Genomic DNA, 56475 nt, shown 5'->3' with positions numbered 1-56475 from the left:
AGAAGAAGCGGGAGGTCGGCGCGGGCGTCCCCTTCGGCCGCATGGGCACCGCCGAGGACCTCACCGGCATGGCGATCTTCCTCGCCACCTCCGAGGCCGACTACATCGTCGCGCAGACCTTCAACGTGGATGGCGGCCAATGGATGAGCTGACGCCCCTCTCCGACGCGACGCTCAGCGACCTGCCCACGGGCGTGAAGGTGCCCACCTACGACCGCGCGGCGCTGACGCCAGGCATCGTGCATATCGGCCTCGGCAACTTTCACCGGGCTCATCAGGCGTGGTACCTCCACCGCCTGATGCAGGACGGCTGCGCCCGGGATTGGGCCATCCTGGGCGCGGGCGTCCGCCCCTCCGACGCGGCCCAGCGCGAGCGGCTGCTGGCGCAGGACTGCCTGACCACGCTGATCGAGCTCGACCCCTCCGGCACCTCGGCCGAGGTCACCGGCTCCATGATCGGCTTCGTCCCGGTGGAGGAGGACAACGCCGCCCTCATCGCGCAGATGGCCGACCCCGCGATCCGCATCGTCTCGCTGACGGTCACCGAGGGCGGCTACTACCTCGACCCCGCGACGGGGGGCTTCGACGCGGCCCACCCGGACATCCGCCACGATGCGGAGCACCCGGACACGCCCCGCACCGCCTTCGGCGCGATGATCGCCGCGCTGCGCCTGCGCCGCGGGCGGGGCACCGGCCCCTTCACCGGGCTGAGCTGTGACAACCTGCAGGGCAACGGCGCGATCCTGAAACAGGTCGTGACCTCGCTCGCCCGCCTCTCCGACCCCAATCTGGCGGCATGGATCGAGGAGACCTGCACCTTCCCAAACTCCATGGTCGACTGCATCGTGCCGGCCACCGGCCCGGACGAGATCGCGCTGGTCCGCGCGCTCGGCATCGACGACGCCGCCCCCGTGACGCATGAGAACTTCCGCCAGTGGGTAATCGAGGACGATTTCTGCGCCGGGCGCCCGGACTGGGACCGCGCGGGGGCCACCTTCTCCGACCGGGTGCACGACTACGAGGCGATGAAGATCCGCATCCTCAACGGCGGCCACCAAGTCATCGCCAATGCGGGCGAGATCCTGTCGATCGGCACCATCTCGGGCTGCATGGAGCATCCACTGATCGCCGCTTTCTTCGCGAGGGTACAGGCCGAGGAGATCGCGCCCCATGTGAAGCCCGTCGCCGACATGACGCCCGAGGCCTATGTCGATCTCGTCTCCCGCCGCTTCGCCAACCCGGCGGTGGTCGACACCACGCGGCGCGTCGCCTTCGACGGCTCCTCCCGCCATAGCGGCTTCATCGTGCCCACGATCCGCGATGCGCTCGCGGCGGGGACCCCGACCGAAGGCCTCGCGCTGGTCGAGGCGCTGTGGGCGCGCATGTGCGACGGCACGCGGGAGGATGGCAGCGCCATCGCCCCCAACGATCCCCATTGGGAAAGCCTGACCGCCGCCGCCAAAGCCGCCCGGTCCGACCCCGACGTCTGGCTCGCCCAGCGCCAGATCTACGGCGATCTCGGCGACGATGCCGGGTTTGCATCGGCGTTCGACCGCTGGCTCCGCCGGATCTGGATGCACGGTACGGCAAGCGCCCTCGCCGACTACGCGGGCGCCCACGCCTCACAGCCCACCGCGGGCTGACACGCAAACGGGCCGCGGGGGATCACCCCGCGGCCCGCAAAAAGTCACTCCAAATCAGACCAGCGGCGTATCGCTGAAGTCGAGCCCGATCAGCAGCGGATCGTGATCCGACGCGGCAAACGGCCCGGTCGAGGAGAAGCCCGGATTGGTAAACTCGCTGTCGTAGTCGATGAGATCCGGCTCATCCGCCTGCGAGTGCCACTCGGCAACATCCACGACGTTGTCCGCAAGATCACCGGAGGCGATCGCATGGTCGAGCGCCCCCTGCTGCCCGTCGAAGACGAAGCTGTAGGCCTCCTCGATCCCCACGAACTCCGCGAGCAGATCCACGTTGTCATCCGTGTCGCGGATCGTCTGGACCGGATCCTCCTGCGAGTAGGCGTTGAGATCGCCGATCACGAGGTAGTCGCTCACGCCGCCGCCATTGTACTCGGTCTCGAGAAAGGTCGCGAGTTCACCCGCCGCATCGTTGCGCGCCGCGTTCCAGAACGCCTGCCCGTCCTCTTGATCGAAGTTCGGATCGGCGATGACCGCGTCGATATCGGCCTGGGTGATGCCCGTCCCGCCGCCGTCGAGGAACTGCTGCGCGGCGTCCACGACATCCTGCAGGTTGCTGTCGCCCTTCGACTTGAAGTGGTTGACGGCGACGGTGAACTCCTCACCGCTCTCGTTGTCCTCGAAGGTCGCGACCACGGCCGGGCGGCTGCGCTGGAAGTCGCCGACCTGCTCGCTTTCGGGCACCACCTGGTTGAGCACATCCGCCAGATCGAAAGTCGTCGCCGCACTCGCCTCCTCGAAGACCAGGATCTCCGCGTTGGTGACCGTGACCTCCTCCGGCTTGTAGATCAGGCCGGTGGTGATCGCGTCGGTGCCGATGAAGCCGTCGGTGGTCCCCGCGGGCTCGACGAAGGCATAGGTCCCCGCGCCCGCTACCGCGTTCAGCGCATCGACCAGCGTGGCGATGGAGCTGTCGGCGTCGAAGCCGTTGTTCTCCAGCTCCTGCAGGCCTAGCACATCGGCGTCGAGCGCCAGGATCGCCTCGACCAGCTTCGCGGTCTGCTCCTCCAGATCGGCAGCACTGGTCGCCCCGCGCGGATCGATCTGGTTGGGGCCGGAGCCCGGATTGCCCGGCACGTCCAGCGTTGTGAAGTAGTTGAGCACGTTGAAGCTCGCCACCGTCACGTCCGCCTCGATCACTGGCGCATCGGGCCGCGCGCCCGAGTTGGTGCTCTCGTCGATGGCGAGCTGCTCGGTCGGCACCACGTTGTACTCGCCGAAGCCGAAGCGCATGACGCCCTCGATGTTCTCCGAGAGCTCCGTGCCGAGGCGCAGCGTCGCGCCCGCCTCGTTGAAGGTGTCACCGACATCGAGGAAGCCGTTCGGGTTGTCCGCATTATCGAACGCGTCAGGCACCGGGATGAACTCGAACTCGTCGGGGTTCTGCGAGCTGAACCCGTCATCGATCAGCAGACGGTTGTTGAGGTTCGCCTGCTGCAGCGCGTCGATCTCGTCCTGCTCGGTCTGCGCATCGAAGAGCTGCGTCGGCTGCCGCTGCTCACCCGCGCTCACCGTGATCTGGCCGAAGCGGTCGAGGTTGAAGTTCTCGATCACCGTCAGCGCGTCGTCGGTGCCGGAGCTCACCTCGACCCGCATCCCCTCGAACGCCTCGAAGTCGTAGGCGATCGTGGGATCGAGCGCGATCTGAGCCGCGCCCGGCAGCGTATTGCCGGTGGAGTTCGTGCTGGAAGCGCGAACGTCGATGTTGGTTATTGCAGTTTCACCGAACTCTTCTACGACCTCGCCAACTACAGTCAGATTGTCGCCAACGCGCGCGTCAATTACGTCGTTGCTCAGGACGAGGATGCCTTCCGAAGTCGCGTCATTCCCGTCACTATCCGCGTCCTCCTCCTGCAGGAGGAAGCCGTTTTCCAAGACATAGGTTACGACTGCCGTGACGCTGACGACTTCACCCAACCGCGCACTGACATCCTCGGTCCCCTGGATCTCGGAGATCAGCAGTTCCGCGGGTTCGCCGCCTCCCCCACCGCCGCCAGAGCCGGCGTCGTTCGCGGCCCCCGGCGTCTCCTCCGCCGGGGCGTTCCACGTCCCGTCGTCATTGCGCTGGATGGAGAAGCCGATGGGCGTGGAGCTACCTTCGCTGACGCGCACATCGGTGCTGGTCTGACCCGCCGCGACGCCTTCGGTCGCAGTAATCTCACCCTCGTAGCTAACGAACTCGACGAGTTCGCCATTTTCGGACAGTGCGAAGCCGTCGGGGCCGTTCTGGATGCCGTTCGACGGCAGCTCGAACACCAGGTAATCGAAGGTGCCATCGGTCTCCCGCGCGGTCACGTCCGCTTCGCCCAGCGTGTCGTAGACCCCGCCACCATTGCCGTTTATCAGCTCCAGCAGCAGACCCGAGATATCGGCCCCCGCATCCACGCGGACCTCGATGAACTCGCCGACATCGCCGCCGTCGTTGTCGTAATGGAACTCGTTGATCCGGGCGTTGGCGGATGACGTGATGGTCTCGTTCGCCGCACCGCGTGTCTCGGGCGCCGCCTCGCTCCACGACCCGTCCTCGCTTCGCTGAAGAGAGAAGCCCTCGGGCGTCGAGCTGCCCTCGGCCACGCCGATATCGGTGCTCGTCAACTCCACGCCATCAATGGTCGCAGTGATCTCGCCCTCGTAGCTGAGGAATTCGACCACCTCACCCTCCTCTCGGAGGATGAAGCCGTCGGGGCCGTTCTGGATGCCGTTCGTGTCGAACTCGAAGACGAGGTACTGGAAGTCCTCGTCGAAGCGGATGAACTTGCCCGGCACCCCGATATCGGCCTCGAACCCGGTCACGGTGTCATAGACCTCGCCGTTCGCGCCGTTGACGAGCTCGACAGTGATGTCCTCGGCCACCGCGAAGCGATCCAGCCGGATCTCGATGAACTCGCCGGCATCGGTGCCCGCGTTGTCGTAGTGCACCTCATTGATCCGGGGCATGACCGTGGGCACCTCCTGGTCGTTGGCGAAACCGCGGCTGTCCACGTCGTCCACGAACCACGACCCGTCATCAGCGCGGGCCAGCGACGCGCCGACGGGCGTATCGCCGTCCTCGCTGACGCCAATATCCAGGCTGCGCAGGCCCGCCGCCGGACCATCGACCGCAACGAAGCTGCCCTCGTAGCTGATGAAGTCGAGCACCTGGCCGCGATCGTTTACCAGCGCCACCCCATCCGGGGAACCGTTCTGAAGGCCGTTCGTCGGCAGCTCGATGAAGTTGTAAGAGAACTCGTCGTCGCTCGAACCGCGCGGGCCGATGCCCGTGGTCAGATAAACCTCGCCGTTCGAGCCGTTGTAGTAGTAGAGGGTCAGGTTCTCCGCGCCCTCATCCGTCTCCGCCACGCGCACCTCAACGAACTCGCCGACATCCGTGCCGTCGTTGTCGTAGTGGATCTCATTGATCCGGGTGTTGAAATTGAAGCCCTCGTCCACATCCTCGACGTTGATGCGGACAGGGACCCTCCGGACACCCGAACTGTCTTCAATTTGGACGGTGATATCGTAAATATTGTCACCACCAACATCCTGCGGTGTTTCGAAATCTGGACGGAAAGCCCACCTAATGGCAACTCCGCCAGGCTCTGAGGGATCTGGGGTCACAATGAAACGGTCGAGATCTACACCGAAAAACGATATAGTCGCGTCGTCGGTAGGTCCATCGCCGACAACTCTCAGCAACGGTAGATTGTCGCGAAATTCTTCGCTCTCTTCATCGAAAGTAATGGATCCGTCGACTTCGATCCTTCCAGGTAACTGGAAGGGTGTGATAGTGACATTGACGTCACCTTGGGCGGTTCCGCCATTGCCGTCGTCAACGGTGTAAGAGAAAGTATCGAACGCTTTTTCACCAATCGAAAGATCATTGTCTACATTTCTGCCATCGTAGATGATCTGGCCGTCCAACAAAGTCAGTATGGCACCATTTTCTGACCGCGGCGTGACGGACGTGATGGTAAGGGGGTCTCCATCGAAGTCCCGGTCGTTGGCGAGCAGCTCGGCAAAATCGATCGCCTGCGGCTGGCCGGCGAAGACAGCGATCTCGTCTTCCGTGGTTATTGGCGCGTTGTTGCGGCCGTCGAGGAAGAGGGTGAAGCCGTCCTCCTCGAACCGGACGACCTCAATGTCGCGCAGCTCGTCGCGCCCGCTTTCGGGCGCGTCGCCCGTAGCCACAATGACTACGGGGGCGTCGTCGAGGTCGGAGATCAGGTAGTCCTCGATGCTGCCCGCGTAGACCGCCACGTCCACACCGTCGCCGCCGAACAGGAGGTCGCTGCCGTCGCCGCCCTCAAGCGTGTCGTCACCGCTGCTGCCGGCCAGCACGTCGTCATCGGCGCCGCCCTCCAGCACATCGTCGCCGGAGCCGCCGCGCAGCGTGTCCTCGCCGGCGTTCCCGACGAGCGTGTCGTCGCCTTGCAGCCCTTCGAGGACGTTCGCGCCCGCGTCGCCGGTCAACGCGTTGGCGCGGTCATTGCCGATCACGTTCTCGATGCTTGTGAAGGTCTCCACCACGCCGTTGGCGAAGACCGCCTGCCCGGTGCTCAGATCCACGTCGACGGCGATCCCACCATAGTCGAAGGAGAGGGTGTCGTTGCCGCCGCCGCCATCGAAGGTGTCGACGCCGAAGCCGCCGATCAGCAGATCGTCACCGCGCCCGCCGTTCAGGATGTTGTCGCCACGATCGCCAACCAAGGTGTCATCGCCCCGCCCGCCGGTGGCATTCTCGAAGTTGAAGATGCCCTCGACCGCACCGTTGACGAAGACCGCCTGGCTCGCCGACAGATCGATGCGGATATCGGCACCGGTGTAGCTGAAATCGACCGTGTCGATGCCGGCGCCACCGTCCATCGTGTCGAGGCCGAGCCCACCGCTGATGAGATCGTTGCCATCGAGACCGATGAGGAATTCGGCCGCGGCCGTCCCGATCAGCGTATCGTCATCCGAGGTTCCGAGGATCGTCTGCGACATGGGGGGCATCCTTCTATGGCGTGAGGGGGGTAAAGCGTGAAGAAATGGGGGTATCAGGTGGGGACCGGAGGGGCGGTTGCGCCGACCGTCGCCTCGCCTTGACGTCGCCGGTCGATGCGCGGCACACGGCGACGGCGCGATGGCTCAGTCAGATGAAGGCGAGTAAGCACGGCGTGATTCCCGCTCCGGTTGTAGCGCGCCCTGTTCTATCCCAGCTTTTGACGACAGTTCTGCTGCAATCGAGCCCGGCCCGACCGCTTTTTATCGACACTTGTCGAGATTGGCTCAGCCGATGCGGATGATCCGGCCGCCCGCGGCCTGTGCATCCTCGGCATCGTGGGTCACAAGGAGGACCGGCAGCCCCCGCTCGCGCGCCCGGCCGAACACCAGCGTGCGCATCTGCGCCCGCCGGTCGGCGTCGAGGCGGGAGAACGGCTCATCGAGCAGCAGCGCCTCGGGCTCGGACAGCAGCATGCGCATCAGTGCGACCCGCGCCTTCTGCCCGCCCGACAGCGTCGCCGGATCACGCGGGCCGAAGCCCTCCAGCCCCACCTCGGCAAGTGCTTCCTCTACCAACCGTTTCCGGTCTGCACCGGGCCGCAGGCCGAAGGCGAGGTTGGCCGCGACGCTCAGATGCGGGAACAGGAGGTCGTCCTGGAAGAGGATGCCGATGCGCCGCCCCTCCGGCGGCTCCCGCGTCACGTCGCGCCCACCCAGCAGCACCCGCCCGTGCAGCGTGAAATCCTCGGCCAGCGTGCCGATGATGGCGGCGAGCAGCGTGGACTTGCCCGCACCCGACGGCCCCATGATCGAGACGACTTCGCCCGGCGCGACGCAGGTGTCCACGCTCACCAGCGTATCCGCGCCCTTGCAGATCGTCAGCTTGTCTAGTTTGAGCCCGTCACGCATGGGAGAGCCCTCGCCGGTTGGCCCAGATCAGCCGCGGCAGGGCGAGCGCGAGCGCGAAAGGCAGCAATGCGGCCGCCGTCTGGACCAGCGCATAGACCCCGATCGCCCGCCGGTCGCCGCCCGAGGCCAGCGCCACCGCCTCGGTCGTCAGTGTGGGCACGCGGCCGCCGCCGACCAGGAGCGTCGGCAGGTACTGCCCCACCGACACCGCAAAGCCCACCGCCGCGGCCGTCAGCACCGGGGCGAGCAGCATCGGCAGCCGCACGCGCCAGAGCACCCGGTCGGGCCGCGCGCCAAGCGCGGCCGCGATCGTCCCCATCCGCCGGTCCCACGCCCGGAATGGATCACCCAGCGACAGGAAGACGTAAGGCAGCACGAAGACCACATGCGCCGCGATCACCGCCCCCCGCCCGGCATCGAGTCCGCCGGCCAGCATCAGCGCCTGCAGCCCAGGCAGGAACGCGATCTGCGGCACGAGCAGCGGCAGGTAGAGCACCCACATCGACGCCGCGCCCATCCTGAGGTCATAGCGATACTCCGCCTCCAGGCATCCGATGGTCAGGACCAGCGCGATCAGCACGGCGACAGCACCGATCAGGGCCGTCTCCCCGCTCACCGAAAGAACCGCGTGCCCGTGCCGCTCCCAACTCAGCCAGGTCAGGCCATCGGGCAACACGTGCGGGAAGGACCAGTGCCCCGCCATCGACCACAGCGCGAGTCCGGCAAGGCCGAGGATCAGAAGCGCCGCCGCCAGCACACCCGGCAGCACCGCGAGACCCCGGATAGCCGAGAGGCTCCGCGCGCGCCCGCCCCCCTGCGCCCAGCGGCAGCCGAGGCGGCCCACCGCGATCTCTCCGACCCGCCAGGCCGCCAGCGCGCCGAGCACGAGCCCCAACTGCACGATCGCCCCGGCGGCCGCCTGCAACCGCATGGCAAGGTCTGGATCCGCCATCCACCGCACCACCTGCACGGCGAGCGTCGGCGGCGTGTTCGGTCCCAGGATCAGCGCCACGTCCACCACCGACATCGAATAGGCGAGCACCACGTAGACCGGCAGCCGGATCTGCGCATAGAGCCGCGGGAACACGGTGACGAGCCACGCCTTCTCCCGCCCGTAGCCCAGCGCCCGACCTACTAGGAGACTGCGCCCCGTCTGCGCCTGCCCAAGTGCTGCGATGGTCATCAGCATGAGGAACGGAACCTCCTTGACCACCAGCCCGAGCATCAGCGCGAGGCCCCACGGATCCTGGACGATCAGCACGTCCGGGGGCCGGCTCCAGCCCGTGAGCTCCGGCGTCACCGCCCGCACGATCCAGCCCGAAGGGGCGAGCAGGAAGGCCAGCCCGAAGGCCGCCGCCGCGTGCGGCACCGACAGGAGCGGCGAGAGCAGCCGCTCGATCGCCCGGAACGTCCGCGTCCCCTGCCATGCCGCGCAGATCGCCACCACGATAGCGAGCGACAGCACCGTCGCCCCCACCCCGCTGACGAGGCTCAGCCGCACCGCGTCCCAGAACCCCGCCCAGCCGAAGAGCTGGGCGAAGGGCGCCCCGCTCAGATCCAAAGCGCCCGTCGCGGGCATCCAACCGAGCGCGGGCGCGAGCGTTCCCGCCAGCCCGGCCGCCACAGGGCCGAGCATGACGAGGACCGTCAGGGAGGGGACGAACTTGAGCCCGCGGCGGCTGCGGCGGGCCGGGCGCGCCATTACTGGGCCACGCCGTAGCGCTCGACCCAGTCCGCCTCGATCCGGGTCATCCAGCTCGGATGCGGCTCCGGCAGCGCTGTGCCGAGCTCCGCCGGCGTCAGGGTCGCGATGCCCAGATCGATGGCGTCGAACAGCGCCCGGTCCTCGGCGCTCAGCGCGTCCATATCGAGCACCGTGCCGTAGCCCAGATGCTGCGGATCGAGGCCGCGCGCCTGCGCCTCGGGCGACATCAGGAAGTTCGCGACCACCATCGCCCCCTCAGCCGCATTGGCGTTGTAGGGGATCGCCACGAAGCTGGCATTGCCGATCGTCCCGCCCTCCAGCACGAAGGTCCGCACCGTGTCGGGGAGCTGGAAGTTGGCGATCGCCGTCGACGCCTCACCGGGCGAGAACGAAATGGCGAGGTCGATCTCGTCATCCGCGATGAGCTGCAGCTGCCGCGGCCCGGTCTGCGGATAGGCCCGGCCCTCCCGCCACAGGTTCGGCGTCAGCTCCTCAAGGAAGGCCCAGAGCGGTGCCGTCACCGCCTCGTAATCCGCCCCCTCGACCGGCGCATAGAGCGCGGGATCGTCCGCCAGATCCACAAGCGCCTGCTTGAGGAAGGTCGAGCCCAGGAAATCCGGCGGCTGCGGGAAGGTGAAGCGGCCCGGGTTCTCTACCGCCCATGCGGCCAGCGCCTCCATGTCCGCCAGCGGCTCGGCCAGATCGGCCGTGTCGTGCATGAAGACGACCTGCGCCATGGCCCAAGGCGCCTCCAGCCCCTCGGTCGGGACGGTGAAATCCTCCTGCACCGACTTGCCCTCGACATCGACGTACTGCCAGTTCGGCAACTGCTCCGCGAAGGGGCCGAAAAGGAGGTCCGCGTCCTTCATCGCCGCGAAGTTCGCTCCGTTGATCCAGATCAGATCGACCGCACCCCCTTCGTCGCGTCCCGCCGTCTTCTCCGCCAGCACGCGGCTGACCGCATCGGCAGTGGAGGCGATCTTGACGTGCTCGAGCGTCACGCCGTACTCCTCCCACACCCGTTCGCCGACCCACTCGATGAAGGCGTTGGTGGTCGTCGACCCGCCCCAGGCGTGCCAGTAGACGGTCTGGCCCTCCGCCGCCGTCGTCACCGCCTCCCAATCGGCGGGATCGGTCTGGGCCGCGGCGGCCAGCGGCAGGGACAGGGCAAAGGCGAGAAGTCGTTTCATAGTGTCTCCGGCAGGTCGGATGAGGCGGTGAAGACCCGGCGGGCCAGCAGCAGGCGCGAGGTCGCAGTCACGAAGCACAGCACGCCGAAGATCCAGGCGAGCGGCGCGAACCATCCGGGGAAGAGACACAGGAGGACGAAGAACACGATCGTCTCCGTCCCCTCCAGCAGGCCCCCGGTGAAATAGAGCGACTTCACCCCCCGCGCCTCGGTCACCATCCGGGCCTTCTCCGCCAGGATCGCGTAGCCGAGGAAGCTGGCCCCGTTGAAGTAGAAGCTCGTCAGCAGGAACGCCCCTGCCGCTCCGTTCGCCGCCGGATCGAGCCAGACGAAGGCCATGGGGATCGCGCCGTAGAACAGGAAATCGCAGGTGATGTCGAGATAGCCGCCGAAATCGGTCTTGCTGGTGGCGCGCGCCACGGCTCCGTCAAGGCCGTCGGCGAGGCGTGAGAGCAGAAGCGGCACCAGCGCCCAGGCGGGCGCCCCCAGCGCGATGACCCCGGCGGCGAGCAAGCCCAGCCCCAGGCCGATCATCGTCACCGCATCCGCGCCGATCCCGGTTCGTGCCAGTGCCGCACCCAGGCGGTTCACGACGGGATCGATCAGTTTTCGCGCGGCGGCGTCGAGCATGCGGGGCCTCGTGGCAGGGTGGGCCTCATCTGTCCCACAACCCCCTCCCAAGGCAAGCGCCCTGTCGCGAATGTGAGGGAGGGAGAGGCCCTGCGGTTTGACGCGCCGCAATCCCCTCAACCGCAGGGCGTGCTCAGGGCGCCGCCGCGATCACCCGGATCTCCACGAGGGCCCCCTCGCGGCGCAACCCGGCGACCTCCACGGCCGTCCAAGCCGGGAAGGGCTCCGCAACATAGTCCCGCCGGACAGCGGCAAAGACATCGAAATGCGCCCGCAGCCCGACATGGTAGCTCGTCATCTCCACGACCGCGTCGAAGTCGAGCCCCGCACTCCGCAACACTGTCCCGATCTTCTCGAACGCCGCCCGGAACTGCGCCGCGGGATCCTCCGGCATCGCGCCGTCCGGCCCGCTCCCCGTCACCCCGGTCAGGAACAGGTGCCCGCCCGACATGACACCGGGCGAGACGCCCAGCGCCTTCGCCCCGGCCGCGAAATCCGGCGGCACCACAGCCTTGATCGACATGAGCTCTTCCTTGCCCCGGCCCCGCATCACTCTCGCCCAATACGCCCTCGCCGGAGGCGCCCGGCGCAGCCGGCATCAGGCCTCGGGGACCAGGATCTCCCGCTTGCCCACCTTGTTGGCGGGCGTGACGACACCGTTCTCCTCCATCTGCTCCACCAGGCGCGCGGCCTTGTTGTAGCCAATGGCGAGCTTGCGCTGGATATAGGAGGTCGAGCACTTGCGGTCCCGCGCGACGATCGCCACCGCCTGATCGTAGAGCGCATCTTCCGAGCCCGTGTTCCCGCCGAGGCCGAGCACGAGGTCGATATCGCTCTCCGCTTCCTCGTCCGGGCCGTCCTGCACGCCCGAGACGTATTCGGGCGCGCCCAGCGTCTTGAGATGGTTGACCACGTCCTCCACTTCCTCGTCCGACACGAACGGCCCGTGCACGCGCGTGATCCGTCCGCCCCCGGCCATGTAGAGCATGTCGCCCATGCCCAGAAGCTGTTCGGCCCCCATCTCGCCCAGGATCGTCCGGCTGTCGATCTTCGAGGTCACCTGGAACGAGATCCGCGTGGGGAAGTTCGCCTTGATCGTCCCGGTGATCACGTCGACCGAGGGGCGCTGCGTCGCCATGATGAGGTGGATGCCCGAGGCTCGCGCCATCTGGGCGAGCCGCTGGATGCAGGCCTCGATCTCCTTGCCCGCGACCATCATCAGATCGGCCATCTCGTCGACGATGACGACGATGAAGGGCATTTTTTCGGGCGCGAACTCCTCGGTCTCGAAGATCGGCTCCCCCGTCTCGTCGTCAAAGCCGGTCTGCACGGTGCGGGTGAACGCCTCGCCCGCCTCCAGCGCCGCCTCGACCCGCGCGTTGTAGCCGTCGATGTTGCGTACGCCCATCTTCGACATCTTGCGGTAGCGTTCCTCCATCTCCGCCACCGTCCATTTCAGCGCCACCACGGCCTTCTTCGGATCGGTCACGACGGGGGACAGGAGGTGCGGGATCCCGTCATAGACGCTGAGTTCCAGCATCTTCGGGTCGATCATGATGAGACGGCAATCCTCCGGCCCCAGATGGTAGAGCAGGCTGAGGATCATCGTGTTGATCGCCACGGATTTACCCGAGCCCGTGGTCCCCGCGATCAGCAGGTGCGGCATCCGCGCGAGGTTCGCCACCACGGGCTCCCCGCCGATATCCTTGCCCAGCGCCAGCGGCAGCTTGTGCTTGCTGTCGCCATAGGAGGGTGCCGACAGGATCTCGCGCAGCAGTACCTTCTCCCGCACCTCGTTGGGCAGTTCGATCCCGATGATCGAGCGCCCCGGCACGGTTGAGACGCGGGCGGCGAGCGCCGACATGGACCGCGCGATGTCGTCCGCCAGCCCGATCACGCGCGACGCCTTCAGCCCCGGCGCCGGCTCCAGCTCGTACATCGTGACGACCGGACCGGGCCGGACGGAGACGATTTCCCCCCGGATGCCGTAATCGTCGAGCACGCTTTCCAGCATCCGTGCATTCTGCTCCAGCGCCTCGTCGCTGAGGTTCTGCCGCACGATCCCGATCGGGTTCTCCAAGAGCGATAGCGCGGGCCGGTCATAGGCCCGCGGCCGCTCGCTGTCGAAATCGAGCTGCGGCTGCTCCTCGGCCTGCGCGGCCCGGCTCTTGACCTGCGGCTTCGGCGCCTTGTGCTGCACGACGGGGCGGAAGACCGGCTCATCGCGGGCCGGCGCCGCGGGGGCGGGAGCAGGCTCCACGACCTCCTCCACTTCCGGCTCCTCACGCCGGGCGACGGCCGCATTGATCCGGGCCATCAGACGCTCGCGGCCCGACGGCTCCTCGACCTCGGAAGCATCGAAACCGGGCTCGCGCCGGACGCGGCCTGCAGTCACCGGCTCCTCCTCGACCTCCCGCGGGCGCGGCCGCAGATGGGTCTTGCGCACCCAGAGCCAGGCAAGGGCCGCAGCCACGACATGCCAGGACCGCGCCCAGCCCGCCCGCAGCCCGCGCCAGCCCCAGCGCGCCTCGGCCCGGTCCACGCCCAGCGCGAACGCGCCCACGATCAGCAGCCCCAGCCCGAGTGCTACCCCGAGCAGGGGCAGCGCCAGCGTCGTCTCCAGCGGGATCAGGCCCAGCAGCGCCGCCGCCACCTGATCGCCGAGCAGGCCGCCGATCCCGAAATCCGGCAGCCAGCTCACCGGTGGCACGTGCACCGCGGCAAAAGCAGCCGCGAGCACCAGCGCCGGCGGCACGAAGAGGATCCGCGTCACCGCCCGGCCCCCGTCGCGCTTCGCCACCAGCCGCAGCCCCCAGACGGCGAGCGCCAGCGGCAGGCCCCAGGCCGCCCAGCCGATCGCGCGCAGGAACACCTCGGACAACGTCGCCCCAGCATAGCCCAGGGCGTTCACCGGCACCCGGTCCACGGAGTTGAAGAGCGAGGGGTCCTCCGGGCTCCACGTCCACAGCATCGCGACCAGCGGCAGCGACAGCACCAACAGCGCCGCACCGATCCCGCGGCCGGTCCACTGGCTCCAGACCCGCCCGGTCTCGCCCTTCAGCGGGTCGCGACCCGCGCGTGCGGTGAAGAACGCCATCGCCTCAACCCCTTCCCAACGTCTCGCGGATCGCCTCGAGCCCGGTGCGCACCTCCGCGGCCGGCGCTACCAGCGCCGCGCGAATATAGCCTGCCCCCGGATTGCCACCGCCCAGCCGCGTATCACTCTCGCGGCTCAGGTAGCTGCCCGGCAGCACCTTCACCCCATGCTCGGACCACAGGCGGATGCATGTCGCCTCGTCATCCTCCACCCCGATCCACAGGAAGAACCCGGCCTCGGGCGAGGAATAGCCCGGCACGTTGCCCAAAACCTCGTCGGCCAGCGAGAACTTCTCGGCATAAAGCGCCCGGTTCGCCTCCACATGCGCCTCGTCCGCCCAGATCGCGGCCGCCGCCTTCTGCGCCGGAATGGGCAGCGGCGCCCCGGCATAGGAGCGGAGCTGGCGCATCGCCGCGATACTCTTCGGCCCGCCGGCGCAAAAGCCAGAGCGCAGCCCCGGCAGGTTCGAGCGTTTTGACAGCGAGTGGAACACCATCAGCCGCTCGGGATCGGCGTCGCCCAGCGCCTCCAGCGCCCCGGTCGGTGGCGCGTCGCGCCAGATCTCCGAATAGCACTCGTCGGCGAAGACGCGGAAATCGTGGGCCTCGGCCAGCGCCAGCAGCCCCTGCCAGTACGCCAGATCCGCCACCGCACCTTGTGGATTGGCGGGCGAACACATGTAGACCGCCGCCGTGCGCTTCAGCAGATCCTCGGGCACCGAGGCGAAATCCGGCAGGAACCCGGTCTCCGCCGTCGCGGGCACGTAGACCGGCTCCGCCCCCGCCGTCAGCGCGGCCACGGCATAGCACTGGTAGAACGGGTTCGGCAGCAGCACGACGGGCTGCGCGCCGTTCTTCTCCTCGGCGACCAAGGCCACGCAGGCCGCGAACAGCCCCTCGCGCGTGCCGTTGAGCGGCAGGATCTCCGTCTCCGGATCCTTCTCGACGCCATAACGCCGCTTCAGCCAGGCCGACTGTGCGGCGCGCAGCTCCAGCAGGCCCTCGTTGGGCGGATACTTCGCGTAGCCCGCGATGGCACCCGCCAGCACGTCTGCCAGCATCGGCGGCACCGGATGCATCGGCTCACCAATCGACATCGGCACCTCAGGCCCGCCCGGCGAGTGGGGGGCGAGAAGCGCCCGCAGGCGTGGAAAGGCGTATTCCGGCAGGCCGGAAAAGCGCTGGGGAAACTGCATGTCAGGCCTCATCGATCCGGGATCATGGCGCCCCGTTTACCCCGCTCATCCTACCGCCGCCCCGGCCCTCGGTCCAGTCCGCTGCCCCCGCGGGACACCGACCATGGCAACACCAAGAGGCCCCGCTGACGCGGCAATGCCACACCCCGCCCCCCCCTCATCTGTCCCGAAGTATCCCCGCCGGAGGCGCACGGCCCTCACACGAACTGCTCGCGGATCAGCCGCTCCTCCAGCCCATGTCCGGGGTCGAAGAGCAGCCGGTGCGCCACCGCGGGTTCCGACCGGATCACGGCGCGCACCACGTCGCGCACCTCCTCGGAGTCCGCCGTGGCCGCCACGCCGCGCTTCTCATGCTCCAGCACGTCGAACACCACTTCCGAGCTCGACGGCACCAGCGCGCCCCGCCAGCGCCGCGGCCGGTAGGCGGAGATTGCTGTGAGCGCCAAGATATCCGTGCCGATCGGTAGGATCGGCCCGTGCGCCGAGTAGTTGTAAGCGGTGGAACCCGCTGGCGTGCACACTAGCGCCCCGTCGCAAACGAGCTCGGCCATGCGCTCCCGCCCATCCACGCTGATCCTGAGCTTTGCCGCCTGCGGCCCCATGCGCAGCAGGGAGATCTCGTTGATGGCGAGCGCGGTGTGCACCTCGCCCGCCTCGTCGGTGACCTCCATCCGCAGGGGATGGATCACCGCCTCCTCCGCCGCGGCGATCCGGTCCTGCAGGTCGTCCTCCGCATATGCGTTCATCAGGAAACCCACGGTGCCACGGTTCATGCCGTAGACCGGCACGTCCAGCGCCTCGGTCGCGTGCAGCGTGGACAGCATGAAGCCGTCCCCGCCCAGCGCCACGATCACGTCCGCATCATGGGCATCGTGGTCCCCGTGCCGCTCCGCCAGCACCTCGCGCGCCGCCTCGGCCACCGGCGCGTGCGAAGCGACGAAGCAGAGCTTGGGCAGGTCTCGGAGCATCGGCGCGTCCCGCATCACGGTCAGGGAGCGCGAGCATGGCCCGCCGCCGCCCCCCGATCAAGCCGGATAGAGGTCGCCCCAAACGACACGGCCCCGCAGAGCGGGGCCGACGCGTCCATCACGAAAGAAGGTCAGTCGAGCGCGACCGGCCCGCCGTCCACCGCGCAGCGCCCGAACGGCTCCAGCGTGAAGCCCGGGCCGAACTCCAGCGCGCCCGGTACGGCAGCCAGCTCATGGATCAGCGACCCGATGCAGGTGGCGGTGACCCGCTCCAGCGAGCTCGGCCCGTCGAAGACCACGACCCGCAGCAGCCGGTCGGACCCAGGTGCGAAGACATACCCCGCGCGGAATGACGCCCCGCCATCGCGGCGCGTCAGCAGTGCAGCGTCGAAGCCCAGCGTGTCCGCGAACGGCACGACCGACAGGTTCTCGATATCATCGGCGAAAGCCACGAAGACGTCGAAGTCCCCGATCGCCTGCGACCGGAACGAGCTGTCGATGCCGCCGTCGAGATTGGCGCGCTCCACCGCGCGCATCACGTCGTCCGGCACGTTCCAGAGCGCGAGGCGGACTCCCTCGGCAAGGCCGGGATCGGACGGGAACGACCGGGCATCTGCGCTCGCTGCGAAGAGGCTCCCGGCCACTGCGAAAAGGCAGAGGGCGCGGCAAACGCCCTTGTAAACATAATCGTACACTGTCCACTCCAACTGGTGCTCGGCCTCTCGCAGGGCCTTGTCCAAAACGGTACCGCCAGCTTTGGGACGACGCAAAAACCCTCGATTCCGACGTTACGGATTTTTCCACATAGCGGATGGAAAATTTACCTAGCGAAAGCTGACGTAGCGGCAATTGGCGTATCTGGCGGCAATTGGGCGCGAATACGGCAAATGTGGTGATCTCGCCGCATTTTAGACATGAATCACGTCAAACTGCTGCGGCGTCCTCCACACGCAGCTTCGCGCGCCGGCGCCCGCCCCATTCGTCGATCTCCAGACGGCCTGCGAGATGGAACGGCCGCCCGCCATGTCCCTCCAGCGCAGGCCCCAGATCGCTCTCGAACGCGCGGAAGGCGATGGCGTCGAGCCGCCCGCCCGCGTCGCCCTGCAAGGTCAGCCGCAAGTGGCTCTCGCCCGCGCGCTTGGCAAAGCAGATCCGCTGGGCGGAGAGCGCAAAGCGCGGCGCGGGTGCGCCCGCACCGTAGGGGCCTGCTGCCTCCAGCTCCTCGATCAGCGCGGGCGTCGCGCCCTCGGGCGTCACCAACCCGTCGATGCGCAGGTCCTGCGGCCCGCCGACGCCTGCACCCTGCCGCGCCAGCAGCTCGGCCAGCCGCTCCATCGCGGGCTCCAGCATCGGTTCGGCCACGGTCAGCCCGGCAGCCATCGCGTGCCCGCCACCCTTCAGCAACAGCTCCTCCCGCGTGCAGGCGGCCACCGCGCCGCCAAGGTCCACGCCCGCGACCGAGCGGGCCGAGCCCTTGCCGATCCCGTCTTCCAGCCCGATCACCACGGCGGGGCGGTTCGTCGCCTCCTTCAGCCGGGCCGCCACGATGCCGACCACACCCGGATGCCAGCCCTCGCCCGCGGCCCACACGAGCGGGCCGTCGGTGCCCCGCGCCTCCGCCTGCTCCATGGCCTGCGCGAGCACCGCCGCCTCGATCTCCCGCCGCTCCCGGTTCAGCCCGTCGAGCCGTTCGGCCAGCGCCGCCGCCTCGTGAGTATCCCGCGTCGCCAGCAGCCGCGCGCCGAGATGCGCCGCCCCGATCCGCCCGCCTGCATTGACCCGCGGCCCCATCAGGAACCCCAGGTGATAGGTCGTGGGCCTTGAGTGCAGCCCCGCCACGTCGCCCAGCGCCACCAGCCCCGGCCGCGCCCTCCGCGCCATCACGCTCAGCCCCTGCCGCACCAGCGCCCGGTTGAAGCCCACGAGCGGCGCCACATCCGCGACCGTCGCCAGCGCCACCAGATCGAGCATCGCGATCAGATCCGGCACCTGCGCCGCACCCCGCAGCGCCCGGTTCGCGCCCGCCAGCATCAGGAACACGACCCCGGCGGCGCATAGGTAGGTGCACTCCACCTCCTCGTCCTGCCGGTTGGGGTTCACCACGGCCTGCGCCGGGGGCAGCGTTTCGCCCCCCTGGTGGTGGTCGAGCACCACGACCTCCGCCCCCTTCGCCACTGCCGCGGCGATCGGCTCATGGCTCAGCGTGCCGCAATCGACGCAGATGATCAGGTCGTGGGCGGCGGCAAGCTCCTCCATCGCAAGCACGTTCGGCCCGTAGCCCTCGTCGATCCGGTCGGGGATGTAGAGCGTCGCGCCGTGGCCCATCTGCCCCAGCCAGTCGAGGATCAGCGCCGCCGACGCGCCGCCATCGACGTCGTAATCGGCGAAGATAGCGATGCGCTTGCGGGACTTCACGGCGGCGGCGAAGACCTCGACAGCACGGTCCATGTCCTTGAGGCTCGACGGGTCGGGCATCAACTCGCGCAGGGTCGGGGCGAGGAAGGCCTCGGCCTCTTCCGGCTCGACGCCCCGGCGCGCGAGCACCCGCGCCACCGGGTCCGACAGCCCGCCGACCTGCGCCAGGTGCGCCGCCGCCCGCTCCACATCCGCACCGAGGCCCACCCAGCGTCGCCCACTCAGCGAGGCTTCGACATCGAGAAAGGCAGGGGGAAGGTCACGCGGCATGGACTACATCATCTGGTGTGCACTGATTTGCACACTACCATATCGCGAGGACGCTTGAGCTGAAAGCGTTGTTTGGGCGTGGATCGGCGATGTGACCGCCACGAGGCCCGTGGAGCAAGGCGCCACCGTCCCGGCCGAAGCGCCGGGACCGTTGCCACCAACGCACCCCACAGCCAAAGGCCCCGGATCAAGTCCGGGGCGGTTGCGATGAGGCGGCACCACCGGTCCACGCCCGCGACGGCTTCGCCCGTTCACGCCTCAAATGCTCCACCGAAGCGTTTGCGAGACGCGGCATTCACCCCGCTCACTCCGCACCTACCCCAGCGCCCACTCCAACCCGCCCGGCAGCCCCTCGGCCGCATAATCCACCCGCAGCACCCGCCGCGGCGTCTCGCGGTCCGACGGGCCCGAGCGGTGCAGCGTCAGCATCGGCAGCACCAGCACGTCGCCCCGCGCCGCGACGCACACTTCCCGCGGCAGCGCTTCCGCCCGCGCGGCGGCCTCGGCCACCGGGACCGGGCCGGGCTCACCCAGCGCGATCTCCATCGCCCCGGTCTCCGCGTCCTGATCGTCGAGATGCAGCCGGACGAACAGCATCCGCGCCAGCACCTCCACGGGCGGCTCGCAGTGCCACATGTCGCCCTTGCGCGACCAGCGGCCGAAGCCCGGCACGTCGCGCCGCTCACGCACCGCGATCACCCGGTCCTGGTGCCAGGGCAGCGCCCAGTTCCGCCCCACCCGCTTGTCGAAGGACACGATGCGCACCGGCCGCGCGCCCGGCAGCAGGCGCCCCACGGCCTGCCCGACCACCGACCCTTCGCCCAGAAGCGCGACCAGCGCCGGATCCGCCTGCCGCATCCCAGGTCGTCCGTCCCCTTCGGTCAGCGCATCGAAACGGGCGAGGTCGCCCGGCCCTACCAGCCCGCGCAGCCAGACGCGGCCCTCTACCAAATCCGTCCGATCCATCAGAAACGGTCCCTCACCCGTGCGTCGATCTGCGGCCCCTGTTGCACGACCCCGCCCCCTCCCCTATCACCACGCGCGACCCCGCAAGAAGGACGCGACCATGACACAGCCCCTCCGCATCGCCATTGCAGGCCTCGGCACCGTGGGGGTGGGCGTTGTCAGGATGGTCACCGCACATGGCGATCGTATGGCCGCCCGCGCGGGCCGCGCCATCGAGATCACCGCCGTCTCCGCCCGCTCCCGCACCAAGGACCGCGGCGTGGACCTCTCGCCCTACGGGTGGGAAGACGATCCCGTCGCCCTCGCCCGCCGCGATGACGTGGACCTGATCGTCGAGGTCATGGGCGGTGAGGACGGCCCCGCGAAGGTGCTGACCGAGACGGCGCTCGGCTCCGGCAAACACGTCGTCACCGCCAACAAGGCCATGATGGCCCGCCACGGTCAGGCCCTCGCCGAACTCGCTGAGGCCAACGGCGCCGTCCTGCGCTACGAGGCCGCGGTCGCCGGGGGCATCCCCATCATGAAGGCACTGACCGAGGGCCTCGCCGGCAACGGGATCGAGCGGGTGATGGGCGTGATGAACGGCACCTGCAACTACATCCTGACGCAGATGGAGCAGACAGGCGCGGACTACGCCGACGTGCTCATGAAGGCCCAGCAGCTCGGCTATGCCGAGGCCGACCCCGCCTTCGACGTCGGCGGCATCGATGCGGCCCACAAACTCGCCCTGCTCGCCGCCACCTCCTTCGGCACCCGGGTGGATTTCGACGGCGTGCAGATCGAGGGGATCGAGCAGGTCTCGCTCGCCGATATCGAGCAGGCGCGCGAGATGGGCTACCGCGTGAAGCTCCTCGGCATCGCCCGCATGGGCGAGGACGGACTGGAGCAACGCATGCAGCCTGTGCTCGTGCCCGCCAGCTCATCGGTCGGGCGGCTCGACGGCGTGACGAACATGGTGATCGTGGAGGGTGATTTCGTCGGCCGCACCGTCTTCACCGGGCCTGGCGCGGGCGAGGGGCCGACCGCCTCCGCCATCCTTGGTGACGTGATCGACATCGCGCGCGGCCTGACGGTTCCGGCCTTCGGCCAACCGGCGGGCACCCTGATCGCTGCCAATCGTGCGGCGACCGCGGGCCCGGCGAGCCACTACCTCCGCCTGACCCTCACGGATGCACCCGGCACGCTGGCGCAGGTGGCCCAGGCGCTGGCGAAACACGGCATCTCCATCAACCGGATGCGCCAGAACGACCACGAGGGCGAGATCGCGCCGGTGCTCATCGTCACCCACAACTGCGCCCGCACCGATCTCGACGCCGCCCTGGCCGAGATCGCGGGGAGCCCCGCCAGCCTCGCCGCGCCCGTGGCCCTGCGCATCGAAGAGGTCTGAAGCGCCACCGTCCCGGCCGAAGCGCCGGGACCGCTCGGGACCCGCGTCGACATCGCACATCGCGCAAAACCCAACGCCCCCGGCCCTCCTCCGGCCGGGGCGGCTCCAACGACTCCCCGCACCGGACCCGCAGCGCCCGAAACTACCGCTCCACCGGTCCAGCGCGCCGCAGCCACAGCTCCACCAGCACCAGATACGGCAGCCAGAACGCCACGTTCTGCACGATGTCGAACCCGCCGGAGAAGTCCTCCTCCGACCACAGCCCGCCGGTTGCCAGGTACCAGAGCGTGTAGTGCAGCCGGTAGAGCCAGGACCCGATCGCCAGCACGAAGAACCGCAGCGCCCAGGCCCGGTGCGCCTCGAACCGCCTGGCGCGCGCCATCCGCACCGCCTGCACCGCGCTCACCAGCAAGAGCAACCCGTAGACCGTGAACCCCGCACTCATCAGCGCCCCGCCCTGCGTGCCGCGCGCGCCGATGTAGAGCAGCCCGCCCACCGCGGCAGGCACCGCACACGCCGCCAGCAGATAGCCAGTCGTCCGATGCACAAGCGGCCAGCGCCGCCGCAGCGCACCGACCAACTGCACCGGCGCCAGCGCGGTGATCATGGCACCCGTCAACATGTGCAGGAACAGCCCCGCATTCACCGCGGTCCCGCCCGCGACCTGGAAATGCGTCTCCGCCGTGATGTCCGACGTCAGCCCCCGCCAGCCGAAGACCGCGGCATAGATCACGAAGGGCAGCGCGAGCAGTACGATCAGCCCGAGCCCTGCCAGTCCGCCCCATCCGCGCCGCACGCTCTCCGCCATGGTCTCCCGCCCGCGTATCACTCTCTTCAAATACGCCCGCCGGAGGCGGTCCCGCAATCGGCAAGCCTGCGCTACCCGGTCTCGCCGAGATGCCGCTCGCCCCGCGCCGCGGCGAGGTCGATCTGGCGCTGACGCTCGCGGAACCGCGCACGATCCTCCGCCGTGCGCTCGTCGATACAGTGGTGGCAGCTCACCCCGCGCTCATAGGCCGGGTGCTTCAGGTCCGCAGGCGCCAGCGGCCGCCGGCACCCACCGCAGAGCACGTGCGGCCCCTCCTCAAGCCCATGCCCGACCGAGACCCGCTCGTCGAAGACGAAGCACTCGCCGCGCCAGAGGCTCTCCTCCTCCGGCACCTCCTCCAGGTACTTCAGGATGCCGCCTTCGAGGTGGAAGACGTCCTTGACCCCCTCGCCCAATAGCCAACTCGTCGACTTCTCGCAGCGGATGCCGCCGGTGCAGAACATCGCGACTTTCTTGTTGTGGAACCGCGCGGCGTTCTCCCGCCACCAGGCCGGAAAGTCCCGGAAACTCTCGGTTTTCGGGTCCACCGCCCCCTCGAAGGAGCCGATGGCCACCTCGTAGTCGTTGCGGGTGTCGATCACCACGACCTCCGGGTCCGAGATCAGGTCGTTCCAGTCCTCGGGCTTCACGTAGCGACCCACCGCGGCGGTCGGGTCGACAGGCCCGGCACCCAACGTCACAATCTCCGATTTCAGCCGGACGCGCAGCTTGCGAAACGGCATTTCGATGGCGGAGCTGAACTTGGGCTCGATCCTTTCACAACCGGGAATTGCGCGCAGACGTTGCAGAGCGCCACGGATCGCATCGGGGGTGCCGGCGAGTGTTCCGTTTATACCCTCAGGGGCCACCAGCAGAATTCCGCGAACACACAATGACCTGAGCTCGGCCGACAGCGTCTCGACAAGCGTTTCGGGCGAGGTGATTCGGGTGAAAACGTAGAGGGCGGCCACCCGGAACCGCTGAGAATCGTCCATTTCCGCACTCAACTTAAAGTCATTGGACACAATATAGCTGCGTTTTCGCCACTATCTGCCCGGCCCGGCGGGAAATGGCCAGCCTTGCGCGTTGCTTTGGTGAGGGCGCTTTGGCATGTTTCCGCTCAGGTCAGGTTTTTCCCGGTGGGTTTTGGGGAAGCCGCCGTTCGGGATCGATGTGGGGGCTTCGATCCGGTCCGGTTCGACATGAAGGTGGGGAGAACACGCCAATGCTCAAGACTGCCAAGAACGTCCTGCGCCGATTCCGGCAGGAGGACGACGCTGTCGTTGCCATCCAGGTCGTCATTTTCTCGGTCATGCTTTTGACCTCGACCGGACTGGTTATTGATTTCGGACGCGCCTATTCCGCGCATTCCCAGATGCAGAGCTTCGTGGACAAAGCGGCCCTTGCCGCAGCCAACGAGCTCGACGGGCAGCCGGATGCCATGACACGAGCGACGAATGCTGCGCTCGCCGTTTCACAGTCTTCGAGCTTCACTTTCGGTGAGTCGGAGTTTTCGGTCCAGCAGCCGCTGACATTTCTGAGCGCCAACCCGAGTGATGCAACGGGCGCCTTCTCCGAAGACGCTCTCCGCGCATTTGCCACACAGTCCGCAGAAGAAGCCACGCACGTTTTCGTCCAAGCCGATGCTCGGACGATCAAGCTCGCCTTTCTCAGCATTGGCCTGAGCGGTGTGACCCAGACAGACGGCCGTACCGATCAGGTGCGCCGTCAGCTTATTGAAGAAGGTACACAGTTCTTCGATAGCGACGGGAACCCGATCAACCAGATCGATGATGATGTCCGGCAAAGCCTGTCCGATGCCACGGATGGCACCGGCGAGTTGAACATGCCGACCGAAATGCAGCTCTCCGCGTTCGCCGTCGCCCGTATGCAGGTGTCGTATTGCGGCGAGATCTCAACGATGGTGATGTGCAACCCGTTCGAAAACGACGCCCGTAGTTTTGCGGACATCATGGATGGTCAGGAAGGCGCGGTATTCCGCCTGACCAGCGATCGTGACGGTCAGAACAATCCGATGCCGCTGAGCACCAGCTCCTCCAACCCGAACGACGATGCAATCCGCGTCGGCCTTTTGAAAAACCCGATCGACGAGATCGGCGGAGATCCGGAAGGAGTGTGCAGCGACGGCAATCTAGAGCGTGTATTCGGTCTGAATCCGGCGAACACCGACAATGGTGGCGCTGGCTCAATCGCCAGCAGTTGGCAGTACCCGGGCTCCAACTCCGACGCTGATCTGGAGCGGCTGCGCGACATGTGCCTGCTTGCGACAATCGAGCCCCAGCTTCAGTGCCTCAGCGGCGATGTGATTGTGAAGGCCGCCGAGCCCGAGACGATCACGACGAGTCTCAACACGCTCTTTGACCTTTGGGACGCCCCGATGGACCGCGTTCTTGCGCTTCCGGTCACGTCGGACCGCGACTTCGCCCCAGATTACGTAGCACCGCACGGCATGCTGACCCGCGTGGAATACGAAACCGAGTTTGTTAGCGCTACGGCAGCCGCCGAATTGCAGGCCGAAGTCGACGACGCCCTCGCACGTGTGAATCACTACATCGCCTCGATGGAGGCCGAGGAAGCAGCAGGAAACGAGGCGCGGGCCGACCGTTGGCGTGACCGTCTTTACGGTACATCCACACGAGCTGGTGCTATAGAACTTCTGGACGGCGCCTATGCCAATCAAACGGCATTTCTTCTGCAGGAAGGTGTTTACCCGGACCAGATCGCCAACTCAGCAAGCCGGCGCAACTACCTTGCCAGACGAGATGGTACCCACAAGACATGGGGGCCTATGCTGACGCCGAGTTGCTTGACGGCAGCCAATGGGGCCAACTGCTCGGTCAACAATCCTAACATCGCGATGCCGGAGGTGTTGTCATCTTACGGTGAGCCTATCAACGGACCGACGCTGCTTGGCGAAAATGTATCGGTAGACGGCTATTTCGATCCGATCCCGGTTCCCGTGCTTAACGAAGAAGGTGAGCAGCAATTCGATAACGATGGGAATCCGTTGATTAACGCAGTGCCGTATTCAGAGTTCTGGTCTGACGGCGTTACGGTGATGTCGCGCGGGAACAGCCCAGATGAGGATCGCATTGGCTGGACACTGGTGAACAACACCGACTCCTATCAGGACGGCGTGCTGATCCAGTCTGCGACCGGTCGTGACTTCGATTTCCGCGTGGAGCCGCGGAGCATTCGCGAAGTCGAGATGCCGGCTGTCGAAAGCAGCTCCGCCGACCCCGATCCATCGCAGGCGATCACGGTGCGCTGGCGGAACGGCACGACGGTTCCTGGCTCGGTGGACAACACGGTTGCTTGGGCGACCATTGGTGGCGATCCCGAGGTCGTGGATCTCACGTACATCGTGTCTTTTGCCGAGTACGCTCAAGGCTACTACCAGCCGATCCTGAACTCACTGAGCACAGATCTCTCGAACCCGTCTACGACGCTGGAGTGGGACATCGCGTTGGCTCAGACGATGTATGAAGGCTATGCGCTTGTAGAGCGTCAGTATGAAGACTTCCTCGACTCAAGCTTGTCGAGCGGTCCGGCCTCCAATAGTTCGCTCACGAATACACTGCCTATGCACTATCAGTTCGCGAGCAACAACGTCCGCGCAGAGCAACCGCAGGAGCGACGCCGGCAGCGCGTTGCAGTGATCAACTGCTCCGTGATGGACTCGGTGCCGGCTGCATCCGATGATCTGAACACATATGCGGGATCCTATGTGTCTGAACTCGAAGCGGTGATCGACGTCTTCTACACGCGTCCTGTTGAAGTTGCGGAGTGCGAGCCGGGTACGACGAGTGACCAAGTTACGCTCTCTCGCGATATCACCATGGCATCTGCACGCGACGCTTGGGAAGCCGCCGGTAACGTATGGGACGCAGACAAACAGGCCGAGTGGCTTGCAGAGGTCTGGCAACCCGCATTAGACAGCGTTGGCACTCTCGACGACCCCAATGCAGCGGGCGACTGCTGGAACGAGGATATCGATGTGGCTCACATCTATGCCGAGTTCGTGGGTATCTCGGATCCGCTGGAAGAGAACTCCGAGGATTTCCGCTCCTACGCGGTTCTCGTCCACTAAGGCATTCAAGGTTTCACACCCCTGGGGAGGGCCCGCTTCGGCGGGCCTTTTCTTTTGTGGAGCCGCAACAGCCCGGCACCGTCGCAGCGCACACCGCTCTTCCCTTGACCCGGGGCCGATCCTCCCGTATCTGCCACTCATATTCCCGGAAGTGAAAGCTTCCGGTCCCACGGCCCGTGCGCCGGGGATCGCCACCGGTCAGCGCGTTGCGCCCGCCGGTGCGTTCGCCGTTTGGCACATGGGATTGAAGGAGACGGACCATGTTCGAGAACCTGTCAGACCGCCTCTCCGGCGTGCTCGACAAGCTCACGCGTCAAGGCGCGCTGAGCGAGGAGGACGTGTCCACAGCACTCCGCGAGGTTCGGGTCGCCCTTCTCGAAGCCGACGTCTCCCTCCCCGTCGCCCGCGACTTCATCAAGCGGGTGCAGGAAAAGGCCACCGGCCAGGCCGTCACCAAGTCCGTCACCCCCGGCCAGCAGGTCATCAAGATCGTCCATGACGAGCTTGTCGCCACCCTCGCCGGCGATGACGAGAACGCGGGCGAGCTCCGTGTCGACAGCCCCCCTGCACCAATCCTGATGGTGGGCCTCCAGGGCTCGGGCAAGACCACCACCACCGCCAAGCTTGCCCTGCGCCTCACCGACAGGGGCAAGAAGCGGGTGCTGATGGCCTCCCTCGACACCTCCCGCCCGGCGGCGATGGAGCAGCTCGCGGTGCTCGGCACCCAGATCGGCGTCGACACGCTGCCGATCGTGCCCGGGCAATCCCCGGTGCAGATCGCCAAGCGCGCCAAGCAGCAGGCGTCTCTCGGCGGCTACGACATCTACATGCTGGATACGGCGGGCCGCCTCTCCATCGACGACGCGCTGATGGCCGAGGTCGAGGCGGTGCGCGACGAGGCAAAGCCGCACGAGACCATCCTCGTGGTCGACGGCCTCACCGGCCAGGACGCGGTCAACACGGCCGAGAACTTCGACCAGCGCATCGGCATCACCGGCGTCGTGCTGACCCGGATGGACGGCGACGGCCGCGGCGGCGCCGCGCTCTCCATGCGCGCGGTCACCGGCAAGCCCATCAAGTTCGTCGGTCTGGGCGAGAAGATGGACGCGCTCGAGGAGTTCCACCCCCAGCGCATCGCCGGCCGCATCCTCGGCATGGGCGACATCGTCTCCCTCGTCGAAAAGGCACAAGAGCAGATCGAGGCCGAGCAGGCCGAGAAGATGATGAAGCGGTTCCAGAAGGGTCAGTTCAACATGAACGACCTGAAGAACCAGCTCGAGCAGATGATGAAGATGGGCGGCATGCAGGGCGTCATGGGCATGCTTCCGGGCATGGGCAAGATGGCCAAGCAGATGGAAGGTGCCGGCATCGACGACAAGGTGCTGCGCCGCCAGATCGCCCTCATCAACTCCATGACCAAGGCCGAGCGCCGCAACCCCGCCCTGCTGCAGGCCTCCCGCAAGAAGCGGATCGCGGCCGGTGCCGGGCTGGAGGTGCAGGAACTCAACCGCCTCATCAAGATGCACCGCCAGATGGCCGACGTGATGAAGAAGATGGGGAAGATGGGCAAGAAGGGCCTGATGCGCGGCGGCCTCGGCTCGCTGATGGGCAAGGGCGGTGGGATGCCACCGGGGGCGACGCCCCCCGCGGGTCTCGGCGGCCCTGCAGCGAGCCCGCCCGCAGGCGGTCTTCCGGGCCTCGGCGGTGCGGCCCTGCCCCCGGACCTCTCGGGCTTCGGCAAGAAGAAGTGAGCGCCAAACCGGCATATGACGCGGACCGTCCGACCCAGGATGGCCCCCTCCCCCGCGCCCGGGGAAGGGATGGGGTGTGGGCTGCCCCCCTCCTCATGACGGAGCGGCTGACGCTGCGCCGCCTCGACGCGCGCGACCGCGACGCGTTCCTCGCCTATTCCACCGGTCCCCGCACCGCCTTCACCGGCGGCCCGTCGAAGCCGTTCCGCGCGGTCGAGAAGTTTGCGGCGATGATCGGCCAGTGGACGCTGATGGGCTACGGCCGCTACGCGATCTGCCTCGATCCGGATGCACCCGCCATCGGCCATGTCGGACCGCTGCACTACGACACTACCCAACCGGCGGAGATGACGTGGACGCTCTGGGACGATGCCCAGACCGGCCATGGCTACGCGACCGAGGCTGCCGCCCGCGTCCTCGCCCACCTCCTCGATGATCTTGGCTGGCCCAGCATCGTCGCGCGGATCGAGCCGGACAACGCGGCCTCCCACGCCGTCGCCCTGCGCCTCGGCGGCACACGCGATGATGCAGCCCAGGCGCCCGCATGGATGCCGAACGCCGTCACCTACCGCTTTGGAGGCGCCGTATGACCGTCGCCCCCTACATGCACGCGCGCGCCGAGCGGATCGGCCCTTTTCCCGGCGGCCAGCAGGATCTGTTCCCGGTGCTGACCACCGAGCGCCTGACGATGCGCCCGCCCCAGCTCGCCGATTTCGAGACATACGCGGCCTTCTACGCCTCCGACCGGGCGGAGCATATCGGCGGCCCGCTGGACCTGCGCAGCGCCTGGAACCTTTTCCTTACCGATGTCGGCACCTGGGCCACCTTCGGCTTCGGCTTCTGGATGGTTGAGCATGAGGGGCAGCTCGTCGGCCAGGTGGGCCTGCATCACCCGCCGCACCATGCCGAGCTGGAGCTCGGCTGGAACCTCTACGCGGGCTCCGAAGGCAAGGGTATCGCGCGCGAGGCCGCCGAGGCCTCTCGCGAGTGGGCCCGCGCCCACCTGCCAGGCCAGCGCCTCGTGAGCTATATCGACCGGGCCAACACCCGCTCCATCGCGCTGGCCGAGCGCATGGGCGCCTCCGACATCGGCACGGCCGCGCACGACGAAGCCTGCGGCACGTGGCTCCATCCGGAGCGCGCCGCATGAACCGCCCCTGCCTCACCGCCCCCACCGGTGCCACCGCGGCACAGCGCGACCGGATCGCCGCCACGCTGCCGCGGATCGAAACCGCGCGCCTCGTGCTGCGCGCGCCGGAGCTCGCCGACTACGCCGCCTATGCCCGCATCGCCTCCGGCCCCGACGCAGCCTTCATCGGCGGCCCGATGAGTGCCGAGGAGGCCTGGCTCGACTTCTGCCAGATGAGCGCGGGCTGGCTGCTGCGCGGCTCCGGCCTCTGGACTGTCGCGGATCGCGAGAGCGGCGCGACCCTCGGCTTCGTCACCCTCGGCATGGAGTGGGAGGACGAGGAGCCCGAGCTTGGCTTCCTCCTGCTGCCCGAGGCGCAGGGCCGCGGCATCGCGGCGGAGGCGGCAATGGCCGCGCGGACCTACGCCTTCGACACGCTCGGCTGGTCCACGGTCGTCAGCTACATCGACCCGGGCAACACCCGCTCGGCGGCCCTCGCAAACCGCCTCGGCGCCCGCCGCGACCCGGTGGCCGAGGCAGCCGTGCCCGGCACCCATGTCTACCGCCACGTGCCGGAGGTTCGCCCATGATCGGACCGCTCGCACATATCGCCCCCTCCCCCTCGAGGGGGAGGGCCGGGGAGGGGGTGACCCCCGCATCCCCCACCTGTGACATCCGCGTCGCCGGTGCACAGGTGTCATACGCAAATCATACGCATGTCATACGCGAAAAATACGTGGCCGGAGGGCAACGATGACTGATGCAATTCAGCACGCGCGCGAAGTGCTGGCCGAGCACCGCGCGGCCATCGACAACCTCGACGCCATCCTCGTCTACACCCTCGCCGAGCGCTTCAAGCGCACCCAGGCGGTGGGCCAGTTGAAGGCGGAGCACGCGCTGCCGCCTTCCGACCCGACCCGGGAATCGGAACAGATCGACCGGCTGGAACGGCTCGCCGCCGACGCCGATCTCGACCCGGATTTCATGCGGAAATTCCTGAATTTCATCATTCAGGAAGTGATCCGCCATCACGAGCAGTTTCAGGAAAAGGCTTGAGGGATCAAGCCGTTACGAACGACCAGATCAAGGAGAAACATCATGGCCGTCACCATCCGTCTCGCCCGCGGGGGCTCCAAGAAGCGCCCGTTCTACCGTATCGTCGCCGCCGACTCGCGCTTTGCTCGCGACGGCCGCTACATCGAGAAGCTGGGCACCTACAACCCGCTCCTGCCCAAGGACTCCGAGGAGCGCGTCAAGATGGACCTCGAGCGCGTTCAGGACTGGATGTCCAAGGGTGCAAAGCCCACCGACCGCGTGTCCCGCTTCCTCGAAGCCGCTGGCATCGTTGAGAAAAAAGAGCGCGCCAACATGAAGAAGGCAGAGCCGGGCCAGAAGGCGAAGGACCGCGCAGAAGAGCGCGCCGCCAAGGAAGCGGAGGCCGCCGAGGCCGCAGCCGCACCGGCCGAGGAGCCCGCAGAGGAAGCCGCGGCGGAGGAGTGATCCTCCCCGCGCCCGCCGATGCGCACCTTCTCCCCCGCCTTCGCCGCCGAGCTCGATGAGCTCCTCCGCTGGCGCCGCGACGTCCGTCGGTTCCGTACGGATCCGGTGCCCGACGCGGTGCTGGAGGCGTGCCTGACGGCGGTGGAACGCGCGCCCTCGGTCGGTCTCAGCGCCCCCTGGCGCTTCGTCCGGGTGAGCTCGGAGCAGGCATTGGAGGCCGCGCGCGCCAACTTCGAGGCGGCGAACGCCGACGCCCTCGCCGGCTATTCCGGCGAGCAGGCGGCGCGCTATGCCACGCTGAAACTTGCCGGGATGCGGGAGGCGCCGGTGCAGTTCGCCGTCTTCTGCGACGACGAAACGCCGAAGGGCGCGGGCCTCGGCGCCCGCACAATGCCCGAGGCGCGCGCCTACTCGGTGGTTGGCGCGATCACCTATCTGTGGCTCGCGGCCCGCGCCCGCGGGCTGGGCCTCGGCTGGGTGTCGATCCTCGATCCCGAACGGCTGGCCCGCGACCTCGCGGTGCCCGCCCATTGGCGTCTCGTCGGCTATCTCTGCCTCGGCTGGCCCGAGGCGGAGAGCGAGACGCCCGAGCTTGTCACCGCCGGATGGGAGAGCCCCGCCGGCCCGCCGGAGGTCCTGGTCCGATGAGCGATCTCGTCTGCGTCGGCGCCATCGCAGGCGCCTTCGGTGTCCGGGGGGAGGTGCGGCTGAAAAGCTTCACCTCCGACCCCGGTGCGATCGCCGACTATGCGCCGCTGGTGACCGAGAAGGCCGACAAATCCTTCGACGTGACCATAACGCGCCCCATCAAGAACGGCCTCGCCGCCCGCCTCTCCGGCATCGCGACCAAGGAGCAGGCGGATGCGCTCAAGGGCACGCGCCTCTACGCGCCGCGGGAGCGGCTGCCCGCCCTACCCGACGACGAGTTCTACCATACCGACCTGATCGGCCTCACCGTACTCGACACCGGCGGGACGGAGCTCGGCCGTGTCCGCGCGATCCACGACCACGGCGCGGGCGACATCCTGGAGGTGATGGGGCCGAGGGGTGAAACCCTCGTCCCCTTCACGCGCGAGGCGGTGCCGACGGTGGACCTGACCGCGGGCCGCATCGTCGCCGACATCGCGGAGGACGCGGAATGACCTGCGCTCTCTCTTCTTCAAATATCCCCGCCGGAGGCCGGCATGGCAGGGGCCGTACTTGATGCGCTCCGTTGGGCGCAAGTCGATCTCCGCCAGCGCCACGCCCCGCGCGCTGATGGAGGAGAAGGTGCTGGCCAATGTCTGGACCGCGCGCGTCCTGACGCTCTATCCGGAGATGTTTCCGGGCCCCCTCGGCCAATCGCTGACAGGCCGCGCGCTGAAGGACGGGCTCTGGCAGCTCGCGCTCACCAATATCCGTGAGCACGGGCTCGGCAAGCACCGCGCGGTCGATGATACCCCCACCGGCGGCGGTGCTGGCATGGTGCTGCGCCCGGACGTGCTCGACGCCGCGATCCGCGCTGCACCCGTCACCGGCCCGCTCCTCTACCTCTCCCCTCGCGGGCAGCGCTTCGATCAGGCGATGGCGCGGGAGCTCGCTGCGGGCCCGGGCGTCACGCTGCTCTGCGGCCGGTTCGAGGGGGTGGACGAGCGGGTGATCGAGGCGCACGGCATCATCGAGGTCTCGCTCGGTGATTTCGTGCTGACCGGGGGCGAGATCCCGGCCATGGCCCTGATCGACGCCACGGTGCGCCTACTGCCCAACGTGCTCGGCAACGCCGCCTCGACGGAGGAGGAGAGCTTCTCCCACGGCCTGCTGGAGCATCCGCAATACACCCGCCCCAACGACTGGGAGGGGCGCAAGGTGCCCGACATCCTCCTGTCCGGCCATCACGCCGCGATCGAGGCGTGGCGACGGGAGCAAGCCGAGGAGATCACCCGCGCGCGGCGCCCCGACCTCTGGGCCGACTACCAGGCCCGCAAGGACGCCAAGGGTTGATCCCGCGCCGCCCGCGCTGTATGCGGGCGCCAACCGGGATACGTCCCGGCTTGATGGATTCGGCGCAGCGGGTGCCTGCCTGCTCGAACCGGTCGAGCCCATGACCAAAAGGAAAGTCGATCCGATCTCTGGCGGGCCAAGGATGGACCCGAGCAGTGCCCAAAGCTCTCGGACGCGCAGACATTCGCCGCAAAGGCGATCACAAGGAAGATTGACATGAACCTGCTTCAGACGCTCGAAGCCGAGCAGATTGCCGAGCTCGGCAAGGATATCCCCGATTTCGCCGCCGGTGACACCGTGCGCGTCGGCTACAAGGTGACCGAGGGCACCCGCTCCCGCGTCCAGAACTACGAGGGCGTCGTGATCGCCCGTAATGGTGGCGAGGGCATCGGCGCCTCCTTCACCGTCCGCAAGATCTCCTTCGGCGAAGGTGTCGAGCGTGTGTTCCCGCTCCACTCGCCGAACATCGACAGCATCACCGTGGTCCGCCGCGGCAAGGTGCGCCGCGCGAAGCTCTACTACCTGCGCGCGCGCCGCGGGAAATCCGCCCGGATCGCGGAGAAGACCAACTACCGCCCGAAGAAGGGCTGAGGTCACACCTCTTCGCAAAGTCATGCAGGCGCCCCCACGGGCGCCTGTTTCGTTTTGTGCCTCCCGAACCGGCTGGATATTCTGGGCAAAAGCGCGTGGGGCGTGGGGAGCCGACAATGCTGGAAATGCTGGGCCTGAGCCTGATCGGGGCACCGCGGGTGTTCCTGAGGACGCTGCCGCTGACGACGGTGGTGGCCTTCATCTATTTCGGACTGATCACCAATGTGAACGATCCGCTGTGGCGGGTCGTCCTGATCCTCCTGCTGACGACGCCCTGCATCGCGATCGTGCGGCTGGCGGCGCTGCGCTCGGCCCTGATCACCACGGGACGGACCAAGCCGCCGACCTTCCAGAACCTCGTGCGGGCCCAGGTGCGCATCGCCTACGCGAACCTGCTGCCGATCAACTTCGTGCAGGTGGTTATCTTCACCGCGGTCAGTGCGCTCATCGTGGCGGAGTTGCGTGCGGACTTCATGGTGGTGGTCGAGGCCGCGGCCCTGGGCCAAACGATGGAGGTGCCGCTGGAGCTGGAGCAGAACCTTGGCCGCTTCATCGGGGCGGCGGGCTGGCTCTTCGCCCTGATCGCCGCCGCGGGCTTCGGCGTGATGGGCACGGCGATGGCGGCGACGGCGGCCAACGCGGCGGAGAAGTCGCCCCGCCACGACATCACATACGGGCTCACCTTCAACTTCTGGAAGCTGACCATCGTCTATTTCTGCGCGCAGACCATCAACGGGATCCTCGTGGCGCTGATCGCTCTGCTCGGCGTGGCGGCGCTCGGCCTGTCCGGGCTGGAGAACTGGCCCTACGTGCTGCCGATTGCGGCGACCGTATATCTCAGCCTGCACTTCGCCACCACCGCGACGGCGGCCGCCCTGTCCTACGGCGCGCTGCTCGATCGCGACGCGGCGATCCGGGAATACGTGCAGCAGCAGGTGGCCGGGCCGCAGACCTCGGCGGAGGATCTGCGGGCGCTCCGCCACTCCCGCCAGCACTGAGACCCCTTGCACAACAGGCCCATCCGGAGTAACGGACGGGCTTGCAATCCAGCCCGGCGACGGGGAGCGGCCCGTCCCCTCCGATCAGTCGGGCGCGAAGGAACCAGGACCATGAAAAAAGACATTCACCCCGACTACCACGTCATCGACGTGAAGATGACCGACGGCACCATCGTGCAGATGCGCTCCACCTACGGGTCGGAAGGCGCACAGCTCAACCTCGACATCGACCCCTCCGCCCACCCGGCGTGGACCGGCGGCGGCACCCGCCTGATGGATACCGGCGGCCGCGTGTCGAAGTTCAAGGCGAAGTACGACGGTCTCGGCTTCTGATCTTTCCCCCATCCGGGGGCTGCGATATTCAAGGGAAAGCGCGTCCGGTCGGGCGCGCTTTCTTGAATCCGGGAGGGGTCATTGGCGCATATCGTGGTGCTCGGAAACGAGAAGGGCGGTTCGGGCAAGTCGACCACCTCCATGCACCTCTTCGCCGCCCTGTCCCGCTGCGGCCACCAGGTCGGCGTCATCGACCTCGACCTGCGGCAGAAGAGCTTCTTTCGCTACCTGGAGAACCGCGAGGCGTTCGTGAAGCGGACGGGCACCAAGCTGCCCATGCCGGTGCGCGAGGTGCTCGACTACTCCACGCTGGACAGCGTCAGCGCCGCACAGGCGGAGGAGGAGACGCGCTTTGCCGACGCGCTGAACCGGCTGGACGAGACCTGCTCCTTCATCCTGATCGACTGCCCGGGCTCGCACACGCGCTATGCCCAGATGGCCCATGCGGCGGCGGACACACTGATCACGCCGATGAACGACAGCCTGATCGACTTCGACCTTCTGGCGCGGCTGGACCCGGAGACCGGGAAGGTGAAGGGCCCCAGCGTTTATTCGGAGATGGTGTGGAAGGCGCGCCAGCTCCGCGCCTCCGCCGGTCTGAAGCCGGTGGACTGGGTGGTGCTGCGCAACCGGATCTCGACGCTGAACGCGCGCAACAAGCGGCGCGTGGGCTCGGCGCTGCAGGAGTTGTCGAAGCGCATCGGCTTCCGCGTGATCCCCGGTTTCGGCGAGCGGGTGATCTTTCGCGAGATGTTCCTGTCGGGGCTCACCCTGCTCGATCTGAAGGACACCGGAGAGATCAGCCTCAACATCTCCAACCTTGCCGCCCGGCAGGAGGTGCGCGACGTGGTCAAGGCGCTTCAGCTTCCGGACGTGAAGCTGAAGTTCTGAGCCGTCCGGCCATGAAGAAGGCGCCAGACCCGAGGGGCGGCGCCTTCGACGTTGCTCGTGGTCCTGTCCGCCAGCTAGCTGCTGGGCTCGACCAGCCGGCAGATTCGGTTCTGCGCGCGAAGGCTGGAGCAGACGGCGGTCGCTTCCTCCTGGCTCATCCCGATGAACTGCGCCTCATGCAGGTTGACGCCGTTGACCACCGTCTCGGACACCTGGCGCCGGGCGCTGTTGAGCGCGGCGACCTCGCTGGCGAGCGCGTTTGTCAGCACCGATTCCGCGTAGTCCGGGTTGCGGTAGGCGCCGAGCTGCACCGCCCAGTCGCCCGTGCGTGGCTCCGGCCGCGGGGCCGCCATGGGCGCCACGCCGGTCACGCTGCGCTCGGCCAGGGCCGCGAGGCTCGCGCTGTCGGAGCGCAGGCGCATCGCCGTGGGCGACGGGGCGAAGGCGGATGCGGTGGTGGCGGCCTGCGCCTGCGGCACGATGGCGTTGCCCACCACGCTCGCCGCTGCCATGAGCTGCGTCACCTCGCTGGTGCCGCGCGGCATCGGGCGCACGGACGCCATGATGGCGCCGGTCTCAGCCCGCTGCGGGCGGATGGTGGCGACGCGCGCGGGCGCGCGCTCGAAGCCCATGTTCAGGAGCTCCACCATGCGGTGATAGCGCCAGTCGGAGCTGCGGCCGCCGAAGATCACGGCGATTACCCGCTCCTGCCCGCGCTCGGCGGAGGCCGCGAGGTTGTAGCCCGCCGCCCGCGTGTAGCCGGTCTTGATCCCGTCTGCCCCGCGGTAGTTGTTGAGGAGCCGCCGGTTGGTGTTGCGTACGTTCGCGATGCCCGCGCTCGCGCTCGTCCGGCCGAAGATGTTGTAGTACTGCGGGTAGTCGTAGAAGAGGTGCCGCGAGAGCTGCGCCATGTCGCGCGCCGTCGACATGTGCCCGCTCGCGGTCAGGCCGTGCGCGTTGCGGAACGTCGTGGAGTTCATGTTCAGCGAGCGCGCCGTCTCGGTCATCAGCTGGGAGAACGCCGTCTCGGACCCGGCGACGGCCTCGCCGATCGCGGTCGCGGCGTCGTTGGCAGACCGGATGGCGGCGGCCCGGATGAGATAGCGCAGCGAGATGCGTTGCCCCGCCCGCAGGCCGAGCTTTGACGGCGGCTCGGAGGCCGCATTGCGCGAGATCCGGATCTGCTGATCCAGATCCAGGGTTCCATTCTCCACCGCCTCGAAGGCGAGGTAGAGCGTCATCATCTTGGTGAGCGACGCCGGATGCAGACGGGTGTCCGCATTCCGCGAATGCAGGACGTCGCCGTCCCGCGCGTCGATGACTATGGCCGCATAGGGGGCGGCCTGCACGGCGGGGGCTGCGCCGAACAGGGCGCCCACGGTCAGCACGACCGCGCTAAACACAACTCTGAGCATCGGTTTCTCCGACGTATGCCTGTCCACGGGTTACCGCTTGCCACGGATTTGTTAACTTCCGATGTACATATTGCAGCGCACCCCTCTGACAATCAACGATTATCTTGTCTTTTGTCCGAGCACTGTGTGAATTTCCGCCAAAGGGTAACCGCCCGGACGTCAATCCCGCTAAGGTTGTATGCAATTCCGCCTCAAGAAGTTGATTTATATCAATAATCATATTTTGTGCACTGCAGCACAAAATCCTTGACGCAGCGCAACATAATCTCTATGTTTCCTCCAGAAGCGGACACCACCCCTTCCGCCGAGTAAACGAGGAGTTTCAAAATGGCGACGACCAAGACGACTGCAAAAGACGCTGCCGCTCAGATGGAGAGCTTCGCAGCTGACGCTCAGAAGACCATGACCGACACGGTCGAGAAGATGACCAAGGGCTTCGAAGAGGCTTCCTCCTTCGGTCAGGAGAACCTGGACGCGATGGTCAAGTCCGGCGAGATCGCCGCGAAGGCCGCCGAGGGCTTCGGCAACGAAGTGTCCTCTTTCACCAAGCGCTCCTTCGAGGAGAGCGTGGCCGCGGCGAAGGACATGGCCTCCGCCAAGACCATGACCGAGCTCTTCGAGAAGCAGTCCGCCTTCGCCCAGTCCATGTTCGACGGCTGGATGAAGCAGACCACGAAGATGAACGAGATGATGATGGCCGCCGCCAAGGACGTGTCCGCCCCGATGGGTGAGCGCATGACCGCCGCGACCTCGGCCATGAAATCCATGACCGCCTGATCGGGCAATCTGTCACACGATGTGGAAAAGGGGGCTCCGGCCCCCTTTTCTGTCGGCGCTCCGCCGATATATTGTCGGTCTGACTATGGGTCGGATCAATGATTTCCAGACACGCAATTACCCTCATGGCGGACAACGAGGATGAGGACGGCGATGCCGCCGTCGTCACCAAGACCCGCCCGAAAACGAAGAAGCCACCGCTCTACAAGGTGTTGCTTCTCAACGATGATTACACGCCGATGGAGTTCGTGGTTCACGTGCTCCAGCGGTTCTTCGGCATATCCCATGCCCAGGCGGTCGAGATCATGCTCACCGTCCACAAGAAGGGCGTGGCGGTGGTCGGCGTCTTCTCCCGCGAGATCGCGGAGACGAAGGTGACGCAGGTGATGGACTACGCCCAGCGCAACCAGCACCCCCTGCAATGCACCATGGAAAAGGAATGAGACGGCCGGCCGCATGAGCGACGCGGACCGTCTCGATCACGCCCTCGCGGCGGGGCTGCCCTGGCCCGAGGGGCCGGTGCTGTGCCTGCGGCCCCGGCCGGAGCCGGGCTGGTCCGAGCATCGCGACCGGCTGCGCTGCCTCCAGAGTTTTCGTCCCGATCACGACACGCTGGGGCGTCTAGGGCTGACGCGGTTCGAGGCGCTCGAGCCGGCGGAAGCCGCGCTCGTTTGTCTGACCCGCGCCCGGGCGGAGAACCTCGGGAACATCGCCCGCGCCTGGGACGTGCTGCCCGACGGCGCGTCTCTGATCGTCACAGGCGCAAAAACCGACGGTATCGACAGCGTGCTGAAACAGGTCCGCAAGGTGATGCCCGTAGCGGAGGTCGTGGCGAAGGCGCATGGCAAGCTCTTCTGGACCCTGAAGGATCCCGCCAGCCCGCCGCCGCCCGACTGGGCCGCGGATGCTGCGCTGCGCCAGAACGCCGATGGCTTCCACACCGCACCGGGCATGTTCAGCCCCGACCGGGTCGATCCGGGTTCAGAGCTTCTCGCCGCCCGATTCGGGCCGGAGATCGCGGGCCGCGTCGCCGATCTCGGCGCAGGCTGGGGCTGGCTCTCGGCGCAACTGCTGGAGGCCGCACCCGAGGTCACCGAGGTCGCGCTCTACGAGGCCGAGGGGCTGGCGCTCGACGCCGCCCAGCGCAACGTGACGGACGCTCGCGCCCGGTTCCACTGGGCCGACGTGACCGCGCTGCCCGGCGACAGCTTCGACTGGGTGATCACGAATCCCCCGTTTCACTCGGGCCGCGCGGCGGAGCCCGGCCTCGGCCAGGCCTTCATCGCGGCGGCGGCGCGGGTACTCGCGCCCTCGGGCAACGCGCTGATCGTGGCCAACCGCCAGCTTCCTTACGAGGCCGCGCTGAACGCCGCCTTCCGCGATTGGGAGGAGCTACCGGGCAGCGGCGTCTACAAGCTCTTCCGCGCGCGCCGCCCGAAGAGCTGATTAACCCTTTAAAGTCGTTAACACTTGTTAACGCCATCCGCGGCGACCAAGTGTTAACGAATGTTAACACGCCTGATCCTCCTCGCCCTCCTCACCGTGTCACCCGCAGCAGCCGACACCTTCACCGGCCCGGCAACCGTCATCGACGGCGACACGATCCGCATGGGCGAGCACCGCATCCGCCTCTCCGGCTTCGACGCGCCGGAGCGGGACCAGCATTGTGGCACAACGGCCTGCGGGGCGGTCGCCGCCGAAGAACTCCGGAAACACGTCGCCGACCAACCCATCACCTGCGTTCCCGACGGCACGCGCCACGGAAACCGGATCATCGCCACCTGCCACACCCCGGACGGGCAGACACTCGGCGACTGGATGGTGAGCGAAGGCTACGCCGTCGACGACGCGCGCTACGCTCCGAACTACGCCCCGCAGACCGCGGCGGCACGGGCGGCGGATAAGGGCCTCTGGCCCCACGGCCTCGCCTCCGGCAGGGCGTGGCGGATCGGCGCCGTCGACACGGCGGACATCAATCCGGCGGAGTGCGCCATCAAGGGCAACATCTCCGCCAACGGCCGCATCTACCACGTGCCGGGCGAGTCCCGCAGCTACGGCGCCACGCGAATCGACCTCTCCCGCGGCGAGCGCTGGTTCTGCTCCGTGGCAGAAGCCGAGGCCGCGGGCTGGCGCGCGCCCGGCGCCCCGACGAGCTGACGCCGCCCCTTCATCTTTCCCGAAACACGCCCGCCGGAGGCGGTCCCGCCCTCTACATCCCACGGGCCCGGTCGCGCAGCTCGAACTTCTGGATCTTGCCGGTGGAAGTCTTGGGCAGCTCACCGAACACCACGTGCCGCGGCGCCTTGAAATGCGCGAGGCCGGCGCGGCAATGGGCGATGATCTCCTCCGCCGTCACCTCCGCGCCCGGCCGCAGCTCGATGAAGGCGCAGGGCGTTTCGCCCCACTTCTCGTCCGGTTTCGCGACGACCGCGCAGAACGCGACGGCAGGGTGGCGATAGAGCTCCTCCTCCACCTCGATGGAGGAGATGTTCTCGCCTCCCGAGATAATGATGTCCTTCGCGCGGTCGCGGAGCTGGATGTAGCCGTCTGGATGCTTCACGCCGAGGTCACCGGTCCGGAACCACCCGCCCTTGAAGGCCTGCTCTGTCGCGTCCGAATTGCGGAAGTATCCCTTCATCACGACGTTGCCGCGCATCACAACCTCGCCCAGCGTCTCGCCATCGGCGGGCACCGGCGCGTCGTCCTCGCCCAGCACCTCGAGTTCCTCCAGCGCCGCATAGCGTACGCCTTGCCGCGCCTTGAGCCGCGCCTGCTCCGCTCCGTCGAGCCCGTCCCAGTCCAAGTGCCATTCGTTGATGACCGACGGCCCGTAGACCTCCGTCAGCCCGTAAAGATGGGTTACGTCGAAGCCCGCGGCACCCATGGCCGCCAGCACGCTCTCCGGCGGCGGAGCCGCGGCGGTGAAGAAAGAAACCCGGTGCGGCAGGTCACGGCGCTGATCGTCGGGCGCATCCAGCAGCGTGCTCATCACGATCGGCGCGCCGCACATATGGGTCACGCCGTGATCCGCGATCGCGTCGAACATCGCCTTCGCCCGCACCTGCCGCAGGCACACATGGGTCCCGGCCACCGCACTCAGCGACCAGGGGAAGCACCAGCCATTGCAGTGGAACATCGGCAGGGTCCACAGGTAGACCGGATGCTGCCCCATCGCCGCGTGCAGCACGTTGCCGGTGGCCAGCAGCATCGCGCCGCGGTGGTGATATACGACCCCCTTCGGATTGCCAGTCGTGCCAGAGGTGTAGTTGAGGCTGATCGCGTCCCACTCGTCCCGCGGCATCTGCCAGTCGTAGTCCGCCGCACCGGTGGCGAGGAACGCCTCGTAGGCGCAATCAACTGCGCTCACCGTTGGATCGGCGTACTCGATCAGCCGCGGCGGGGCGTCCATGCCCGCACGGGCATCCTCGGCCAATGCGCGCAGCTCCGCATCGACCAGCAGCGCTTTCGCCTCGCCATGCCGCAGGATGAAGCCGATCCCGTCCGCGTCGAGCCGCGTATTGATCGCGTTGAGCACCGCACCGCACATCGGCACGCCGTAATGCGCCTCGATCATCGGCGGGGTGTTGAGAAGGAGTGCCGCCACCGTATCCCCCCGCCCGATTCCCGACGCGGCGAGGGCGGAGGCCAGCCGACGCGCCCGCGCGTAAAGCTCCTGATAGCTGAACCGCTGTTCCCCGTGGATCACAGCGACGTGGCGCGGGTGCACCAGTGCGGCGCGTGCGAGCAGCGTCAGCGGGGTCAGCGGCTGGTGGTTCGCGGCGCACCGCGGCAACGCCTCGTTGTAGTCGGCTTCCGTCGGCATCGCGCCCTCCCTGTTTTCCTCCTTGATAGCAGAGCGGGACCCCCTCGCAACTCCGCGAGAAACCGCCTATATGACCGCTCTGCCGCGGGGACGGCTGGCATCGAACGGGTGAGAGATGGGATCGGTAGCGGGCAAATCCGTCATCGTGACGGGGGCGGCGAGCGGCGTGGGCCTCGCCATCGCGCGGAAATTCTGCGCGGAAGGCGCCAAGGTCATGATGGCCGACATCGACGACGAAAAGCTCGAGGAAGAGGTCCGCAACATCAAGAAGGACAGCGACCGGCTGCAGAGCTTCTCCTGCGACCTGCGCGAGAAGCTGTCGATCGCGAACCTGATGGCGACGACCATCGACAGCTTCGACCGGGTGGACATCCTGGTGAACGCGGCGCGGCAGGTGATCTCCTCCGACCCGCTGGACCCGTCGGGCGAGGTCTTCGACCAGCTCATGCAGCAGAACGTGAAGAACGCGCTGCGGCTCAGCCAGATGGTTGCGCGCAAGATGATCACGCAAGGTGAGGCGGAGGAAGGCGGCCGGGCTGTCGGTGCGATCGTGAACGTGACCTCCATCGCCTCGCAGCGGACGCTGCCGGAGCTGCTCGCCTATTCGGTGAGCTGTGCGGCACTCGACCAGATGACGCGCAGCCTTGCGGTGGCGCTGGCGCCGAAGGGCGTGCGGGTGAACGCGATTGCCTTGGGCGGCGTCATGACCGGCCACCTGAAGGAAGCGCTGAAGGAGCGGGAGGAGCTGCGCGACGAGCTCACCGCCGTCACGCCGCTCGGCCGGATCGGCGATGCGGAGGAAGCGGCGGAGGCGGCCCTCTTCCTCGCGTCGGACAAGGCGAGCTTCATCACGGGTCAGATCCTCGGCGTGGACGGCGGTCGGACCAACCTCGACCCGTTAGACGCGCCTTCGGGCTGAGCTTGGCGCTGAGGGCAGCGCCCGACCCTGGGTGGGCGCTGCACGACATACTTACGGCTTGCGCCATCACAACATACTCAGTGGGCACCGCTTCGTGATCAGCTGTAAAAGCGCCCTCCCGTGGGGAGGGTCGGGCGCTGCCCGGCGGTGCCGCCGGGCGGTGTCTCTTCTGCTTTAGCCGTTCTCGCGCAGGACGTATCCAGCCAGATAAAGCGAACCACAGATCAGCAAGCGGGCATCCGGCGGCGCGGCATCCACGGCGCTGGCAACGCCCGGCGCAACCGCCGCTTCCATGCCCTGCTCCGACGCCGCCGCGGCCAGTGCTTCGGGATCGGCGGCGTTCGCCTCCCCGGGTACTGCGACCGCCTGCAGGCTACCGGCGATCCGCGCGAGCGGGGTCAGGAAGCCCTTCGCGTCCTTCGTGTTCATCATCCCGCAGATCACGTGGAGCGGACGGGCCGGCAGGCGGCCCAGCGCCTCGGCCAATGCCTCGCCCGCCGCCACGTTGTGCCCCCCGTCGAGCCAGAGGTCGCGGTCGCCCGCGGCCTCAACCAGCGGACCGTGGCGCAGGCGCTGCATCCGGGCGGGCCACTCGGCGCGCGTCACCGCCGCCTCGCAAGCGGCCTCATCGAAGCCCAGCATCCGCAGCCCGGCCAGCGCCGTCCCAGCGTTCTGCACCTGATGCGCGCCGATCAGGTTCGGCATCGGCAGGTCCAGCAGGCCGTCCTGGTCGAAGAACGCGAGCCGACCCTGATCCTCGTAGACATCCCAGTCCTGCCCGCCGATGGTGAGCGGCGCACCGACCGCCTCCGCCCGTGCCTCGATCACCGCGCGGGCGGCGTCGGACTGGCGGGCGATCACGGCAGGCACGCCGCGCTTCAGGATCCCGGCCTTCTCACCCGCGATCTGCTCCACCCGCTCGCCAAGAAACTGCTGGTGGTCGAGGGAGACCGGCGTGATGATGCTGAGCGCCGGGCGGTCCACCACGTTGGTCGCGTCGAGCCGGCCGCCGAGCCCCACCTCCAGCAGCAGGTAGTCGGCGGGCGTCCGGGCGAAGGCCAGAAACGCCGCGCAGGTCGTGATCTCGAAATAGGTGATCGGCGCGCCGCCGTTCACCGCCTCGCACTCCTCAAGCAGTGCCATCAGATCCGCCTCGCCGATCAGGCCGTCCGGCAGGCGAATGCGCTCGTGAAACCGCGCCAGATGGGGGGAGGTGTAGACGGAGACGCGCTGGCCCGCAGACTCCAGCCCCGCGCGCATCATCGCGATGGTGGAGCCCTTGCCGTTGGTGCCTGCCACATGCACCACGGGGGGCAGGTCGCGCTCGGGATGGCCGAGCGCGGCAAGCAGGCGCTCCATCCGGTCCAGCGTCAGGTCGATCACCTTGGGGTGCAGCGACATCAGCCGCTGCAACACCGCGTCCGATGTGGGTGCGCTCATTCCTGCTGGGACATCGGCGGGACGGTTGCGGCGGCCGGCGCGGGCATGACCTCCTTCGCAGGCGCTGGCAGGTCGCCATGGCTGCGCGGCCGCTCGTTCATCAGCAGGCGCAGCAGCGTCGCGAGTTCGTTGCGCATCGCCTTGCGGTCCACCACGCGGTCGAGCATCCCGTGGTCGAGCAGGTACTCGGCCCGCTGAAAGCCCTCCGGCAACTTCTCCCGGATCGTCTGTTCGATAACCCGCGGCCCGGCGAAGCAGATCAGCGCGTTGGGCTCCGCGATCTGCACGTCGCCCAGCATCGCATAGCTCGCGGTCACGCCGCCGGTGGTGGGATGGGTGAGGACGACGATGTAGGGCAGCCCCGCTTCCTTCACCATGTTCACCGCGACGGTGGTGCGCGGCATCTGCATGAGGCTGAGAATCCCCTCCTGCATCCGCGCGCCGCCGGCGGCGGAGAAGAGGACCAGCGGCGCCTTGATCTTCACCGCGCGCTCGGCCGCCGCGATGATCGCATTGCCGACATACATGCCCATGGATCCGGCCATGAAGGAGAAGTCCTGCACCGCCACGACGCTTCGCAGATCCCCGATCCGGCCTTCGGCGACGACCATCGCCTCATGCTCGCCGGTGGTCTTGCGCGCATCGGCCATGCGCTTGGTGTAGGGCTTCTGATCGCGGAAATGCAGCGGATCTGCGACCGGATCCTTCACCTGGATCTCGGTATAGACGCTGCCGTCGAAGAGCGATTCCAGCCGCTCCCGCGCGCCGATCACCATGTGGTGGTTGCAGTTCTGGCAGGTATAGAGCGCGTCCTTGAGCTCCCGGTGAAACAGCATCGTCCCGCAATTGTCGCACTTGGACCAGAGGTTCTCCGGCACCTCGCGCCGCGAGAACAGCGAGTTGATCATCGGACGGGTGAAGTTGGAAATCCAGCTCATGGGCGCGGGCGGTCCTTTTCTCGGTTGGCCGTCAGATAAAGCCCGATGCAGGCGATTGCAACGACGGCAGGCGGTGCCTAGGGTCAGGACAACTGACACAATAAGGGGGGAGGACGGCATGGCGCTCGGCACGCAGATCCGGACCTGGTTCAAGGGGCGCTGGCACGAGGGGAACCCCGCGATCCTGGGGGCCGCGGACCACGCGACATGGCTCGGCACGCTGGTCTTCGACGGCGCGCGGACCTTCGAGGGCGTCTCCCCCGATCTCGACCTGCACTGCGCCCGCGTCGTCCGCTCCGCCCGCGCGATGGGGATGGAGCCGCCGGTCGAGGCGGACGAGATCGAGCGGATCGCCCGCGAGGGGATCGCGATGTATCCCGATGATGCCGAGCTCTACATCCGCCCGATGATGTGGAGTGCGGAGGGTGCCGCGAACCTGATCGCGCCCGATCCCGGCTCCTGCGTCTTCGCGCTGACGATCGAGGATTTCCCGGTGCCGCCGCTAGGTGCGATCTCGCTGACGGTCTCCCCCTTCCGCCGCCCCCGCCCCGACATGGCGCTGACCGAGGCGAAGGCCGCCTGCCTCTATCCCAACAACGGCCGGATGCTGACCGAGGCGAAGTCCCGCGGCTTCGACAATGCGTTGAGCCTCGATTTCGAGGACAACGTGGCGGAGACGGCGACGACCAACGCCTTTCTGGTGAAGGACGGCGTGGTGCGCACGCCGGTGCCCAACGGCACCTTCCTCGACGGGATCACCCGGCAGCGGGTCATCGCGCTGCTGCGCGAGGACGGCACTGAAGTGGAGGAGGCCTCGCTGCGCGTGGAGGACTTCGCGGCGGCCGACGAGATCTTCCTGACCGGCAATGCCGCCAAAGTCATGGGCGTGAAGCGGTTCGAGGAGCGGGAGATGCAGCTCGGCCCCGTCACTCGGCGCGCGCGGGAGCTCTACTGGTCCTATGCCCATGGGGCGTGACACGCGGCGCATCGCGATCCTCTGGCTGCATTGGCTCAGCTTCGCCGGGATCCTGTGGTTCGTCTCCGTGCCCTTCGAGTGGAAGCCGCCCGCCGCACCCCTGCCCCACGTGATCGCCGCCCTGCTCGTGGCCGGGGTCGCCGCGATCTGGTTCGCGCTCTACGCCCTGCGCGGCCTGCTCTTCAAACCGGGGCCGAAGCTGGAGGGGCTGGCGCGGCGCGTCCACCGGCCCGCGCACCATGCGCTTTACCTCTCGCTGCCGCTGCTGGCGGGGGCAGTAGTGGTTACGCCCGCAGCAGGGCTCGGCGGGGTGCCGGACTGGGCGGTCACAGCTCAGGATCTGGTGGTGAAGGTGATGCTCTTCGCCGTCATCCTTCACGCGATCTACCATCTGTGGCGGCACACGGCGTTGAATGACGGCGCGCTGCGCAAGATCACGCCGCGCGCAATCCACCACCTGCTCTGACGAGGGACCCATGGCCGACATGCGCTGCATCGAGATCTCGAAACCCGGCGGGCCGGAGGTGCTGGTGGCTGCCATGCGCCCGGTGCCGGAGCCCGCGGCGGGCGAGATCCTGATCCGGGTGAAGGCCGCGGGCGTGAACCGCCCCGACGCCCTGCAACGCGCGGGCGCCTACGACCCGCCGCCGGGCGCCTCCGACCTGCCGGGGCTGGAGGCCGCGGGCGAGGTCGCCGCCGTCGGCCCCGGCGCGTCGCGCTGGAAAGAGGGCAACGCGGTCACAGCCCTGCTGCCCGGCGGCGGCTACGCGGAATATGTCGTCACACCCGCCGACCACGCCCTACCCGTGCCCGAAGGCATCGGGTGGGAGGAGGCCGCGGCGCTCTGCGAGACCTTCTTCACCGTGTGGATCAACGTCTTCGAGCGGGCGGCGCTGAAGGCGGGCGAGACGTTCCTCGTCCATGGCGGCTCCTCGGGCATCGGCACCACGTCAATCCAGCTCGCGAAAGCCCGCGGTGCGCGCGTCTTCGCCACAGCAGGCTCAGCGGAGAAATGCGCGGCGTGCGAGCGGCTCGGCGCGGAGCGGGCCATCAACTACCGCGACGAGGACTTCGTGGAGGTGGTGAAGGGGGCGACGGGCGGGCGCGGCGTCGACGTGATCCTCGACATGGTCGGCGGCGACTATGTCCCGCGCAACGTGCGGGCGCTCGCCATGGACGGGCGGCTGTCGATGATCGCCTTCCTCGGCGGACCTAAGGCGGAGGTGAACTTCGCCCAAGTCATGACGAAGCGGCTGACGCTGACCGGCTCCACCCTGCGGCCCCGCTCGGTGCAGGACAAGGCGGCGGTGGCCGAGGTGCTGGAGCGCGAGGTCTGGCCGCTACTCGCCGCGGGCCGCATCGCCCCGGTCATGGATTCGACCTTCCCGCTGGAGAAGGCGGCCGAGGCGCACGCCCGCATGGAGAGCTCCGGCCACATCGGCAAGATCGTGTTGGTGCCCTGAGCACGAAGCGACAAGGGCCGCGCCCGACCTGGAGGGCGCTTGTGAAACAGATTTGAGAGGCCCGCCCCCTCAAGCACCCTCGTCACTACTTCAATGAATGGCATCGCCAACGCGCCCTCTGGGGGAGGTCGGGCGCGGCCCGGCGTGGCCGCCGGGCGTGACAGATGAATAACGAACCACGCCGAAAGCAAAACGGGGCCCGCAGGCCCCGTCCGTCGTCAGAGTTACGACCCGATCAGGCCAGCGTCTCGTCGATGCCCTTGCAGGCCTCCACAAGGCCCTTCACCGCGTTCACCGAGTTCTGGAACATCGCGTTCTCGTCGTCGTTCATGCTGATCTCGACGATGCGCTCGATGCCGTCCTTGCCGATCACCGTGGGCACGCCGACATACATGCCATCGAGGCCGTACTTGCCGTCCACGAAGGCCGCCGCGGGCAGAACGCGCTTCTGATCCTTGAGGTAGCTCTCGGCCATCTGCACCGCCGAGGCCGCAGGCGCGTAGAACGCCGAGCCCGTCTTCAGCAGGCCCACGATCTCCGCCCCGCCGTCGCGGGTGCGCTGCACGATGGCATCGAGCTTGTCCTGCGTCGTCCAGCCCATCTGCACCAGGTCCGGCAGCGGAATACCCGCCACCGTCGAATAGCGCGTCAGCGGCACCATCGTGTCGCCGTGGCCACCGAGCACGAAGGCCGTGACATCTTTCACCGACACGTCGAACTCCTCGGCCAGGAAGTAGCGGAAGCGCGCGGAATCGAGCACGCCCGCCATGCCCACGACCTTCTCATGCGGTAGGCCGGAGAACTCGCGCAGCGCCCAGACCATAGCGTCGAGTGGGTTGGTGATGCAGATCACGAAGGCGTCGGGCGCGTGCGCCTTGATGCCCTCGCCCACCGACTTCATGACCTTGAGGTTGATGCCCAGAAGGTCGTCGCGGCTCATGCCGGGCTTGCGCGCGACACCGGCGGTCACGATGCACACGTCCGCGCCCGCAATCTCCGAATAGTCCTGCGCGCCGGACAGGGCGGCGTCGAACCCGTCGACCGGCGAAGACTCGGCGATGTCGAGCGCCTTGCCCTGCGGGATGCCCTCGGCGATATCGAAGAGCACCACGTCGCCGAGCTCCTTGAGCCCCACCAGATGCGCCAGCGTGCCGCCGATCTGTCCTGCGCCGATCAGCGCGATCTTCGCTCTCGCCATGTCCGTTCTCCATGTTGGCCGTTGGTAAGGTATGCCGCCGTGTACCGGGTGCGGGATCACATCGCAAGAATTCTCCCGCCTGCCTTGGCGGCGGGCGCGGGCCACGGTATTGTCCGGTTCACGCTGCACCGCACCATGTCGCGGAGACGACCCCGATGGACACCACCGACGGCGCGGTTCGCCCGCGGCGGCCCACGACGAGCATATCCTCCCGACTGCTGCTGATCGTGCTGTGCGTCCTCCTGGGCGTCGGCGCCGCGATGCTGACCCTCACGATCCGGGCAGAGCGCGAGGCGCGCGAGCAGGTCCGCCAGACCAACGCGATCCTGCGCACGCTCAGCACCACGCTGCAGGCCGGCATCGATGCGGAGACCGGGCAACGCGGCTATGTCCTGACGGGCGATCCGCAATACCTGACGCCCTACACCCGGGCGCGGGCCATCTGGCTCGACCAGATCGACCAGCTCGAGGTGGAGCTGATGCGCGGCGGCACTCAGCGGCAGGTGGAACTCGCCGAACAGGTGCGGGAGCTTGCGACCCGCAAGCTCGATGAGCTCGCCGCGTCGGTCGTGCTGATCCGCGAGGACCGGCGGGACGAGGCGATCGCACGGATCGAATCCGATCGCGGCAAGCAGATCATGGACGCGTTCCGGATCGCGATCTCCCAGCTTCAGGACGAGGAGCTCGCCGTCCTCGAACAGGCCGTCGTCCGCGCCGAACAGCGCGAGGCGTTCAGCATCCCCGTCGTCGGCATCATCGGCGTCCTGCTGGTCCTGCTGATGATGCTCGGCCTCTGGCTGGAGCGGCGCACGACACTCGCCGAAGCCGCCGCCCGCGACGCCGCCGCCTTGCGCGAGGCGCGGGAGCGGTCGGACCTGCTGGCGCGCGAGCTGAACCACCGGGTCAAGAACCTCTTCGCCGTGATCCTCGCCATCATCAGCCGCTCCAGCCGAGACGAGAGCGACGTTCAGACCGCGCTTGGCAAGGTTCGCGACCGGGTCCACGCGCTCTCCGTCGCGCATTCGGTGAGCATCGGCCAGTTGGAGACGCGGGCCGCCGCCCTGCAGGACCTCGCCGAGGCCGCGCTGGCGCCCTATCGCGACACCGGCGCGCAGATCACGATTGAGGGGCCGGCGGTCAGCCTCCCGATCTCCGCCGTAACGCCGCTGGGTCTGATCCTGCACGAGCTCAGCACCAATGCCGCGAAGTACGGGGCGCTCTGCCGCGATGGCGGCGCGCTCGACATCCGGTGGGAGACGACGCGCGACGGGGTGGAGCTCCACTGGCAGGAGCGGGGCGTGACCCTCGACCCGGCCGACGTCACCGAAGGGTTCGGCTCGGTCATGATGCGCTCCTCCGCCCGCCAGCTCGACGGCGAGATCGAGGTGGAGCCGACGCCAGAGGGCTTGCGCGCCCGGCTCCGTATCCCGATCATGTGAGCAATGCGGCCCCGCCGCGCGAAGGAGTGCCCATGCCGACCATTCAATGCGCCCCTTCGGAGACCGGGGGGCGAGCCACTCCGGCACCCGCGCCGCCCGAACAGCCCGACAGCCCGCTCGCAGGCCGCACCATCCTCATCGCCGAGGACGAGGCGCTGATGGCGCTCGATCTGGAGATCACGCTCGCCGAAGCCGGCGCCCTGATCCTCGGCCCCGTCGCGCAGGTCGGCGAGGGGCTGTCGCTGGCCAAAGCGCAGGACAACCTGCCCTCCGCCGCACTCCTCGACGTGAACCTCTGCGGCGAGGAGGTCTATCCGCTCGCCGAATGGCTGGCCGAACGGGGCGTGCCGCTGGTCTTTCACACCGGCCATGCCAGCCCCGCGGCCATCGCCGCCCGGTTCGATGCCGCGGCGATCTTCGCCAAACCCGCCGACATGCAGGCGCTGCTCGCCGCACTGGTCGACGCCACGGACTGACCCGAGTGGAGCTCGACGCGACCTTCTTCGCACTCGCGGTGCCGGCGGTGATCTTCGCCGGGATCTCGAAGGGCGGCTTCGGCTCGGGCGCGGCATTTGCCGCCGCGCCTCTGCTGGCGCTGGTCGTGCCGCCGCAGCTTGCCGTCGGGGTGATGCTGCCGCTCCTGATGCTGATGGATATCGCGAACCTGCGACCCTACTGGCGCAAGTGGTCGTGGCCGGACGCGCGAGCGCTGATGATCGGGATGGTGCCGGGCGTCGTGCTCGGCGTGATCCTCTTCCGCTACACCAGCGACGACGCGGTGCGGTTGGCGATCGGGGCGATCGCCCTCGGCTTTGTCGCCTTCCAGATCGGGCGGGGGCAAGGCTGGATCACGGTGCCGCCGCGGCCTTTCTCCGCCAACCGGGCGATGGGCTGGGGCGCGGTGTCGGGCTTCACCTCCTTCGTCAGCCACGCGGGCGGGCCACCGGCGGCGGTGCATCTCCTCGGCCAGCAGCTGTCCAAGGAGGCCTATCAGGGCACGACGGTCATCATCTTCTGGTGGGTGAACGTGCTGAAGTTCTTTCCCTACCTCGCCCTCGGGCTCTTCACGCGAGAGACGGCGGTCGCCAACCTGATCCTCGCCCCGGTGGCGCTGGCCGGCACCTTCATCGGCGTCTGGGCGCACAGGGTGGTGCCGGAGGTCCTGTTCTTCCGCATCACCTACGTGCTGCTGACGATCACAGGGGCAAAGCTGATCTGGGACGCGCTGGTTTGATGAGATGAGGGCAGCGCCCGAGCCTGGGTGGGCGCTGCGAAACATCGGACCTGCTTGAGCCGCTTAAATGAGCAAGCAGCCTGCCGATACTCGATCCGTCGCAAAAGCGCCCTCCCGTCACGCTGCAAGCGTGCACCTCGCACGACGGGAGGGTCGGGCGCTGCCCGGCCTGTCAGCCGGGCAATAGGGTTTCAAACTAGACCCCCGGCCCTGTCACGGGCGCGCCCGGCGCATCTGTCCAGTGCTCGCCCGCCGCGATCAGGCAGGTCAGGCCCTCCGGCGTTGTGATCGTCACGGTCCAGGAGCCGGTCTCCTCCGAGGCGAAGATCTCCAGGATCCCGCGCGGGTCGAGGGCCATCGCCCGCCGCGTCTCCCCGAAATGGCCCGTCAGTCGCTCGATCACCTGCTCACGGGGGCCACAGGGCGCCCCCTCGGCCCGTGCGTCGAGCGCTGCGATCGCGGCCCCGAAAAAGGCGAGGGAGGCGGCGATGTGCTTCTGAAATCCGGTCATGACAAATCCTTTGCGCGCCCGGAATGCGGGCGGTGTGAACGAAAAAGGCTCTGGGAAAATCGGCAGGGGCAGCCCCGCGCCGCCTCATCCTGCGCGCGGATGGTTAACGAAAGGTTGAGACAGATGCCTGCCGCGGGCGCCCCATGCGCGAAACAATCTTGCGCGCACGCACGCGCCGTGTATGTTGCACCGCGACACGACGAGGAGACCCGCCATGACCCATCGCCCCCGCCGCTCCGTCCTCTACATGCCGGGCTCCAAGGAACGGGCGCTGGAAAAGGCGCAGTCGCTGCCCGCCGACGCCCTGATCCTCGATCTGGAAGACGCCGTGGCCCCGGCGGAGAAGGACGCGGCCCGCGACCTCGTCTGCGACCGGGTGAAGGCGAAACCCTTCGGCCCGCGCGAGGTCATAATTCGCGTGAACGGCGCCGACACGCCGTGGGGCGCCGCGGATCTGGAGGCGGCCACCGCGGCCCAACCCGACGCGATCCTGCTGCCCAAGGTGAACAGCGCCGAGGACCTCGCCGCCGCGCGGAAGATCGCGGGCGACATCCCGCTCTGGGCCATGATGGAAACGCCGCTCGGCATGCTGAACGCCGCCGAGATTGGCGCCGCGCCCGGCCTCACCTGCATGGTCATGGGCACCAACGATCTGGTGAAGGAGCTCCACGCCGCCCATACGCCGGAGCGCCTGCCGCTCGTCACCGGCCTCGGCCTCTGCCTGCTAGCCGCCCGCGCCCACGGGCTCGCCATCATCGACGGGGTCTACAACGCCTTCAAGGATGAGGACGGCCTGCGCGCCGCCTGCGAGCAGGGCCGCGACATGGGCTTCGACGGCAAGACGCTGATCCATCCGGCGCAGCTCGCCATCACCAACGCGGTCTTCGCCCCGTCCGAGGAGGCGCTCGAGGAAGCGCGCGCCCAGATTGCCGCCTTCGAGGAGGTCGAGCGCACGGGCGGCGGTGTCGCCGTCGTCAACGGCCGCATCGTGGAGAACCTGCACGTGGAGAACGCGCGCCGCCTGTTGGCGGAAGCCGAGGCCATTGCCACTTTGGAGGCAGCGGCGGCCTGATTTACCCTCCGCCCGCAGCCACTTGCCACGGAGCCTCCCAATGTCCCTCGTCATCCTGATCCTCGGCGTCGCCCTCTGGTGGGGCGCGCATCTCTTCAAGCGCGTGGCCCCCGCCGCCCGCGCAAACCTGCAGGAGCGGATGGGCGATGCCTCGAAGGGGGTGGTCGCGGGTGCGCTTCTGCTCTCCATCATCCTGATGATCGTCGGCTGGCGCGGTGCGGACATCACCCTGCTCTGGGTCGCACCGCCCTGGATGACCCATGTGAACAACACGCTGATGCTGGTCGCGGTCTTCCTGCTCGGCGCAGGCCATTCGAAGGGGAAGGCCCGCGCCTGGATGCGCCATCCGATGACGACCGCCGTCGGTGTCTGGGCGGTCGCCCACCTGCTGGTCAATGGCGACGTGAAGTCCCTGATCCTCTTCGGCGGCCTCGGCCTCTGGTCCATCGTCCAGATCCGGGCCATCAACCGCGCCGTGCCCGAATGGGAGCGGCCGGAGCCCGGCCCGATCGCGGGCGACATCCGTCTCGTCGTGATCACGCTGGTCGCCTACGCCGTGATCACCGGCATCCACGCCTATTTCGTCTGGCCATTTCCGGGGTAACGCCATGATCGCCTACCGCCTTCTGACCCACGAGGACACGTCGGCCTTCTGCCACAAGGTGACGGACGCGCTCGCCAAGGGCTGGCAGCTCTACGGCAACCCCTCCTACGCATATCACGCGGAGACGGGGAAGATGATGTGCGCGCAGGCCGTCACCAAGGACGTGCCGGGCACCTACGACCCCTCCATGAAACTGGGTGAGCTATGAAGACCAACGAGGGCCGCTTCTTCGAGGATTATGCCGTCGGGCAGGTGATCGCGCACGCCGTGCCGCGCACCGTCGGCGCGGGGGAGCGGGCGCTCTATCACGCGCTCTACCCCGCGCGGCATGCGCTCTATTCGGCGGACACGTTCGCGCAGGGCTGCGGGTTGGCGGCGAGCCCCCTCGACGACCTGATCGCGTTCCATACCGTCTTCGGCAAGACGGTACCGGACATCTCGCTGAACGCGGTGGCCAATCTCGGCTATGCGGAGGGGCGCTTCCTGCAGCCGGTCTGGCCTGGCGACACGCTGCGTTCGACGTCCGAAGTGATTGGGCTCAAGCAGAACTCCAACGGCAAGACGGGCGTGGTCTGGGTCCGCACGCGGGGTGAGAACCAGCGCGGCCAGGCGGTGCTCGACTACATCCGGTGGGTGATGGTGCGTAAGCGCGACGCGGACGCCCCGGCGCCGGAGACCGTGGTGCCCGAGCTGAAACCGGCCCTGGCAGCGGAGGATCTGGTGGTGCCCGCGGGCCTCGACTTCTCCACCTACGACTTCACGGCGGCGGGTGAGCCTCACCGCGGGGGCGACTACGCGGTGGGCGAGATAATCGACCACGTGGACGGCGTGACGGTCGAGGAGGCGGAGCACATGATGGCCACGCGCCTCTGGCAGAACACGGCCAAGGTGCATTTCGACGCGACCAACCGGGAGGATGGCCGCCGACTGATCTATGGCGGGCATGTCATCAGCCTCGCCCGAGCGCTCAGCTTCAACGGGCTCGCGAATGCGCAGATGATCGCGGGCATCAATGCGGGCGCCCACGCCAACCCGTGCTTCGCCGGAACCACCGTGCGCGCATGGTCCGAGGTGCTCGACAAGGCCGAAACGACGGCGCCGGGCGTCGGCGCGCTGCGGCTGCGGCTGGTGGCGACCGGCGCCGACCATGCACTGGGCGAGCTGCGCGGGGAGGACGGGAAGTACCGACCCGGCATCCTGCTCGACCTCGACTACTGGGCGTTGCTGCCTGTGTGAGACCGCACGGACAGACCTGACTGGAGCGGGGAGCCTGCCCGGAGCATTCCTATCGAGAGGCTGACCCTACGTAAGCTTACTTCGCTTTACTGCCCGCAAATCGGCGAATCATAGAGGCTGAAGAGGCGACTCACCCCCTCGTCTGGGGCTCATTGAGTGGATTTGATGTCAGTTTGTGCACAGTTGTTGCAACTTCGGCAGAACAACTTGGCGCCCGACGGTGGCCGCACGAATTTTCTTCAACCTCTCCAAACACGGGTTTCAAACTGCACATCGGGCCGCCAGAGCTATGAAAATAAGGGCGGCGATGTGGCTACCTCGTGGCATTTTGCTGTTGTTTGTTCTCAACATGGGGCCTTTTCACCCCCTGCTATCCTCTTGGTTGAGCAATTTTTTGCCGATACACTCAATTCATGACCGATTCGCGTGTAACCCGCTCCTGGATCGAGGAGAAAATGGCTGAGGCCGATGCCATGTACGCCGCGCAGCTTGAGAAAGCGCGGCGCGACGCGGCAGAGCTTCAGACCAGGTCGCAGCCCAAGAAGGGCGCGGCCCGCCGTTCGCGCACGCTCGACGACATGATCGACGCGCCGCAGGCGGCCAACAAAACGAGCGCGCCGCGCTTTGCTCGGCGTGCCCGCACCGCTCTTATGTTCACCGTCATGGGGGCCGTCATCGCCCTCGCCGGTGAGCGCCTGGCCTATTCCGCAAAGTCGGAGAAGGTGATCGTCGCGGCCGATCCAGCCGAGGTGATCCAGGAGCTGGCCGGCACCATTTCAACCGGTGAGATCGTCGTCTCCGACCGGGCGCAGCTCTCGCGCCTCGACGCGTCGATCGAGACCCTGCGCTCCGCTGCTACCGCCGTCGTCGCGGATGGCAACGGCGAGGATGGGGCGGCCTTCGTCAGCCAACTCCACGCCGGTGCGATGCGCATCGAGATGGGCGAGGCCGTGATGCTGCTGCCGCCGGGCGGTACGCCGATCCCGCTGTCCTTCACCCGGTCGCACGGGCAGATGTTCGGCGGCTACCTGAACGAGGAATACGTCACGGCTAGCGTCGGACAATCCCTTGGTGCGACTGAGATTCTGCCCGAGGGCTGCGATGTCAGCGTGACCCGGGTCGCACCCGGACAGTTCGCGGTCGTCCTGCTCAGCTGCAACTGACTTTCAGAGCGTGATCACAGCAAAAATTTTGTGATCACGCTCGACACCCCTGCGTCAAGTTTTCACGTTTTCGCTCGGCATACCGGGGCATTCCGGGGTTTGGCCGCGCTCTCAACTGGTCTAGTTTAGCTGCTAACGCCCGTTTCGGGTCGCAACTGATCAGGAGACCGCATGGCCGACGTCAATCGGGGCAACCGCCCGCTTTCGCCGCATCTGACGATCTACAAGCCGCAGCTGACCTCCGTCACGTCGATCCTGACGCGGATCACCGGAAACGCCCTGCTTGTCGCGTCGCTGCTGATCGTGTGGTGGTTCCTCGCGCTGGCCAGCGGTCCCGAAGCCTTCGCAACCGCGAACGGTCTCATCACCTCCATCCTCGGCGATCTGGTGATGCTCGGCTCGGTCTGGGCGCTCTGGTACCACTTCCTCGCCGGTTTGCGGCACCTCTACTGGGACACGGGCCGCGGCCTGGACCTCGAGACGGCTTACAAGCTCGGCTGGGGCGTCGTCATCGGATCCGGCGTGCTCACCATCCTGACCATCATCGCGGTCTGAGGGAGGCTCACATGGATTATCGCACCGACTACAAGCGCGTGATGGGTCTGGGCTCGGCCAAGGACGGGACCGAGCATTTCTGGCAGGTCAAGCTCAGCTCGATCGCGCTGGCCATCCTGATCCCGCTCTTCATCTTCACCTTCGGTCGCACGCTGGGCAGCGACTACGAGACGGCGCTCGCCGTCTACTCCCAGCCCTTCCCGGCCATCGTCGCGGCCCTGACGCTCG

55 protein-coding genes (2 of these 55 cut by a window edge) are annotated in these 56475 nt (G+C 67.7%); 35 read left to right on the top strand and 20 right to left on the bottom strand.

All coding sequences use genetic code 11. From position 1 onward, the window contains the following. Positions 1 to 152, top strand: partial view of an L-iditol 2-dehydrogenase gene (locus I0K15_RS14005; RefSeq protein WP_196102126.1) — the 3' portion only. Its footprint begins 622 nt before the window's first position; 152 of the gene's 774 nt are visible here — the last part of the coding sequence; the start codon falls outside the window, past its left edge; the stop codon is at positions 150 to 152. Beyond that, positions 140 to 1642 carry a mannitol dehydrogenase family protein gene (locus I0K15_RS14000; protein WP_196102125.1) on the top strand — a complete coding sequence of 501 codons (1503 nt, stop codon included), beginning with the start codon at positions 140 to 142 and terminating at the stop codon, positions 1640 to 1642. Before I0K15_RS14005 ends, I0K15_RS14000 begins: the two co-directional genes overlap by 13 nt. A gap of 54 nt (positions 1643 to 1696) precedes the next feature. Here the strand turns inward: I0K15_RS14000 and I0K15_RS13995 are convergent, their stop codons facing one another. The 12 genes from I0K15_RS13995 to I0K15_RS13940 all read right to left on the bottom strand — a co-directional run bounded on the left by I0K15_RS13995 (position 1697) and on the right by I0K15_RS13940 (position 20005). Then, positions 1697 to 6661 carry an ExeM/NucH family extracellular endonuclease gene (locus I0K15_RS13995; protein ID WP_196102124.1) on the bottom strand — a complete coding sequence of 1655 codons (4965 nt, stop codon included), beginning with the start codon at positions 6659 to 6661 and terminating at the stop codon, positions 1697 to 1699. A gap of 285 nt (positions 6662 to 6946) precedes the next feature. Further along, complete coding sequence (locus tag I0K15_RS13990; RefSeq protein WP_196102123.1) at positions 6947 to 7570, bottom strand: ATP-binding cassette domain-containing protein; 624 nt, start codon at positions 7568 to 7570, stop codon at positions 6947 to 6949. Continuing rightward, positions 7563 to 9272: an ABC transporter permease gene (locus I0K15_RS13985; RefSeq protein WP_196102122.1), complete on the bottom strand. Its 1710-nt coding sequence runs from the start codon at positions 9270 to 9272 to the stop codon at positions 7563 to 7565. Before I0K15_RS13985 ends, I0K15_RS13990 begins: the two co-directional genes overlap by 8 nt. Next, a complete protein-coding gene (locus tag I0K15_RS13980) occupies positions 9272 to 10465 on the bottom strand; it encodes an ABC transporter substrate-binding protein (RefSeq protein WP_196102121.1) in 1194 nt (397 codons plus the stop codon). Before I0K15_RS13980 ends, I0K15_RS13985 begins: the two co-directional genes overlap by 1 nt. Next, positions 10462 to 11094, bottom strand: a complete 633-nt coding sequence (locus tag I0K15_RS13975; RefSeq protein WP_196102120.1) for a CDP-alcohol phosphatidyltransferase family protein — start codon at positions 11092 to 11094, stop codon at positions 10462 to 10464. The genes I0K15_RS13980 and I0K15_RS13975 overlap by 4 nt, the downstream gene beginning before the upstream one ends. Positions 11095 to 11227: 133 nt before the next feature. Beyond that, positions 11228 to 11617, bottom strand: a complete 390-nt coding sequence (locus I0K15_RS13970) for a RidA family protein (RefSeq protein ID WP_196102119.1) — start codon at positions 11615 to 11617, stop codon at positions 11228 to 11230. 75 nt (positions 11618 to 11692) lie between these two features. Then, positions 11693 to 14191, bottom strand: a complete 2499-nt coding sequence (locus tag I0K15_RS13965; RefSeq protein WP_196102118.1) for a DNA translocase FtsK — start codon at positions 14189 to 14191, stop codon at positions 11693 to 11695. A 4-nt stretch (positions 14192 to 14195) separates the two neighbouring features. Then, a complete protein-coding gene (locus I0K15_RS13960; RefSeq protein ID WP_196102117.1) occupies positions 14196 to 15386 on the bottom strand; it encodes an aminotransferase class I/II-fold pyridoxal phosphate-dependent enzyme in 1191 nt (396 codons plus the stop codon). Between the two features lie 197 nt (positions 15387 to 15583). Further along, positions 15584 to 16354: an NAD kinase gene (locus tag I0K15_RS13955; RefSeq protein WP_196102116.1), complete on the bottom strand. Its 771-nt coding sequence runs from the start codon at positions 16352 to 16354 to the stop codon at positions 15584 to 15586. Positions 16355 to 16485: 131 nt separating this feature from the next. After that, complete coding sequence (locus tag I0K15_RS13950) at positions 16486 to 17049, bottom strand: hypothetical protein (protein WP_196102115.1); 564 nt, start codon at positions 17047 to 17049, stop codon at positions 16486 to 16488. A 229-nt stretch (positions 17050 to 17278) separates the two neighbouring features. Further along, positions 17279 to 19039, bottom strand: coding sequence for a single-stranded-DNA-specific exonuclease RecJ (gene recJ / locus I0K15_RS13945; protein WP_196102114.1), 1761 nt, complete (start codon positions 19037 to 19039; stop codon positions 17279 to 17281). Between the two features lie 315 nt (positions 19040 to 19354). Next, positions 19355 to 20005, bottom strand: a complete 651-nt coding sequence (locus tag I0K15_RS13940; RefSeq protein WP_196102113.1) for a phytanoyl-CoA dioxygenase family protein — start codon at positions 20003 to 20005, stop codon at positions 19355 to 19357. Positions 20006 to 20105: 100 nt separating this feature from the next. On the opposite strand from I0K15_RS13940, the gene I0K15_RS13935 reads away from it, so the two are divergent. Beyond that, on the top strand, positions 20106 to 21392 hold the full coding sequence (locus I0K15_RS13935) for a homoserine dehydrogenase (protein WP_196102112.1): 1287 nt from the start codon (positions 20106 to 20108) through the stop codon (positions 21390 to 21392). A gap of 142 nt (positions 21393 to 21534) precedes the next feature. Here the strand turns inward: I0K15_RS13935 and I0K15_RS13930 are convergent, their stop codons facing one another. Beyond that, positions 21535 to 22221 carry a DUF2306 domain-containing protein gene (locus I0K15_RS13930; protein WP_230374407.1) on the bottom strand — a complete coding sequence of 229 codons (687 nt, stop codon included), beginning with the start codon at positions 22219 to 22221 and terminating at the stop codon, positions 21535 to 21537. A 50-nt stretch (positions 22222 to 22271) separates the two neighbouring features. Beyond that, positions 22272 to 23195: an oxygen-dependent tRNA uridine(34) hydroxylase TrhO gene (trhO, locus tag I0K15_RS13925; protein WP_196102111.1), complete on the bottom strand. Its 924-nt coding sequence runs from the start codon at positions 23193 to 23195 to the stop codon at positions 22272 to 22274. Positions 23196 to 23425: 230 nt separating this feature from the next. Between trhO and I0K15_RS13920 the strand changes: the two genes are divergently transcribed. From I0K15_RS13920 to I0K15_RS13855, 14 genes are all read left to right on the top strand, one after another. After that, on the top strand, positions 23426 to 26311 hold the full coding sequence (locus tag I0K15_RS13920; RefSeq protein WP_196102110.1) for a TadE/TadG family type IV pilus assembly protein: 2886 nt from the start codon (positions 23426 to 23428) through the stop codon (positions 26309 to 26311). Between the two features lie 260 nt (positions 26312 to 26571). Beyond that, entirely contained in the window at positions 26572 to 28062 is a 1491-nt protein-coding gene (ffh, locus tag I0K15_RS13915; protein ID WP_196102109.1) for a signal recognition particle protein, read from the top strand. Between the two features lie 74 nt (positions 28063 to 28136). After that, the gene (locus I0K15_RS13910) at positions 28137 to 28652 is read left to right on the top strand and encodes a GNAT family N-acetyltransferase (RefSeq protein WP_196102108.1); all 516 of its coding nucleotides are present in this window, start codon (positions 28137 to 28139) and stop codon (positions 28650 to 28652) included. Further along, on the top strand, positions 28649 to 29212 hold the full coding sequence (locus I0K15_RS13905) for a GNAT family N-acetyltransferase (RefSeq protein ID WP_196102107.1): 564 nt from the start codon (positions 28649 to 28651) through the stop codon (positions 29210 to 29212). Before I0K15_RS13910 ends, I0K15_RS13905 begins: the two co-directional genes overlap by 4 nt. Beyond that, on the top strand, positions 29209 to 29781 hold the full coding sequence (locus tag I0K15_RS13900; protein WP_196102106.1) for a GNAT family N-acetyltransferase: 573 nt from the start codon (positions 29209 to 29211) through the stop codon (positions 29779 to 29781). The genes I0K15_RS13905 and I0K15_RS13900 overlap by 4 nt, the downstream gene beginning before the upstream one ends. A 163-nt stretch (positions 29782 to 29944) precedes the next feature. Continuing rightward, positions 29945 to 30247 carry a chorismate mutase gene (locus tag I0K15_RS13895; RefSeq protein ID WP_196102105.1) on the top strand — a complete coding sequence of 101 codons (303 nt, stop codon included), beginning with the start codon at positions 29945 to 29947 and terminating at the stop codon, positions 30245 to 30247. Positions 30248 to 30289: 42 nt separating this feature from the next. After that, positions 30290 to 30691 carry a 30S ribosomal protein S16 gene (gene rpsP, locus I0K15_RS13890; protein ID WP_196102104.1) on the top strand — a complete coding sequence of 134 codons (402 nt, stop codon included), beginning with the start codon at positions 30290 to 30292 and terminating at the stop codon, positions 30689 to 30691. An 18-nt stretch (positions 30692 to 30709) separates the two neighbouring features. Then, the gene (gene bluB / locus I0K15_RS13885; RefSeq protein WP_196102103.1) at positions 30710 to 31339 is read left to right on the top strand and encodes a 5,6-dimethylbenzimidazole synthase; all 630 of its coding nucleotides are present in this window, start codon (positions 30710 to 30712) and stop codon (positions 31337 to 31339) included. Then, a complete protein-coding gene (gene rimM, locus I0K15_RS13880; protein WP_196102102.1) occupies positions 31336 to 31833 on the top strand; it encodes a ribosome maturation factor RimM in 498 nt (165 codons plus the stop codon). Before bluB ends, rimM begins: the two co-directional genes overlap by 4 nt. Positions 31834 to 31894: 61 nt before the next feature. Further along, positions 31895 to 32671 (top strand): tRNA (guanosine(37)-N1)-methyltransferase TrmD, encoded by a 777-nt coding sequence (gene trmD / locus I0K15_RS13875; protein ID WP_196105477.1) that lies wholly within the window; start codon positions 31895 to 31897, stop codon positions 32669 to 32671. 216 nt (positions 32672 to 32887) lie between these two features. Next, positions 32888 to 33262 carry a 50S ribosomal protein L19 gene (gene rplS, locus I0K15_RS13870; RefSeq protein ID WP_196102101.1) on the top strand — a complete coding sequence of 125 codons (375 nt, stop codon included), beginning with the start codon at positions 32888 to 32890 and terminating at the stop codon, positions 33260 to 33262. Positions 33263 to 33378: 116 nt separating this feature from the next. Next, positions 33379 to 34260 carry a hypothetical protein gene (locus tag I0K15_RS13865; RefSeq protein WP_196102100.1) on the top strand — a complete coding sequence of 294 codons (882 nt, stop codon included), beginning with the start codon at positions 33379 to 33381 and terminating at the stop codon, positions 34258 to 34260. 111 nt (positions 34261 to 34371) lie between these two features. Further along, positions 34372 to 34593, top strand: coding sequence for a 50S ribosomal protein L31 (gene rpmE / locus I0K15_RS13860; protein ID WP_196102099.1), 222 nt, complete (start codon positions 34372 to 34374; stop codon positions 34591 to 34593). Positions 34594 to 34674: 81 nt separating this feature from the next. After that, complete coding sequence (locus I0K15_RS13855) at positions 34675 to 35484, top strand: division plane positioning ATPase MipZ (protein WP_196102098.1); 810 nt, start codon at positions 34675 to 34677, stop codon at positions 35482 to 35484. 74 nt (positions 35485 to 35558) lie between these two features. On the opposite strand, the gene I0K15_RS13850 is transcribed toward I0K15_RS13855, so the two are convergent. Further along, positions 35559 to 36899: a D-alanyl-D-alanine carboxypeptidase gene (locus tag I0K15_RS13850; protein ID WP_196102097.1), complete on the bottom strand. Its 1341-nt coding sequence runs from the start codon at positions 36897 to 36899 to the stop codon at positions 35559 to 35561. A gap of 327 nt (positions 36900 to 37226) precedes the next feature. On the opposite strand from I0K15_RS13850, the gene I0K15_RS13845 reads away from it, so the two are divergent. From I0K15_RS13845 to I0K15_RS13830, 4 genes are all read left to right on the top strand, one after another. Beyond that, positions 37227 to 37676, top strand: coding sequence for a phasin family protein (locus I0K15_RS13845; RefSeq protein WP_196102096.1), 450 nt, complete (start codon positions 37227 to 37229; stop codon positions 37674 to 37676). 125 nt (positions 37677 to 37801) lie between these two features. Continuing rightward, positions 37802 to 38119: an ATP-dependent Clp protease adapter ClpS gene (gene clpS / locus I0K15_RS13840; RefSeq protein WP_230374125.1), complete on the top strand. Its 318-nt coding sequence runs from the start codon at positions 37802 to 37804 to the stop codon at positions 38117 to 38119. A 13-nt stretch (positions 38120 to 38132) separates the two neighbouring features. Beyond that, positions 38133 to 39122 (top strand): class I SAM-dependent methyltransferase, encoded by a 990-nt coding sequence (locus tag I0K15_RS13835; RefSeq protein ID WP_196102094.1) that lies wholly within the window; start codon positions 38133 to 38135, stop codon positions 39120 to 39122. Positions 39123 to 39182: 60 nt separating this feature from the next. Next, entirely contained in the window at positions 39183 to 39833 is a 651-nt protein-coding gene (locus tag I0K15_RS13830; protein WP_196102093.1) for a thermonuclease family protein, read from the top strand. Between the two features lie 52 nt (positions 39834 to 39885). On the opposite strand, the gene I0K15_RS13825 is transcribed toward I0K15_RS13830, so the two are convergent. Beyond that, positions 39886 to 41499: an acyl-CoA synthetase gene (locus I0K15_RS13825; protein ID WP_196102092.1), complete on the bottom strand. Its 1614-nt coding sequence runs from the start codon at positions 41497 to 41499 to the stop codon at positions 39886 to 39888. Positions 41500 to 41614: 115 nt separating this feature from the next. Here I0K15_RS13825 and I0K15_RS13820 point away from each other — a divergent pair, with 115 nt between their 5' ends. Continuing rightward, complete coding sequence (locus I0K15_RS13820) at positions 41615 to 42418, top strand: SDR family NAD(P)-dependent oxidoreductase (RefSeq protein WP_196102091.1); 804 nt, start codon at positions 41615 to 41617, stop codon at positions 42416 to 42418. A gap of 174 nt (positions 42419 to 42592) precedes the next feature. On the opposite strand, the gene I0K15_RS13815 is transcribed toward I0K15_RS13820, so the two are convergent. Then, positions 42593 to 43858 (bottom strand): bifunctional folylpolyglutamate synthase/dihydrofolate synthase, encoded by a 1266-nt coding sequence (locus I0K15_RS13815; RefSeq protein WP_196102090.1) that lies wholly within the window; start codon positions 43856 to 43858, stop codon positions 42593 to 42595. Then, complete coding sequence (accD, locus tag I0K15_RS13810) at positions 43855 to 44796, bottom strand: acetyl-CoA carboxylase, carboxyltransferase subunit beta (protein WP_196102089.1); 942 nt, start codon at positions 44794 to 44796, stop codon at positions 43855 to 43857. The genes I0K15_RS13815 and accD overlap by 4 nt, the downstream gene beginning before the upstream one ends. A 118-nt stretch (positions 44797 to 44914) precedes the next feature. Between accD and I0K15_RS13805 the strand changes: the two genes are divergently transcribed. The 3 genes from I0K15_RS13805 to I0K15_RS13795 are packed head-to-tail and all read left to right on the top strand — an operon-like array spanning position 44915 to position 47235. After that, positions 44915 to 45772, top strand: coding sequence for a branched-chain amino acid aminotransferase (locus tag I0K15_RS13805; protein WP_230374124.1), 858 nt, complete (start codon positions 44915 to 44917; stop codon positions 45770 to 45772). Further along, on the top strand, positions 45762 to 46238 hold the full coding sequence (locus I0K15_RS13800; protein WP_196102088.1) for a hypothetical protein: 477 nt from the start codon (positions 45762 to 45764) through the stop codon (positions 46236 to 46238). Before I0K15_RS13805 ends, I0K15_RS13800 begins: the two co-directional genes overlap by 11 nt. Positions 46239 to 46248: 10 nt before the next feature. Continuing rightward, on the top strand, positions 46249 to 47235 hold the full coding sequence (locus tag I0K15_RS13795; RefSeq protein WP_196102087.1) for an NAD(P)H-quinone oxidoreductase: 987 nt from the start codon (positions 46249 to 46251) through the stop codon (positions 47233 to 47235). A gap of 235 nt (positions 47236 to 47470) precedes the next feature. Here the strand turns inward: I0K15_RS13795 and mdh are convergent, their stop codons facing one another. Beyond that, positions 47471 to 48433: a malate dehydrogenase gene (gene mdh / locus I0K15_RS13790; protein ID WP_196102086.1), complete on the bottom strand. Its 963-nt coding sequence runs from the start codon at positions 48431 to 48433 to the stop codon at positions 47471 to 47473. A 155-nt stretch (positions 48434 to 48588) separates the two neighbouring features. On the opposite strand from mdh, the gene I0K15_RS13785 reads away from it, so the two are divergent. Genes I0K15_RS13785 through I0K15_RS13780 form a run of 3 tightly spaced genes read left to right on the top strand, consistent with a single transcriptional unit; the run spans position 48589 to position 51106 of the window. Next, a complete protein-coding gene (locus tag I0K15_RS13785) occupies positions 48589 to 49872 on the top strand; it encodes a sensor histidine kinase (protein ID WP_196102085.1) in 1284 nt (427 codons plus the stop codon). A gap of 32 nt (positions 49873 to 49904) precedes the next feature. Further along, the gene (locus I0K15_RS21080; RefSeq protein ID WP_230374123.1) at positions 49905 to 50348 is read left to right on the top strand and encodes a response regulator; all 444 of its coding nucleotides are present in this window, start codon (positions 49905 to 49907) and stop codon (positions 50346 to 50348) included. Positions 50349 to 50353: 5 nt separating this feature from the next. Then, positions 50354 to 51106 carry a sulfite exporter TauE/SafE family protein gene (locus tag I0K15_RS13780; protein WP_230374122.1) on the top strand — a complete coding sequence of 251 codons (753 nt, stop codon included), beginning with the start codon at positions 50354 to 50356 and terminating at the stop codon, positions 51104 to 51106. A 196-nt stretch (positions 51107 to 51302) separates the two neighbouring features. Here the strand turns inward: I0K15_RS13780 and I0K15_RS13775 are convergent, their stop codons facing one another. Further along, positions 51303 to 51617, bottom strand: coding sequence for a hypothetical protein (locus I0K15_RS13775; protein ID WP_196102083.1), 315 nt, complete (start codon positions 51615 to 51617; stop codon positions 51303 to 51305). A gap of 214 nt (positions 51618 to 51831) precedes the next feature. On the opposite strand from I0K15_RS13775, the gene I0K15_RS13770 reads away from it, so the two are divergent. The 7 genes from I0K15_RS13770 to sdhD all read left to right on the top strand — a co-directional run. Continuing rightward, positions 51832 to 52689 carry an HpcH/HpaI aldolase/citrate lyase family protein gene (locus I0K15_RS13770; RefSeq protein ID WP_196102082.1) on the top strand — a complete coding sequence of 286 codons (858 nt, stop codon included), beginning with the start codon at positions 51832 to 51834 and terminating at the stop codon, positions 52687 to 52689. 40 nt (positions 52690 to 52729) lie between these two features. Next, positions 52730 to 53293, top strand: coding sequence for an NnrU family protein (locus I0K15_RS13765; protein WP_196102081.1), 564 nt, complete (start codon positions 52730 to 52732; stop codon positions 53291 to 53293). A gap of 4 nt (positions 53294 to 53297) precedes the next feature. Beyond that, positions 53298 to 53501, top strand: coding sequence for a DUF1737 domain-containing protein (locus I0K15_RS13760; protein WP_196102080.1), 204 nt, complete (start codon positions 53298 to 53300; stop codon positions 53499 to 53501). Beyond that, positions 53498 to 54529, top strand: coding sequence for a MaoC family dehydratase (locus I0K15_RS13755; RefSeq protein WP_196102079.1), 1032 nt, complete (start codon positions 53498 to 53500; stop codon positions 54527 to 54529). The genes I0K15_RS13760 and I0K15_RS13755 overlap by 4 nt, the downstream gene beginning before the upstream one ends. A gap of 413 nt (positions 54530 to 54942) precedes the next feature. Continuing rightward, the gene (locus I0K15_RS13750) at positions 54943 to 55692 is read left to right on the top strand and encodes a hypothetical protein (protein ID WP_196102078.1); all 750 of its coding nucleotides are present in this window, start codon (positions 54943 to 54945) and stop codon (positions 55690 to 55692) included. 171 nt (positions 55693 to 55863) lie between these two features. Then, a complete protein-coding gene (gene sdhC, locus I0K15_RS13745; protein ID WP_196102077.1) occupies positions 55864 to 56247 on the top strand; it encodes a succinate dehydrogenase, cytochrome b556 subunit in 384 nt (127 codons plus the stop codon). A gap of 11 nt (positions 56248 to 56258) precedes the next feature. Then, positions 56259 to 56475: the 5' portion of a succinate dehydrogenase, hydrophobic membrane anchor protein gene (gene sdhD, locus I0K15_RS13740; RefSeq protein ID WP_196102076.1), read on the top strand. The gene runs 155 nt beyond the window's last position; the window shows 217 of its 372 coding nt (coding positions 1-217); the start codon lies at positions 56259 to 56261; the stop codon falls past the right edge of the window.

The organism is Pontivivens ytuae, from assembly GCF_015679265.1.
Lineage (GTDB): Bacteria > Pseudomonadota > Alphaproteobacteria > Rhodobacterales > Rhodobacteraceae > Pontivivens > Pontivivens ytuae.
Note: the sequence above shows the minus strand (reverse complement) of the source record. Positions and strands in the feature narration are given on the sequence as shown.

Coding starts and splice junctions, on each gene's coding strand:
- I0K15_RS14000 (WP_196102125.1), top strand. CDS start 140: ATGGATGAGCTGACGCCCCTCTCCGACGCGACGCTCAGCGACCTGCCC.
- I0K15_RS13995 (WP_196102124.1), bottom strand. CDS start 6,661: ATGTCGCAGACGATCCTCGGAACCTCGGATGACGATACGCTGATCGGG.
- I0K15_RS13990 (WP_196102123.1), bottom strand. CDS start 7,570: ATGCGTGACGGGCTCAAACTAGACAAGCTGACGATCTGCAAGGGCGCG.
- I0K15_RS13985 (WP_196102122.1), bottom strand. CDS start 9,272: ATGGCGCGCCCGGCCCGCCGCAGCCGCCGCGGGCTCAAGTTCGTCCCC.
- I0K15_RS13980 (WP_196102121.1), bottom strand. CDS start 10,465: ATGAAACGACTTCTCGCCTTTGCCCTGTCCCTGCCGCTGGCCGCCGCG.
- I0K15_RS13975 (WP_196102120.1), bottom strand. CDS start 11,094: ATGCTCGACGCCGCCGCGCGAAAACTGATCGATCCCGTCGTGAACCGC.
- I0K15_RS13970 (WP_196102119.1), bottom strand. CDS start 11,617: ATGTCGATCAAGGCTGTGGTGCCGCCGGATTTCGCGGCCGGGGCGAAG.
- I0K15_RS13965 (WP_196102118.1), bottom strand. CDS start 14,191: ATGGCGTTCTTCACCGCACGCGCGGGTCGCGACCCGCTGAAGGGCGAG.
- I0K15_RS13960 (WP_196102117.1), bottom strand. CDS start 15,386: ATGCAGTTTCCCCAGCGCTTTTCCGGCCTGCCGGAATACGCCTTTCCA.
- I0K15_RS13955 (WP_196102116.1), bottom strand. CDS start 16,354: ATGCTCCGAGACCTGCCCAAGCTCTGCTTCGTCGCTTCGCACGCGCCG.
- recJ (WP_196102114.1), bottom strand. CDS start 19,039: ATGCCGCGTGACCTTCCCCCTGCCTTTCTCGATGTCGAAGCCTCGCTG.
- I0K15_RS13940 (WP_196102113.1), bottom strand. CDS start 20,005: ATGGATCGGACGGATTTGGTAGAGGGCCGCGTCTGGCTGCGCGGGCTG.
- I0K15_RS13935 (WP_196102112.1), top strand. CDS start 20,106: ATGACACAGCCCCTCCGCATCGCCATTGCAGGCCTCGGCACCGTGGGG.
- trhO (WP_196102111.1), bottom strand. CDS start 23,195: ATGGACGATTCTCAGCGGTTCCGGGTGGCCGCCCTCTACGTTTTCACC.
- I0K15_RS13920 (WP_196102110.1), top strand. CDS start 23,426: ATGCTCAAGACTGCCAAGAACGTCCTGCGCCGATTCCGGCAGGAGGAC.
- ffh (WP_196102109.1), top strand. CDS start 26,572: ATGTTCGAGAACCTGTCAGACCGCCTCTCCGGCGTGCTCGACAAGCTC.
- I0K15_RS13905 (WP_196102107.1), top strand. CDS start 28,649: ATGACCGTCGCCCCCTACATGCACGCGCGCGCCGAGCGGATCGGCCCT.
- I0K15_RS13900 (WP_196102106.1), top strand. CDS start 29,209: ATGAACCGCCCCTGCCTCACCGCCCCCACCGGTGCCACCGCGGCACAG.
- I0K15_RS13895 (WP_196102105.1), top strand. CDS start 29,945: ATGACTGATGCAATTCAGCACGCGCGCGAAGTGCTGGCCGAGCACCGC.
- rpsP (WP_196102104.1), top strand. CDS start 30,290: ATGGCCGTCACCATCCGTCTCGCCCGCGGGGGCTCCAAGAAGCGCCCG.
- bluB (WP_196102103.1), top strand. CDS start 30,710: ATGCGCACCTTCTCCCCCGCCTTCGCCGCCGAGCTCGATGAGCTCCTC.
- rimM (WP_196102102.1), top strand. CDS start 31,336: ATGAGCGATCTCGTCTGCGTCGGCGCCATCGCAGGCGCCTTCGGTGTC.
- trmD (WP_196105477.1), top strand. CDS start 31,895: ATGCGCTCCGTTGGGCGCAAGTCGATCTCCGCCAGCGCCACGCCCCGC.
- rplS (WP_196102101.1), top strand. CDS start 32,888: ATGAACCTGCTTCAGACGCTCGAAGCCGAGCAGATTGCCGAGCTCGGC.
- I0K15_RS13865 (WP_196102100.1), top strand. CDS start 33,379: ATGCTGGAAATGCTGGGCCTGAGCCTGATCGGGGCACCGCGGGTGTTC.
- rpmE (WP_196102099.1), top strand. CDS start 34,372: ATGAAAAAAGACATTCACCCCGACTACCACGTCATCGACGTGAAGATG.
- I0K15_RS13850 (WP_196102097.1), bottom strand. CDS start 36,899: ATGCTCAGAGTTGTGTTTAGCGCGGTCGTGCTGACCGTGGGCGCCCTG.
- I0K15_RS13845 (WP_196102096.1), top strand. CDS start 37,227: ATGGCGACGACCAAGACGACTGCAAAAGACGCTGCCGCTCAGATGGAG.
- clpS (WP_230374125.1), top strand. CDS start 37,802: ATGGCGGACAACGAGGATGAGGACGGCGATGCCGCCGTCGTCACCAAG.
- I0K15_RS13835 (WP_196102094.1), top strand. CDS start 38,133: ATGAGCGACGCGGACCGTCTCGATCACGCCCTCGCGGCGGGGCTGCCC.
- I0K15_RS13830 (WP_196102093.1), top strand. CDS start 39,183: ATGTTAACACGCCTGATCCTCCTCGCCCTCCTCACCGTGTCACCCGCA.
- I0K15_RS13825 (WP_196102092.1), bottom strand. CDS start 41,499: ATGCCGACGGAAGCCGACTACAACGAGGCGTTGCCGCGGTGCGCCGCG.
- I0K15_RS13820 (WP_196102091.1), top strand. CDS start 41,615: ATGGGATCGGTAGCGGGCAAATCCGTCATCGTGACGGGGGCGGCGAGC.
- I0K15_RS13815 (WP_196102090.1), bottom strand. CDS start 43,858: ATGAGCGCACCCACATCGGACGCGGTGTTGCAGCGGCTGATGTCGCTG.
- accD (WP_196102089.1), bottom strand. CDS start 44,796: ATGAGCTGGATTTCCAACTTCACCCGTCCGATGATCAACTCGCTGTTC.
- I0K15_RS13805 (WP_230374124.1), top strand. CDS start 44,915: ATGGCGCTCGGCACGCAGATCCGGACCTGGTTCAAGGGGCGCTGGCAC.
- I0K15_RS13800 (WP_196102088.1), top strand. CDS start 45,762: ATGGGGCGTGACACGCGGCGCATCGCGATCCTCTGGCTGCATTGGCTC.
- I0K15_RS13795 (WP_196102087.1), top strand. CDS start 46,249: ATGGCCGACATGCGCTGCATCGAGATCTCGAAACCCGGCGGGCCGGAG.
- mdh (WP_196102086.1), bottom strand. CDS start 48,433: ATGGCGAGAGCGAAGATCGCGCTGATCGGCGCAGGACAGATCGGCGGC.
- I0K15_RS13785 (WP_196102085.1), top strand. CDS start 48,589: ATGGACACCACCGACGGCGCGGTTCGCCCGCGGCGGCCCACGACGAGC.
- I0K15_RS21080 (WP_230374123.1), top strand. CDS start 49,905: ATGCCGACCATTCAATGCGCCCCTTCGGAGACCGGGGGGCGAGCCACT.
- I0K15_RS13775 (WP_196102083.1), bottom strand. CDS start 51,617: ATGACCGGATTTCAGAAGCACATCGCCGCCTCCCTCGCCTTTTTCGGG.
- I0K15_RS13770 (WP_196102082.1), top strand. CDS start 51,832: ATGACCCATCGCCCCCGCCGCTCCGTCCTCTACATGCCGGGCTCCAAG.
- I0K15_RS13765 (WP_196102081.1), top strand. CDS start 52,730: ATGTCCCTCGTCATCCTGATCCTCGGCGTCGCCCTCTGGTGGGGCGCG.
- I0K15_RS13760 (WP_196102080.1), top strand. CDS start 53,298: ATGATCGCCTACCGCCTTCTGACCCACGAGGACACGTCGGCCTTCTGC.
- I0K15_RS13755 (WP_196102079.1), top strand. CDS start 53,498: ATGAAGACCAACGAGGGCCGCTTCTTCGAGGATTATGCCGTCGGGCAG.
- I0K15_RS13750 (WP_196102078.1), top strand. CDS start 54,943: ATGACCGATTCGCGTGTAACCCGCTCCTGGATCGAGGAGAAAATGGCT.
- sdhC (WP_196102077.1), top strand. CDS start 55,864: ATGGCCGACGTCAATCGGGGCAACCGCCCGCTTTCGCCGCATCTGACG.